At 70.8% G+C, this 51,903-nt stretch carries 26 protein-coding genes and 2 pseudogenes; 13 read left to right on the top strand and 15 right to left on the bottom strand.

Going from position 1 to position 51,903, the window contains the following annotated elements; genetic code table 11:
- Window positions 1–50: 50 nt before the first annotated feature.
- From ACGF12_RS28185 to ACGF12_RS28175, 3 genes are all read right to left on the bottom strand, one after another.
- Window positions 51–1,109, bottom strand: a complete 1,059-nt coding sequence (locus tag ACGF12_RS28185; RefSeq protein WP_393035775.1) for an MAB_1171c family putative transporter — start codon at window positions 1,107–1,109, stop codon at window positions 51–53.
- Window positions 1,099–1,614 carry a hypothetical protein gene (locus tag ACGF12_RS28180; protein WP_393035772.1) on the bottom strand — a complete coding sequence of 172 codons (516 nt, stop codon included), beginning with the start codon at window positions 1,612–1,614 and terminating at the stop codon, window positions 1,099–1,101. Before ACGF12_RS28180 ends, ACGF12_RS28185 begins: the two co-directional genes overlap by 11 nt.
- A gap of 216 nt (window positions 1,615–1,830) precedes the next feature.
- The gene (locus tag ACGF12_RS28175; RefSeq protein WP_393035769.1) at window positions 1,831–2,334 is read right to left on the bottom strand and encodes a hypothetical protein; all 504 of its coding nucleotides are present in this window, start codon (window positions 2,332–2,334) and stop codon (window positions 1,831–1,833) included.
- A 1,434-nt stretch (window positions 2,335–3,768) separates the two neighbouring features.
- Between ACGF12_RS28175 and ACGF12_RS28170 the strand changes: the two genes are divergently transcribed.
- From ACGF12_RS28170 to ACGF12_RS28135, 8 genes are all read left to right on the top strand, one after another.
- Window positions 3,769–8,754 (top strand): amino acid adenylation domain-containing protein, encoded by a 4,986-nt coding sequence (locus tag ACGF12_RS28170; protein ID WP_393035766.1) that lies wholly within the window; start codon window positions 3,769–3,771, stop codon window positions 8,752–8,754.
- A complete protein-coding gene (locus ACGF12_RS28165; protein ID WP_393035763.1) occupies window positions 8,751–13,382 on the top strand; it encodes an amino acid adenylation domain-containing protein in 4,632 nt (1,543 codons plus the stop codon). Before ACGF12_RS28170 ends, ACGF12_RS28165 begins: the two co-directional genes overlap by 4 nt.
- A gap of 5 nt (window positions 13,383–13,387) precedes the next feature.
- Window positions 13,388–13,585 carry an MbtH family protein gene (locus ACGF12_RS28160; protein WP_393035760.1) on the top strand — a complete coding sequence of 66 codons (198 nt, stop codon included), beginning with the start codon at window positions 13,388–13,390 and terminating at the stop codon, window positions 13,583–13,585.
- A 39-nt stretch (window positions 13,586–13,624) separates the two neighbouring features.
- The gene (locus ACGF12_RS28155) at window positions 13,625–14,917 is read left to right on the top strand and encodes an MFS transporter (protein WP_393035757.1); all 1,293 of its coding nucleotides are present in this window, start codon (window positions 13,625–13,627) and stop codon (window positions 14,915–14,917) included.
- Window positions 14,918–15,046: 129 nt separating this feature from the next.
- Window positions 15,047–15,955 carry a TauD/TfdA family dioxygenase gene (locus tag ACGF12_RS28150; protein ID WP_393035755.1) on the top strand — a complete coding sequence of 303 codons (909 nt, stop codon included), beginning with the start codon at window positions 15,047–15,049 and terminating at the stop codon, window positions 15,953–15,955.
- Window positions 15,955–16,704: a thioesterase II family protein gene (locus ACGF12_RS28145; protein ID WP_393035752.1), complete on the top strand. Its 750-nt coding sequence runs from the start codon at window positions 15,955–15,957 to the stop codon at window positions 16,702–16,704. Before ACGF12_RS28150 ends, ACGF12_RS28145 begins: the two co-directional genes overlap by 1 nt.
- Window positions 16,705–16,860: 156 nt before the next feature.
- Window positions 16,861–17,931, top strand: a complete 1,071-nt coding sequence (locus ACGF12_RS28140) for an agmatine deiminase family protein (protein ID WP_393035749.1) — start codon at window positions 16,861–16,863, stop codon at window positions 17,929–17,931.
- Between the two features lie 100 nt (window positions 17,932–18,031).
- Complete coding sequence (locus tag ACGF12_RS28135) at window positions 18,032–19,012, top strand: DUF6083 domain-containing protein (RefSeq protein WP_393035746.1); 981 nt, start codon at window positions 18,032–18,034, stop codon at window positions 19,010–19,012.
- A 150-nt stretch (window positions 19,013–19,162) separates the two neighbouring features.
- Here ACGF12_RS28135 and ACGF12_RS28130 read toward each other — a convergent pair whose 3' ends face one another.
- Entirely contained in the window at window positions 19,163–19,468 is a 306-nt protein-coding gene (locus tag ACGF12_RS28130) for a hypothetical protein (protein WP_393035743.1), read from the bottom strand.
- Window positions 19,469–19,671: 203 nt separating this feature from the next.
- Between ACGF12_RS28130 and ACGF12_RS28125 the strand changes: the two genes are divergently transcribed.
- The 4 genes and pseudogenes from ACGF12_RS28125 (at window position 19,672) to ACGF12_RS28110 (ending at window position 23,857) form a co-directional block, all read left to right on the top strand.
- Window positions 19,672–19,956, top strand: coding sequence for a hypothetical protein (locus tag ACGF12_RS28125; RefSeq protein ID WP_393035740.1), 285 nt, complete (start codon window positions 19,672–19,674; stop codon window positions 19,954–19,956).
- Window positions 19,957–20,490: 534 nt separating this feature from the next.
- Window positions 20,491–21,289 (top strand): annotated as a pseudogene (locus ACGF12_RS28120) (transposase); the annotation flags it as partial.
- A 994-nt stretch (window positions 21,290–22,283) separates the two neighbouring features.
- The gene (locus ACGF12_RS28115) at window positions 22,284–23,006 is read left to right on the top strand and encodes a FadR/GntR family transcriptional regulator (protein WP_393035737.1); all 723 of its coding nucleotides are present in this window, start codon (window positions 22,284–22,286) and stop codon (window positions 23,004–23,006) included.
- Complete coding sequence (locus ACGF12_RS28110; protein ID WP_393035734.1) at window positions 23,003–23,857, top strand: sterol desaturase family protein; 855 nt, start codon at window positions 23,003–23,005, stop codon at window positions 23,855–23,857. The genes ACGF12_RS28115 and ACGF12_RS28110 overlap by 4 nt, the downstream gene beginning before the upstream one ends.
- 33 nt (window positions 23,858–23,890) lie before the next feature.
- On the opposite strand, the pseudogene ACGF12_RS28105 reads toward ACGF12_RS28110, so the two are convergent.
- The 6 genes and pseudogenes from ACGF12_RS28105 to ACGF12_RS28080 all read right to left on the bottom strand — a co-directional run.
- A pseudogene (locus ACGF12_RS28105) lies at window positions 23,891–24,334 on the bottom strand (condensation domain-containing protein); the annotation flags it as partial.
- 4 nt (window positions 24,335–24,338) lie between these two features.
- Window positions 24,339–32,726, bottom strand: coding sequence for an amino acid adenylation domain-containing protein (locus ACGF12_RS28100; RefSeq protein ID WP_393035784.1), 8,388 nt, complete (start codon window positions 32,724–32,726; stop codon window positions 24,339–24,341).
- Window positions 32,612–35,290: an AMP-binding protein gene (locus ACGF12_RS28095; protein ID WP_393035731.1), complete on the bottom strand. Its 2,679-nt coding sequence runs from the start codon at window positions 35,288–35,290 to the stop codon at window positions 32,612–32,614. Before ACGF12_RS28095 ends, ACGF12_RS28100 begins: the two co-directional genes overlap by 115 nt.
- A gap of 313 nt (window positions 35,291–35,603) precedes the next feature.
- Window positions 35,604–36,938 (bottom strand): cysteate synthase, encoded by a 1,335-nt coding sequence (locus ACGF12_RS28090; protein ID WP_393035781.1) that lies wholly within the window; start codon window positions 36,936–36,938, stop codon window positions 35,604–35,606.
- 41 nt (window positions 36,939–36,979) lie between these two features.
- Window positions 36,980–37,558, bottom strand: a complete 579-nt coding sequence (locus ACGF12_RS28085; protein WP_393035728.1) for a cysteine dioxygenase — start codon at window positions 37,556–37,558, stop codon at window positions 36,980–36,982.
- Window positions 37,559–37,575: 17 nt separating this feature from the next.
- A complete protein-coding gene (locus ACGF12_RS28080) occupies window positions 37,576–37,794 on the bottom strand; it encodes an MbtH family protein (protein ID WP_393035725.1) in 219 nt (72 codons plus the stop codon).
- Between the two features lie 325 nt (window positions 37,795–38,119).
- Between ACGF12_RS28080 and ACGF12_RS28075 the strand changes: the two genes are divergently transcribed.
- A complete protein-coding gene (locus tag ACGF12_RS28075; protein WP_393035722.1) occupies window positions 38,120–45,229 on the top strand; it encodes an amino acid adenylation domain-containing protein in 7,110 nt (2,369 codons plus the stop codon).
- Between the two features lie 157 nt (window positions 45,230–45,386).
- Here the strand turns inward: ACGF12_RS28075 and ACGF12_RS28070 are convergent, their stop codons facing one another.
- From ACGF12_RS28070 to ACGF12_RS28050, 5 genes are all read right to left on the bottom strand, one after another.
- Complete coding sequence (locus tag ACGF12_RS28070; protein ID WP_393035720.1) at window positions 45,387–47,210, bottom strand: glycoside hydrolase family 15 protein; 1,824 nt, start codon at window positions 47,208–47,210, stop codon at window positions 45,387–45,389.
- Window positions 47,211–47,372: 162 nt separating this feature from the next.
- Entirely contained in the window at window positions 47,373–48,710 is a 1,338-nt protein-coding gene (locus ACGF12_RS28065; RefSeq protein ID WP_393035717.1) for a Dyp-type peroxidase, read from the bottom strand.
- On the bottom strand, window positions 48,697–49,740 hold the full coding sequence (locus ACGF12_RS28060) for a tetratricopeptide repeat protein (RefSeq protein WP_393035778.1): 1,044 nt from the start codon (window positions 49,738–49,740) through the stop codon (window positions 48,697–48,699). Before ACGF12_RS28060 ends, ACGF12_RS28065 begins: the two co-directional genes overlap by 14 nt.
- 80 nt (window positions 49,741–49,820) lie before the next feature.
- Window positions 49,821–50,975, bottom strand: a complete 1,155-nt coding sequence (locus ACGF12_RS28055) for a DUF4331 family protein (protein WP_393035715.1) — start codon at window positions 50,973–50,975, stop codon at window positions 49,821–49,823.
- Window positions 50,976–51,151: 176 nt separating this feature from the next.
- Window positions 51,152–51,661, bottom strand: a complete 510-nt coding sequence (locus ACGF12_RS28050; RefSeq protein WP_393035712.1) for a hypothetical protein — start codon at window positions 51,659–51,661, stop codon at window positions 51,152–51,154.
- Between the last annotated feature and the right edge of the window lie 242 nt (window positions 51,662–51,903).

The raw sequence follows: 51,903 nt of genomic DNA, 5'->3' as shown, positions 1-51,903 counted from the left end.
ACCACCGGCGCGGCGAGCACGGACCGGGCGACCGCGACCGATCGCGGCGATCAAACCCACCCGGCCAGTTGCTCGTTACCGACCCACGCTCCTAGTTGGCCGGGCCTGCTCACCCGCAGCACGCAGGCCATGACGGCAGCATCAACCTGGGACGGCGGCGCTCCGGTGCTCGCGACGTGCTCCTCGGCCGCCTGCAGCAGTTCCGGGGGAGTGCCACCGCTCAGCACCAGGATGGCGTCGCGTATCTCGATGACCTTGCGGTAGGCGAGAAGCTTCCAGGAGCCGCGGGGCCGGACGACCTCGCGGATCCGTGCCCGCGGATCGCTCAACGCCACGTGCGGGACGGCGGCGATCAGCACGCGCCACAGGGGCCACAGCTGCCACACGTTGGCGACGTCGCGTGCTTTGCGGCGCAGCCCGAGGAAGGCGGGCGTGGCCAGCGCGGCGGAACGCAGCACGCCGTGCAGCCCCATCAAGAGAGGCAGTGGCGCGACGATCCAGGCGGCCCGGGTGGGCAGATAGACCAGGTAGCCCAGCCAGAACAGTCCCGCGCAGGCGGTTCCCCCGCTGAACAGCTGCAGGCAGATCCGCAGCGGCCGGTTGTCGCTGCGCTGGCCATAGCGCCAACACACCACGACACAGGCGACGTTGGCCGCCAGCTGCACGCTGATCAGCAGCAGCCAATACGCAGTGGAGGGAAACGGGCCTCCCATCGGCGGAATGGTGTGACCGGTGTGGGTCGGGGCAGTGGCGTCCAGTCCGAGCAGGACGATGACGACGAGCACCGTCGTGCCGTGGAGTTGGACTCTCAGACGCGGGTAGCCGGTGGTGAACGTGACGAAGTCCAGTACTGCGGCTGCCGAGATGACGCCGATCAGGTTCCTTGACACGTCGGCGGGTTCGGTCGAGCCGGTGAGCTGGTGCAGGAAGTTGAGCACCGGGGGGAGGTTCAGGGTCATCGCGGCGGCGGCCGTGGCGATCGCGAGCCAAAGGTTGCGTTGCCATCGCGACCGCACCGCGGACGGTGCCCGTAACAGGACGGTGAACCACAGGGCAGCGACGCTCGCGTTCTGCAACCAGGCTCCGTAGCACTTCAGTTCAGCGAGCATGCTGAATACCGACTCCCATCGCGGCTTCCAGCTTGTCCATCACGCCGAGAGGCCGCCCGGGGGAGGACTCGTCTGCCGTGGTGCGGATCAGGCTGGCGAGCATCTCGGCTTCCTGCTCGTGGCGCGTGGTGTAGTTGGTGCGGGCCAGGAAGCGCCGGAGCATGTTGGGGTCCAGATCGCTGAAGATCTCCTTCAGTCCGGTGGGTTCGGTCAGCTGGACGGAATTGTGGTCGAGGAGCATATGGCCGATCTCGTGCAGCACGATGTGCTCTTGATGCGGCTGGGAGGTGTTGCGTTCCACGAAGATGAAGTCGCTGGTACTGGTCGCGAGCCACAGCCCGCACGCTCCGATCGCCCCCGCCTCGGGTGGCAGCGGCATGAGATGTAGCGGCCGGTTGCGCTGTTCGGCCAGCTGGCGACAGAGCGCCTCCGCGGAGAACGGTCTGGGAAGGCTGAGCTGGTTCACGACCGACTGGCAGTGGCGCCGCAGGTTTCGGTACAGCATCCCCACTATCTGCAATCCCCCAGGACAGGTTGTGGCGGCGCAGCGCCGAAAGGCCTGCGTCCGGCATGGCGACATGCGAGAACTCCATTCACGGTGGGTCTCTCGGCAGGTTGACAGCCCGCCCGTGTGCCAGGCGAGTATCAGGCGTGCACATGACAGGTCTGACCGTGTGGGCGTCCGGCGAGCAGTCGGGCCCCGCAGGTAGCTCCAGCTGGATCAGCCGGCCGTATGTGACCCCCGGTGGCCGGGCTGTCTGTTGGTCGCGGCATCGTCGTCAACATCCTCGACCGGCGAGAGACGTTCGAGCTTGCGGGCCTCGTTGACCATCACCAGAAGGGCGTCCAGGGTCTGTGCGGAGAGCCCGTCGGCCCTCAGCGCGATGCTGCGCACCCGTGCGTTGCGCAGGGCGATGGCCACCTTGAGCTGGGCGTCAACCCGCTCGGCAACCTCCGTGCTCAGGAAGTACTCCGGCGGCACCCCGAAGAACTCGGCGAGGACGTCGAGCTGTTCCAGCGTCACGTTGCGCTTCTTGCCGGTGGCCAGCTCCCAGAGGTAGGTACCGGAGATGGCGCCGCCGGTCATCTCGCGGATCTCCTTGGCGAGCCTGCTGTAGCCGGGCCGCTTCCGCTCATCCGGGTACATGGTCTCGATCAGCCCCTGCAGGCGCCGGTCGAAGCCCTGGGCGAGTGGCCGGCCGACAGGAGAATCCGCACTGGCCATGTGTTGCCTCTCCGCTCTAGGAGTTCACCCGGGACGGTCCGCGCCGGAGCTTCCGCAACCATACCCCGCCTGGCGGGGACATGTCCGCCATAGTTGATGGAATTTGTCAACTATGGCGGATACGTTCGCTCGTTTCTGGTTTAAGTCGCTGTAGTGGACGGACACCTGAGGATGGGTCGCGCTGGGCGAGTTGTTCCCGGTGGCGGAGCCGTAAGGAGCCGTGCGCGGCACGGTCGCGTCCGCGGTACCACGTCCTAGCCTGGCCCGCCCCGAGCGCCCTGTCGATCGCTCACCATGGTATGCGTCCAAGCCCGTTGAACTCCGCCGGTCCGGCTGGGGCGTCGAGCGGTTGTTGTCGCACACTCGGAATAGACGAGGGAATCGACGCAGGTTCTTTTGGTGGGATTCCGGCACGACCCGTTCCGGAGCTCGCCCGCAACCCCCGGGCGATGTCGGGCTCGCTGCCAGTGGGGTGGCCGCTCTGGACTTGCATGCCGAGTCGCGGGGCGGTGTCCTGGCGCTCGCTCGGCTCGGACCGGCGCCGACCGCCGCGTCGAAACGGCTGCGCCGCCTGCTCGGGTATGCGACGGATCTCGTGAACCGGCCAAGCGGCCACCCAGCTGACCGAGGCGTGGCGCTCGCCGGCGGCCCCGGCAGGCCGCCGCGTCGTCCGTCCGCACGGCGCGAGCTGCACCAGGCAACGGTCGGCCCGGCATCGCCGACTGCCTGGTCCGCGCCACCCGCCGGTTGGTTGAGTCCGTCCTGGAAGGATCGATCACTCCGGGCCCGCAAGTTGATGATGTGCCAGAAATGGTTCCCTGAAGAGGGCGGGTGTCGTTCGCAGGCCCAGCGCGTCCGGGCAGCGAACGGCACCCGTCGGGCTTGTTGCGCGCTCACCGCGGAGGACCCGGCCTGAAGCATGCTCCTGCCCGCGCGTCCGAGCGTGCCGGGGTGCGCGGGCGGGCGTCCGCGAAAGTTGACAGGAGCGGTGGAGTGCCGCCTGGCTTCTTGTTCGCTTCAGCGGATGCGTTGACAGGTTCCTGTCCGCTGAGTAGCGTCCCGGTTGGCCTCTGCGTGAGGTTCCCCGAGGCGGGCGGTGGCTGGACGTCGGTTGGGGGCCGGTGGCTCGCGTGGGCCGTTCTCACCGCCCGTGGCCCACCTGCCTCGGTGGTTGTACTGCTGAAATCGCGGCTCTTTGGCCATGCATGGTGGGGTTCGTCGTGGATTCGGTTTCCGGATGGCCAGAAATCAATCTCTACAGGCATCGCGGGGATTCGGATGCAGTTGACGCAGGAGCAGTTAGAGAGCCCTGGCCGGGATGAATTTCCCACCGTCCTAGTGTCGCGTGATCCACTTGCCTACGTGCCCGGGTGCCCGATACGGGCATTGACAGATTTGTGCGACACATAGCAGCTATCGATCAAGGGGGCATGCATGGAAGTGAATTCTCGTCTCGAAATGGAAGAATTCCAGTCGATCTTAGATGGGTTCATTCGATCAGTTCGCCGCATGCCTGGAAAAGTTGCGGTCCGTTGCGGTGACCGCACGCTGACCTATGCCGAACTGGACGAGTCGTCCGACCGTCTTGCAACGGGTATCGCTGCAACAACCTCAGCCACCCCCATCGTGGCGGTCATGCTCCCGCGTGGAGTCGACTTCGTGACCGCCCTGCTCGCCGTGGCGAAGGCCGGCGCGGTATTCCTGCCGCTGGACCCCGCGCATCCCCGTGATCGCCTGGAGCGCATGCTCGGCATCGCCGACCTCTGTGTGACCACCGACGCCGGGGCCGAGATCGCCGCCGTCGTCGGAGTCCCCGCGATCCGGCCGACGGCGGCGGCCGGTCGCAGCACGACTCGTGCGCCCCACCCGGAACAGGTGGCCTACGTGCTCTTCACCTCGGGCACCACCGGTACGCCGAAGGCCGTACGGGTCTCGCACGCGAGCCTGGCCAACCATGCCGCAGCACTGTCCTCCGCCTTCGGTCTGGAGGAGTCCGACCGCGTTCTGCAGTTCGCAACGTATTCCTTCGACGTCGCGCTGGAGGAGATCTTCACGGCGCTGTGGGTCGGTGCGGAAATCGTGGTACTGCCGACCGCCGCGCCGTCCGCTGAGGAATTCTCCGCCTTCCTGTCGGAAGAAGGCGTGACCGTCGCGAACATCCCCACGCCGTACTGGGAGCAGTGGGTCAGGGCGCTGGAAACCGGCGAGTGCCGGATCAGCTCCTCCCTGCGCCTGTTGATCGTGGGCAGCGACATGACGCGCAGCTCCACCCTGGCCGCCTGGCGTCGGATGAGCACGATCGACGTGGTGAACGCCTACGGGCTGACCGAAACCACGATCACGTCCACGATCCGGCGCTTCTCTGGTCCCGTGGAAGGCACCGGGGACGACGATCCCCAGGTGCTGCCGATCGGCTCGGCCGTCTCCGGGATCGAGGCCTGGATCCTCGACGACACCGGGGCGATCGCCCCGGCAGGCGAAACCGGTGAGATCCACATCGGTGGCGCCGGCGTCGCGCAGGGATACCACGCGGATCCCGCGCTCACCGCGGACCGATTCGTCCCCGACGCGGTCTCCGGCCGAAGCGGCGCCCGCCTCTACCGAACAGGCGACCGCGGGTACGTCGACGCGAAGGGCGATCTGCACGTCCTCGGCCGCGCGGACGATCTCGTCAAGATCCGGGGCCAGCGCGTCCATCCGCAGGAGGTCGTCCGGCACCTGGTCGCCCACCCGCATGTCGCATCGGCGCACGTGCTGGCCACTCCGGGCGACACCCGGGCCCCGCGCCAGCTGATCGCCTACATCGTGCCCACGGACCCGCACTCCGTCCCCACCGCCGGACTGCTGCGTGCCCACTTGGGCGAGTCGCTGCCGGCAGCCCACATCCCGGACCGCTACGTCGTCGTGGACGCGCTCCCCCTGCGTAGCAACGGCAAGATCGACGTCGATTCGCTTCCTCGCCCTGTGCTGTGGGGCCGCTCCGACGACGTGCCCTTGAGGGCCCCGGGCACCGCGGTCGAGACGCGCCTCGTGGAGGTCTGGCGCGAGGTCCTGCGGGTGGACGAACTCGGCGTGGACGACTCCGTGTTCGACCTCGGTGGCCACTCACTCGCGCTGATGCAGATCGCCAATCAGGTCCGGCGGGTCTGGCAGGTCGAACTGACCGTCCAGGACATCATGAACGCGCCCACCGTCGCCCTGCTGGCCTCCGTGATAGAGCGCCGCGAGCGAGACGGAGTAGGACTTCCGCCCATCGTACGCGGCGGATCCGATGCTTCGGCTCCCCTGACCGCCCAGCAGCAGCAAGTGTGGTTCCTCGACCGGCTCGCACCGGGCAACGTCGCCTACCACGCGCAGACGACCATGCGTGTCAGCGGCTCGCTCGACATCGACGCCCTCCGACGCGCGATCGAGACGATCACCAAACGGCAGGCCGTCTTCCGCACCACCTTCCACGAGCACGACGGCGTCCCCTACCAGCAGGTACACAGCCGCGTGAACCACGCAGACGTCGAGGTCATCGACATCTCGCACCTGCCGGCGGGTGAGCGCCGCGCCCGTACCGAGGCCCTCATCCGAGAGCGCATCACCGCCCCGTTCGACCTGGGCACGCTGCCGCTGGCCCGCTGGTCGGTGGTCCGCCAGGACGAGCGGGAGCACGAGATCATCCTGGTCGAGCACCACCTCATTCACGACGGCTGGTCGTTCGGGCTCCTGATGAAGGAGCTGCGTGCGGCCTACACCGCCGCGGTCGACGGCGCGCCGCTCGGCCTGCCCGAGGTGGAGTTCGACTACGCCGATTACGCCCGCTGGCAGGCGGCGGCGATGGACTCGCCGGCGATGCGTCGCAAGCGTGACTACTGGCTGGAGCGCCTGGCCGACCGGCCCGCGCCGACGGCACTGCCGACGAGCCGTCCCCGCAAGGCGCCGCAGAGCTTCAAGGGCGGCATGATGCGCCTGGAGGTGCCGGCTCGCACGGCGTCACTGGCGCGACGTCTCGCCCGCGACACCCGGTCCACCGTGTACTCGGTGATGCTGGCCGCGTTCCAGGCCACCCTGGCGCGCTTCACCGGCGAGACGGACATCGTGCTCGGATCCGCCTTCGCCAACCGGCAGATGGCCGAGATCGAGGATGTCATCGGCATGTTCGTCAACCCGGTCGTGCTGCGCACCCAGGTGCCGAGGGATGCCGCGTTCCGAGCTCTGCTCGACGCGACACGCGAGACGGTGGCGCAGGCGGCGGCACACCAGGAGTTCCCGTTCCTGGAGCTGGTCCGCAACCTCAACCCCGACCGGGATCCGACCGCCAACCCCGGTTTCCAGATCATGTTCAGCGCCAACGACTCCCGGATGCCGGACCTCGAGTTGCCCGGGGCGTCGGCCACCGTCTACGAGTTGGACAACGGCTCCGCGAAGGTCGACCTCAACATCGTGGTCATCCCGCGTGCCGAGGCGGAGCCCGGTGCCGACGGCCGCGTCGACAGCCGGATCGCGATGCTGTGGGCCTACAACTCGGACCTGTTCGACCGGGACTTCATGTCCGCCGTCGGGGACTCGTATCTGCGGATGCTGGACGCGGTTGTGACGGACCCCGATGCCGACGTCTTCTCCGTGGACATCCTCGGCCAGACCCGCGCTCGGGACCTGCTCGCACTGTCTCCCGCTCTTCCCGCCGAGGCCCCGACCGCATTGGCGATGTTCGAGGCGGCACTGGCCGAGAACCCCGAGGGCACCGCGGTGTGGAGCACACGCGGCTCGCTCAGCTACACGCAGCTGGCAGCCAGGGCCCGGTCGGTGATCCGGGCCCTCGACTCGGCGATCGCGGTCTCGGAACGCCCCTGCGCGCTGCTGCTCGGCCGTACACCCGACACGATCGCCGCCATGACGGGCATCCTCCTGTCCGGTCGCGGCTACCTGCCACTCGATCCCAACCACCCGGCGGAACGCGTCGCGCACATGCTGCGCGATTCGGGTGCCGACGTTGTCCTGGTCGACTCCTCGACCAAGGGAAGCGTCCCGCCCGGCGACTGGCGCGTTGTCGACCTGTCCGATCTGCCCGAGGAGGAGCCGAGCGCTGACGAGGTCCCCTTCCGGGTCGCTCACCCCGAGGCCACGGCCTGGGTCATCTACACCTCCGGCAGCACCGGAAAGCCCAAGGGCTGCAGGGCAACGCACCGCAACTTCGCCCACTTCGTCCAGCTCACGCTGGACGGCGTCGAACGGGACCTGTTCCAGTCCTCCCTCGCGGCGACCTCGTTCTCCTTCGACATGTCGGTGAACGAGATCTTCCCGACGCTGCTCACCGGCGGCACGGTCGTCCTGGTCGACAGCCTCTTCGACCTCCCGAAGCTGCCGGCCGACCGGGTGCCCCGCCAGGTCAACGCCGTCCCGAGCCTGATGTCGGAGCTTCTGATCGACCACCGTGTCCCGAACGGGGTGCAACTGGTCGACCTCGGGGGCGAGTCGGGCAGCCACGCCTTGGTGGAACGACTCCGCGCCGACGGAGTGAAGTGGGTCCGAATCAACTACGGCCCCACCGAGACCACCGTCTACGCCGTGGCCTGCGAGGCGACCCTGGGCAACGAGACCGGCTGGCCGATCGGCACACCCGGGCCCGGCTCCGTCGCGCACATCCTCGACGACGACCTCCGACCGGTGCCCTACGGCTGCGAGGGCGAGCTCGTCATCGGCGGACCCGTCGTGACCTCCGGCTACCTGGGCCGGGCCAGGCTCACCGCCGACCGGTTCGTCCCGGACCCGTTCACGACGGTCGCCGGTGCCCGGATGTACCGCACCGGCGACCGCGTCCGCTGGCGCGACGGCCGCCTGGAGTACCTCGGCCGGCGGGACCACCAGGTCAAGATCCGAGGCCTGCGCATCGAACTCGGCGAGATCGAGCACGTCCTGCGCGCTCACCCCGATGTGGCGGCGGCCTTCGTCCAACCGCATCCGCACGCGCCCACCGAATCGCTGCTCGCCTATGTGCGCCCCGCTCCGGGCGGCGCCGTGGACACCGAGGCCCTCGCCGCCCACGCCGGCAGCAAGCTCCCGGCGTCGTATCTGCCGTCCGGCTACGTCGTCCTCGACGACATTCCGCTGACCACGTCCGGCAAGGTCGACCGATCGAGGCTTCCCGTTCCGCCGGTGTCCGTTCCCCAGGCCGTTCCCGCCTCGCGGGCGGCCGGCAAGGACTGGACCGAGCTGGAGCGGCAACTCGCCACCATCTGGTCGGACGTACTGCGCCTCGACGCCATCGACCGGGGCGACAACCTGTTCCTGCTCGGCGGCCACTCGCTGACCATCCTGCGGCTGCAGCACCGGATCCACGACGAGATCGGCATAGAAGTTCCGCTGCCGACCTTCTTCTCGCACCCGACCGTGGCCGACCTCGCGAAGTACCTGGCCGAGGAGGCGCGATGACGGACATCGACCGTCCGGACACCGGCCTGCGCCCAGCCGCCCGCAGGGCGCTGACGGCATCGCAACGCGGGCTGTGGTTCGCCGAGCAGATGGACCGTTCAGTGAACGACGGCGCCGTGTTCACCGCCGGCGGCGCGACCGGGTCGGCGGCCTTCCACATCAACGCCTCACTGCGACTGCGCGGCCCGATCGACCCAACAGCGCTGCACGCCGCCCTCAACGGCCTCCTGGACCGGCATCCGACGCTGCGGGCCAAGGTCGTCGACGACGGGGAGCTGTACCTGGAGGACCGTGGGCCGACATCGATGGCACTGCCGCTGGTCGATTTCTCGGCCACACCGGATACCGCCGAGCAGACGGCCCTGGCTCGGGTGGACCAGGAGGTCCGCCGACCGTTCGCCACCACGCAGGGCCCCCTGCTGCGCGGTGTCCTGCTGCGGCTGGCCCCCGACGACCACGTGCTGTGCCTCGTCGTCCACCACCTCGCGGCCGACGGGCTCGCCCTGGCGACCGTGTACCGGGACCTGGGCACGCTCTACCGGCGCCACCTGCAGCGCGACGACACCCCGCTGCCGGAATCGGTCTCCTGGTTCGACCTGGGAGAGCCTGGGGCACGGGACACCACGCACCTTGAGCGGCTCGTCGCTCCCCTGCGCGACGCGCCGGTCACCAGCGAATTGCCTTCCGACCGAGCCCGCACCGACCAGCCCAGCACCGCGGGCGCCGCGTTGCAGCTGGCGGTCCCGGACGAGTTGTGGCAGGCGCTGCTGTCGGCGTGCGCTCGGTGGCGGGCCACGCCCTACATGATCCTTCTCTCGGCGTACGGGGCCCTGCTCTCCCGGACTACGGGCAGCCGCGACATGGTCATCGGCACCCCCTCCTCCGGGCGCACGACGGCCCGGGAGCACGACGCCGTCGGAATGTTCGTCACGACCTGGCCGCTGCGTGTGCGGATCGAGGGCGATCCCCGCGCATCGGAGTTTGTCGCCCAGGTCCGCGACACCGCTCTGGGGGCGATGGCGGCGGGCGGGTTCTCCGTCGAGGACGTCATCGAGCACCTGCGGCTGCCCCGTTCGCTCGACAGCGCTCCACTCGTCCAAACAGTTTGCAGTTTCGAACAACTCGGCATCGAGCCACCCGTGTTCGGCGAGCTAGCTGCCGAACGCGTGGTCCTGCCCTGCACAGCCAGCAAGTTCGAGCTGAGCCTCGGCATCCGCGCATCAGCCGAAGGGGTGCTCACGGACTGGGAGTACCGCACGGACCTCTTCGACGAGGCCACCGTGCGCGCACTGGCCGAGGCCTATCTGGCAGGCCTGCGGGACATGGTCGCCGACGCGGATCCGCGCATCTCGCAGATATCGTTCTCATCGGTCCCGTCCGTCCTGGCGGGCAAGCGCACGCCGTCCGATGAGCCGGCGCCCGCAGCGCTGCCGGTGCCGCAGCGCATCGCCGCCCAGGCGGCCCGGACACCCGATGCCGTCGCGCTGCGCTCGGCGGAGCAGTCCATGACCTACCGCGAACTGGACGCGGCCGCCCGCGCGATGGCCGGGCGGTGGCTGGCCGCGGGAGCACGTCCGGAGCAACCCGTCGTGGTGGCGGTCTCCCGCGGCGTGCACTGGGCCGTCGCGGTCCTCGGCGCCTGGTATGCGGGGACGGCGATCGTGCCCGTCGACACGACGTTGCCGCGCAAGCGGGTCCGGGCGATGCTCGACCAGCTCGACGTCCGGCTCGCAGTAGCCGACACGCCGGCAGAAGCCGGAGAGTTGAGGGAGCGGTGGGGGATCGACCTCGACTGGATCTCCGCCGACGGAGCCAATGAGCCGAACGGGGACTGCGCGACGATACCGGGCTCGCTCGCCTACATCGTGTTCACCTCCGGCTCCACGGGCATGCCGAAGCCGGTCGCGGTGGGGCACGACGCACTCGCCCACCACGCCAGTCTGTTCGCCGAAGGGCTCGACCTGACCGCGTCGGACGTCTTCCTCCAGTTCGCCGCACTGTCCTTCGACGTCTCGTTCGAGGAGTCGCTTCCGCTGTGGTGCGTCGGCGGTGAGGTCGTGTTCATCAGCGACAACGCCGTGACCCCGGCCGACCTCGAGGTCGTGCTGGCCGAGCACGGGGTGACTCTCCTCGACCTGCCCAGCTCGTACTGGGCGGAGTGGGCCCGAGACCTGCGCGGCCGACCCCGGCCACTGCCGGCATCGCTTCGGCTCGTGGTCATCGGCAGCGAGGCCGGCCATCACGTCGATCTCGAGGCCTGGCAGCGGCTCACGGGCGTCGAGATCCTCAACGCCTACGGCCAGACCGAGACGACGATCACCTCGGTGACCTGGTCCTCCCGGGACGCATCCGGAGGCGATGCCGGCGGCGACGTGCTGCCCATCGGGAAGCCGATGCTGGACACACGGGTCTACGTGCTGGACACCGAGCTCAAGCCGGTCCAGGCGGGCCTGGCGGGCGAGCTCTACCTCGCCGGCCCCTGTGTGTCCCGCGGGTACCACGGCCGCCCCCGTGAGACGGCCGACCGCTACCTGCCGGACCCCTTCTCTCCGATTCCGGGACAGCGGATGTACCGCACCGGAGACCGCGGCCGCATCGCCCCTGACGGTCAACTGAGGTTCCTCGGGCGGGTGGACGACGTGGTGAAGGTCCGCGGGCACCGGGTGGGCCTGCGCGAGGTCGAGGCGCTGATCCGCAGTCACTTCGGCGTCGCCGATGCGGTGGCCCGGGCGAGGCGGACCGAGGGAAGCACCGAGATCGCAGCCTACGTCGAACCGACAGCCGCACAACCGTCCCTCACCTCCGCCGAGGTGCGGGCGCATCTCGCGGAGTCGGTGCCGAGCTACGTCGTGCCCGCGCACATCGTGATCGTGCCGAAGCTGCCGCGCACACCGGGCGGCAAGCTCGACCCGTCCAGGCTTCCCCCGCTGCCGCGGGACACTGCAAACAGCCACCGGGCTCCGGACGAGGGCACCGACCACGGGGTGCAGGGCTCCCTCCGCAGGATCTGGGCAGAGGCGCTGGGCGTGCCCGACGTCGGCCTCGATGACAACTTCTTCGCGCTCGGCGGCGATTCCATCCTGGCCATCCGGGTGGTGTCCGCGGCCAAGGCCCAGGGGCTGGACCTCGCGGTGGTCGACCTGTTCCGCCACCAGACCCTCGCTGCCCTCGTCCAGCACACCCAGCCCTCCGCGGCCGATCGCAGTGACCTACCGGCCACCTCGACTCGGTCCAGCTCCGGGGCCCTGGTGTCGGCGCTGGACCTCTCGGAAGCCGAGGCCGTCCAGCTGCTGGCCCGGTTCGTCGACGCCGAAGACGTACAGCCGGCCACTGCCCTTCAGGAGTGGGGCCTGAACCGCCTGCGAGTTGCTCCGAAGCCCGGCCTGTTCCGCGTGCACGAGGCGTTCGACCTGACGGGTACCGACGCCGACGCCGATGCCCTGGTGCTCGCCTGGCAGGCGGTGGCCGAACACCATCCGGCCCTGCGCACGTCGTTGCACTGGGACGGAGACACCGCTCTGCAGGTCGTCCACCGAAATGTGCGAGTCCCAGTCGAGCGGCATGACCTGCAGGATCTCGACACCGCCGCAGCCCAGGCCTACCTCGGCGACTACCTGGTCCGGCTAAAGCAGGAGCCGGTCCACCCCGAGGACCCCTGTCCGCTACGGATCGTCGTCTTCGACCTCGGCCCGGGCTCGGCCTACCTGCTGTGGACCTTCTCGTACCTCGCCATCGACGGATGGTCGTTCCCGCACATCCTGGCCGACCTCTTCACCGTGCACGACGCTATCCGCGAGGGCAGGTCGTGGCAGCTCGCGGCGCGACCTGTGGCCGAAGCCATCGGCGTCGGCGCATCCACCCGTTCACCGCAGGGGCCGGCGGAAGCGTTCTGGAAGAACAGGGCACGGGCCGGGAGCCGAGGACTTGCCGCGGCGCCATCCGACACGCGGGATCCCGGCGGGTACGCACACCAACGCGCGTGGCTCGGGCTCGAACACACCTCATCGCTCATCGGGGCGGGGCGGCACCACGGGCTGACGCTACACACACTCGTCCTCGGGGCCTACGCCCTGTCGTTGAGCCAGACGCTGGGAAACGAGACCGTCGTCTTCGGCACCGTCGTCTCGGGACGCTCCGACCCCGCCCTCGACGAGATTGTGGGAAGCCTCGGCAGCAGGCTCCCAATGTGGGCCGACGTGCCCGGCGACGCGGTCTGCGTCGAATGGCTCCACGAGCTGCAGACCGAGCACGCGGAGGTTTCCGCCTACGAGCACGTCTCACTGATCGACCTGCATCGCTGGGTCGGCACGGATCCGGGAGAGCTGTACGACACCGAAGTGATCGTCCAGAACTTCCCGTTCGGCGAAGGGCTCCAGGGCCGAGTTGCCGGCTGGAACCCGGTGAGCAACGGATCCCGAGGCGACTCCGCCCTGCGCCTGACTGTCTGGCCGGACCCCTCCTTGCTGCTCAAGCTGAGTTACGACACATCAGGTATCTCCGACAGCCGCGCTCTTGCGCTTCTGGCGTGCATGCGCACGGTGCTCGAGCGGATGGCAGCGGACCTGTCCCGGCCACTCAGTGAATACACGAACGGCATCACGCCCACACCCATGACCAAGAAAGGCTGAATGGCATGAGCACGGACTACACGGTGGTGTACAACACCGAAGAGCAGTACTCCATTTGGCGCGCGGACACCGAGCCGCCGGCGGGCTGGTCCACCACCGGGTTCACCGGAACCCGCGAAGAATGCCTGGACCGGATCAACGCCGAGTGGACCGACATGCGGCCCCGATCGCTGCGGGAGCACCTCGCAGCGGCCCAGCAGTAGGTCCGCCGCGACCACCGACCAGAAGCGAAGGAACACGGAATGGCGAACGTCGACTCCGATCTCGAGCCGGCAGCCACTGCCGCCCGGCCGATCAGCGTATGGCGGCAGCGCAACTTTCAGGCCATGTGGTCTGCGCACACCGTCAGTCAGTTCGGGACTCAGATCACCTTCTTCGTCATCCCTGTGCTCGCGCTGACGACCCTCTCCGCGTCGACCGGCCAACTCGGCCTCATCTCGGCGATGGAGACCCTGCCCTTCCTCCTGGTTGGCCTGCAGGCGGGCGCACTGCTCGACCGGTGGGACCGCAAGCGCGTGATGGTCACGGCGGACATCGGCCGGGCCGTGGCCATCGCCCTGCTGCCCATCGGCTACCTCGTCGGGCTGTTGAACGTGCCCCTGCTCTGCGCGGTCGGGTTCGCCATCGGGCTGTTCACGGTGTTCTTCGACATCGCGAACCAGGCGTTCCTGCCGACGGTCGTGGCCCGGGAGCAGACCCCGGACGGCAACAGCAGGCTGGAGTTCTCCCGCTCGACGGCGGAACTGGCGGGCCCGAGCCTCGGTGGCCTCCTGCTGCAGGTGGTCACCGCACCCCTGATCCTCGTGGTCAACTCCGTGAGCTACCTGGTGTCCGCGCTGCTGCTCAACTTCATCCGGATACCCCAGGCGCAGGCACCGGAGCCCCAGGCGAAGACCAGGATGCGCACCCAGATCGCCGAGGGACTGCGGTTCGTCTTCGGTCATCGGACCTTGCGGTCCCTGGCCCTGGCGACTGGTATCAGCAACCTCGTAGGGCTGGGCGGCGCGTTGGGGGCCGTGCTGACCGCGTACGCCCTGCGAGACCTGAAGCTGTCGCCGGGAGAACTCGGGCTGGCCCTGACCGTCGGAAACTGCGGCGCGCTGCTGGGCGCCACGTTCAGCAGCCGTCTCATCAAGCTCGTCGGGCTCGGCAGGGTCCTGATAGCGGCCAAGTCCATGTCGGGAATCGCCGTGATCATCCTGGCGACTGCGGCCCCGGCGCGCGCCGTACCCACACTGATCGCCACCACCGGCATCATGGCGTGCGGCATCACCGTCTACAACATCGGGCAGGTGAGCCTCCGCCAGGCCATCACGCCCACCGGAATGCAGGCTCGGATGAACGCCTCCGTCCGGTTCGCCATCTGGGGAACCCTCCCGGTCGGCGCCATGGCCGGCGGCTACCTCGGGTCCGCTCTCGGCACACGTCCCACCCTGTGGATGATCGCCGGAATCGGCCTCTTCTCGTGCCTGCCACTGATCTTGACCACGGACATCCGGACGCTGCGCGCCTTTCCGTCGCAGCCATCCGACTGATCGAAATCAGCACACGTCCCGTCTCGGGTACGTGATTCGGCTCTGTACCTGCAAAGTGATGAAGCATTTGGGGGAGAAATGCGTAGGTTCACCCTTTCTGAAGACGAACGCCGAGACCTCATCGGTCTTGTGAACACCCTCGTGGACTCCAAGTCGTCCTGGGACCCGCTGAACGCGGTCGACCGGACGGCGATGGCCGCCGAACTGCTGCCGCTGCGGCTGAGGCAGTTCCTGGCCTCCGCACGTACCGAGGAGTCCGACGTGATCACGGTCTCCGGCCTGCCTCTCAGCACCGACATGTCACCCACCCCGGCGGGTTGGCGTGTCGCGGCCGACACCAGGGCTGGCTATTGGGAAGAGGCCCTGCTGATGCTGGTGGCCTGCGGGCTGGCCGACCCGTTCGCGTGGGCCGACCAGCAGAACGGCCGGATTCTGCACGATGTGTGCCCGACCCTGGGTGAGGAGAACTCGCTCACCAGCGCCAGCAGCGCGGCGAATCTGTCACTGCACACCGAAGACGTCTTCCACCCCTGCCGAGCCGACTACGTCGCCCTGCTGTGCCTGCGGAACCCGGACGCCGCCGGCACCACGATCGTGCGCGCCTCCGAGCTGGACCTGCCGCACCGCGACCGGCTCTTCGGCGACCACTTCAGGTTCTTCCCCGACGACTCGCACACCGAGGGCGGCGACGCCGAAGCAGCTGCACGCAAGGCTCAGGTCGGCTCCGTGCTCTTCGGATCCAACGACCTGCCGTACTTCCGGTTCGACCTCGACTTCATCGCCCCGGCCGATACCGCCGACACACAGACGCGGGCCGCGATCACTGACGTCCAGACACATCTCGAGAAAGCCGTCGAACGAGTGGTCCTCGAGCCTGGAGACCTCGTATTTCTGGACAACTACCAGGTCGTGCACGGCCGGGAGCCGTTCCGGGCCCGGTTCGACGGCACCGACCGCTGGCTGAAGCGGGTGAACTTGATCCGGGACGTGCGGCGGATCTTCGCCCACACCGGACAACGCAGCCGGGTAATCGCCTGATGACACGCGCCGGCGCACTCATCTTCGGCAGCTTCCGTACGTACGTCCCGCGCCCTGAGGCCGACACGGCGCTGTTCTGCTTCCCTCATGCGGGCGGTGCCGCAAGCTTCTTCAGCTCCTGGGCTTCGCTCGCCCCAGCCCAGGTCGCGATCCACGCAGCCCAGTACCCAGGGCGCGAGGACCGCTTTGGTGAACCGCTCGCCACCGGCATCTCGAAGTTGGCCGACGCAATGGCCGTCGAAGTCCTCGCCGTCAGGGAGCGCCGGGTGATCCTCTTCGGGCACAGTTTGGGCGCGCTCCTGGCGTACGAGGTGGCTTGCCGCTTGGAGGAGAGTGGTACGCCCGCAAGCCGCCTCGTGGTCTCGGGCATGGGGGCGCCGCATCACGTTTCCGGCGCGTTCTCGCGTCTTGAGGATCTGCCTTCGGCGATGGCCGAACTGCGCAGGCTGGGCGGGACTGATAGCGAAGTGCTGGACGCGCCAGGCCTCCTGGAGTTCCTGGCAGCCGTATTCAAGGCCGATTCCGACCTCGCCGCGGAGTACCGCCATACGCAAGGGAAGAAGCTCACTGCGACTCCCGTGGATGTATTCCTCGGCGACCGCGACCCCGACCTCGGGCCAGCCCAGGCCGAGCATTGGGCCGAGCTTGCGGCCCGCGCACAGGTGACAGTGTTCCCTGGCGACCACTTCTATCTCACACCGCAGCGGACCGAGGTTCTCGCTTCCGTCCTTCGTCCACAAGTCGCCTGAAGTTTGGCCAGATCGACCGCTACGTAGCACGATCTGCGATCCCAAGACCGCGTAACCCAGTCAAGATCACCGGTAAACCGTGTGCGGGAAACCGCACGCACGGATCGAAAGGGGACGGAGGAACCGGGCCGACAGAGCCCGCGCCTCCAACTACCGATGACCCCGACCCAGCGCGGCCTGGCGGCCGCCTCCACAGTCCTGTCCGTCCTGCTGATCACCGGCACGCTGACGCCTCAGGCGATGGCCGCAAGCCCGCTGCCCACTGATGTGGCCGTCGTGCCAGGCGAGTTCGAACCGGTGGGGACAACCCTGATCGCCTGGGCGATCCTCGACCAGGACTCCGCTGATCTGAAGGCGTACTTCGTCAACCTGATACGGGCCGCCTCCGAGAACTCCCGTGTCGTGGTGGTCGGCGATCACCCGGGCGCGGTCGACAACGCCCGCACCGCACTGGCTGCTGCGGACGTGGACACCTCGGAGATCGACTTCGTGGACAGCAGTCTCAACTCCTGGTGGATTCGCGACTACGGCCCGATCGCGGCCCGCACCACCGACGGTGGCATGCGTTTCATCTCCACCAGGTACCACCCCGACCGTCCGCAGGACGATGCGTTCGCCCCCAGTCTGGGCGCCCTGTGGAACGTACCGGTGACACGCGCCGACCTCGGAACCGAAGGGGGCAACTTCCTGTCCGACGGGGCCGGCGGCTGCCTCGTCACCAACGCGATCCTCAGCAACCCGTACAACGTCACGAACCACGTGACGGCAGAGGACGTGCAGACCATGTTCCGCTCGCTGTACGGCTGCAAGGTGACGACGTTCCTCGACCCCATCAAGGGCGAACGCACCGGCCACGTCGACATGTTCGCGGCCTTCACTGGCAACAAGGACATCCTCGTCGGCGCGTACAGCCCGAGCGACGACCCGGACAACGCCGCGGTCCTCGACGCCGACGCCGCCCGGCTCACCGCGGCCGGCTACCAGGTGCACCGGGTTCCGATGCCCGCGCACAAGGACGGTGTGTTCCGCTCCTACACCAACTCCCTTGCGGTGAACGGCGCGGTCCTCGTGCCGATATACACCGACGACACCACGTACGAGGAGACGGCACTCGACGCTTACCGTGCTGCCTTCCCCGACCGTCAGATCGTGACGATCGACGCCACGGCGATCATCAAGACCCGCGGTGCAGTCCACTGCACCACCATGACCATCGCCGACCAATGACCTGGGCAGCGCCGGGGGGGGGGGGGGGGGGGGGGCGGGCCCGGCCCCCCCCCCCCCCCCCGGCGCCCGCCTTTCGGCTACGGCCAGCCAGCGTAACGCGATGACCTCCCTCGCCGCCCCCATCGGCGGTCAGAGGGAGGGTGGGCCGTCGTGCATCCGTCGAAAGTACAGCGCCGCCTGGTGCCGGGGCCCACGCGATGGGGGTCGTCGGCGCCAGGAGTCAGTCCGTCCAGCACGTGCGGAAAAGCTGCCTGATTGGCGACATTGGAGTTTATGCTGTTATAGCACTTGGCTTTTGATATCTCGTCAGAGACAAGGGATGTCGGGAATGGTCGGTGGTGACGACGGCGATGCCCGCAGGCAGACTCTTGAGACCTGGGCCAGCGCGATCGGCAAGCCGGTTGGGGAGAACTACTCTCCGTACTCGCGATGCAAGGAGTGCTTGACCACGGTCGAGTGGAGGATGTCCACCGGGGGCAAGTGGATCCCCCTGCAGCCTAAGGACCTGCCCAGTTCCCGGGTGCCGGCCAGAGTCGCATGGCACGAGGACGACGAAGGCCTGGTCAGGCCGGGCCGGAAGACCGGTCGGTGCAGAGTGATCCACTACGCGGTCTGCCCCGCACGGGTGGGCACGCTGGAGCCCGAACTCGACGAAGTGCGACGGATGCTCGGCGTACGGGGCCGCAGCTATCGGATCGCCACCGGTGAGGACACGCCGCTGCAGCTCACGCCGAACGAGTACGGCATTTCCCCGGAGGCAGAGCAGGAAGGTGCGCTCTTCACCGAGAACGAGGTCGACGATCACAGCAGCGCGCTCGTGGAGGTATCACGGTGGGATGACTGGCTCCAGGTCCAGGTCGGCGACCCCGACGACCTGACCAACCCGGCCTACGTTGCGCTCAACCGCATGGGCGAGCGAGCCGACGGCACATGGCTGATGCCGCGCACACCGAAGAACGAAGGCCAACTTCGACGTCTCGCCACACAGAACAAGTGGCGATGGATAGACCTCCCCGGTGCCGGCCCGGACACGCCCAAGATCACACCTTTCGTGCCTCGCCCGAGCACCGGCACTGGCTGATCAGACGATTTCGCTGAGCCCCGCGCGACGGGGCGCCTCCGTTGTTGTCAGGGCGGCGGCCGGCGTGCCGGGCGGTCGACCAGCAGGCGACCGGATGCCTCCGTACGTATCGAAACCGGGCTCAGCACAGGGCAGGGGTGGGGCGGGTAGTCAAAGGGAGTAGTCGCGAGGCCGCATGGTGGTCGCCAGTCCCAGCGCCGCGCGGACGGCTTGGTCCGCGTCCATGCTGGCGTGTTCGGCGTCGCGGGTGACGGCCATCTGGCGGTGGATCTCGGTGCGGGTGGTCTCGGCTGCTGCTGCCTGCCAGGCGGACACGGCCTTTCGGTGCTGGTCGAGTACGACGGCGAACTGCTGCTCAACCCCGGCCGGCGCTCCGACCTTCTGCAGTTCGTCCACCGCGTGCCGGCCGGCCGCCGCCATCTCGTTCGCCCAGGCAGTCAGGTGGTCGTTGGTCAATTCTCCCGCATCCAGGCCGTCTGCAGAGACGCTGTCCCCTCGGGACGGACGACACCAGGGACAATCGACCGGCCTCGACCACGCCCTCGAATATCGCCGGGCGCCGCACCGCCTGCCTGACCGGCGACACCACCGAGGCCGGTGGTCGAACCGACACGAATGCGATCTGGGCGGCCCTCCAAGAGGCATCCCAACAGCGTCAGTTGAATGTCCAGCAGCTCTTCGCTCCGGCCGCCACCGCCGACCGGGCACTGCCCTACCTCGCCGGGCTCGCCGCCCAGCATTGCGACTTGGTCGTCACTGTCGGCCCCACCTTCGGGCAGGCACTGAACGCCGCCGCCAAGGCCAACCCGCACACTGCATTCGTCGCGGTGACCACCGAGGGACTGCCCGCGCCCGCCGGGGTCGACACGGTCTCGGGCAACAACACCGACAAAGCCGCCGAAATCCGCCGCCGGGCGCTCGCGCTGCCCGCTCCGGGCCGCTGAGTCGAACTGCGCGCTCCAACGACTCGGGTGATCTCTTTCCGACCGCATCAAACTTGGTCGGAATACAACCGCCTCTGTTCCCGCCATCGGGCCCTGGGAGTGCCCGGTCGACCGACGTAGAGCAGAGCGCTACGGGCCGAAAGACACGACGGCGCCCGCGGCCAGGCCCACCGCGATGAACTCCTGCAGCATGCGGGTGACCCCGCGGTGCGGCGCAGGAGCAGCGACGCCGCGGTGCCGGCCGCGCTGATCCGCACAGTCCGCTCCGCCCGGCAGCGAGGCACCGAGGTGACACCTCGCGAGCTCCTGCGCCAAGCCCAGCTGCGCAGGAGCTCGGCGCCGTCGTGCGCGCGAACCCTGTCGACCGAGCTCTGGAAGTAGCCAGGCCCGCCACGGTCGGTGTCCTGGCGGAAGCGGCCGCGACGGCGGCAGCCGACGGGGCAGTCCTGCTGGTCACGGGCCCTCCGGGACAGGGCAAGTCCTGGGCGTGCCAGCAGCTGGTCGACCAACTCACCGGCGACGGATGGCTGGTCGCGGGACCTGCCCGTCCAGATCGTGGTGCGGATGCGCTCCGACAGGGTCTTCTTCAACCCCGTGCCCGACGACTACCGGGTGGGCCCCAAGGGCGGCCAACCCCGCAGTCACGGAGCCCGGTTCGCGCTGGCCGATCCTACGACCTGGCGCGATCCCGACAGCGACACCGAGCACACCACCCGCCGCTACGGCACCGCCCGCATCCGGGCCTGGCACCGCCCGCATCCGGGCCTGGCACCGCCTGCATCCACGCATCTGGCGACGCTCCGCCTGGAGCGACCACCAAGGCCAACTCCCCATCGTCGAAGGCACCCTGATCCGCCTCGACGTCGACCACCTGCCCTCCGGCGGCACCCCGAAACCGGTCTGGCTGTGGTACTCCCACCCCACACCCTCCGGCGACGACACCGACATCGCTTGGCACGCGTTCCTACGGCGCTCCGACCTGGAACACACCTTCCGCTTCCTGAAGCAGGACCTCGGCTGGACCCGCCCGAAGCTGCGCGAGCCCTCAGCGGCCGACCGCTGGACCGCCCTGGTCCTGGCCGTCCACACCCAACTCCGTCTCGCCAGGCCACTGTCCGCCGACCTCCGCCGGCCCTGGGAGAGACCGCAGCCCGTCGAACGCCTCAGCCCCGCTCGGGTCCGACGCGGGTTCCGCAACATCCGCACGACCCTGCCCTGCCCAGCTGCCGTTGCGAGACCTTCCCGCCCCGGTGCCGGGCGCCCACCCGGCCGGCCCAACCGCCGCCGAGCCCCCATCTATGACGTCGGACTCGCCCTGGTCACCAACCAATAGCGAACAGACAGGCGAGAACCCGAACGCCGGAGAAGATGATCAATGGAGGTAAAACGACAAGCTGACAGATCTCCACGGGAGAAACCCCCAGCTCAGGTTTCAGTGGTTGGCGGGGGCGCTCCCGTCCGAGCAAAAGTGCCCAGCTGCCCCCTCACCGCTAGCAACGGGTACCGCCCGCTGCATGTAGGCAGCGACAGGAAGCTCAGCCCGTTGCCCCGGCGTGGGATTGTTCTCCCACGCCGGGGCGGATCCGTCGACGCCAACGACACCATCGACCTGGCCGGCGGGGCGAAGGCCACGCTCGACGGCTCGATCGAACTCGACCCGACCGTCACCTTCTCCTACCAGGGCAGCAGCCGCCTCAGGACAGCAGCGCCGGCAAGCCCGTCGTCCAGGGCAGGGCCCACCTCTCCGGCGGGATCGGGATCGACGGCGCCGTCCTGGGCCGCATCGCCATCTTCGGCACCCCGCTGTTCGAGAAGGACCTGCCGTTCAAGGTCTGCCGGCACGAATGGCCGATCGTGTCGGGCTCGTACACCAACGCCGGCCCCAGCGCCACGCCGAAGAACTGACGCCAAGTCGGCCGCACCACCGGGATCCGGCCTCACGCCGGGTCCCGGTGAGCCGGGCACCGAGTTCAGCGCGCCCCGCAAGGGCCGCCCCGCCAACCGTGACGAATCGCGGGCGGGCGGCCGCCGCCTGTACGACGGCGCCATCACCACCGGCGTAGCCGAGGACGAGACGCACCGGCCGGAGCGCGGGCCGCCCCTTTCCCTCGCTGTTCTGCCTACCCGGGCGGCCGAAGCCCCCCGGCAAGGCCAGGAACAGCCCACGGCCGCACCGTACCGCTGAGCCCGGACTCGACGGCCTCGGCGATCTTCTCCTTCTCGGTTCCGCCGGGCATCCCCCGGTTCTGCCGAGGAGAGAACGTGCACCGAGATCACCTGGTCCAACCAGTTGACCAGTCGTGGGTTCCGGGGCCATCCTCATCGGCATGACGGAAGCACCCATCAAGCGGGAGTCGGTCTCCGACCAGCTCTTCACGGTTCTCCGGGACCGGGTCCTGAGCGGCCACCTGCCCGCCGACAGCGCGCTGACCGCCGAGCGCGATCTGGCCGCGGAGTTCGGCGTCAACCGGCACGCGGTCCGTGAAGCGGTCAAGCGCCTGCAGCAGGCGCGGCTGGTGGAGGTGAGCCAGGGCGGACGCACCCGCGTCCTCGACTGGCGCACCAACGCCGGGCTTGACCTCGTGTTCGACGTCGCGCGCGGCAATGCGGTCTTCACCGAGTTCCAGCGCGACGCGATGGAGATGCGGGCCTGCATCGGCGCGGACGCGGCACGCCTGTGCGCCGATCGCCGCTCCCCGCAGACCGCCGAGGCCATCGTCGGGGCCGCCGAGGCCTACGACGGCATCGGGGCCGACCTGGCCGCGCTGGACGAGGCGGACGTCGCCCTGTGGCGGCTGATCGTGGCGGGCTCCGGGAACCTCGCCTACCTGCTGTCCTTCAACACCCTGGTCGGCGGAGCCGTCGCCAGCGGCGAGGTGCCGCTGGTCCACCGCACCGCCGAACTGCTCGACGTCGCGATCCGCCGGCGCCTCGCCGAACTCATCGCCGCCCGGGACGCGCAGGCCGCCGAGCAGGTGGCCCGCGAGATGCTCACCCGCACCGTCACCGCCATGACCCGCGCCAGTACCGAGCAGGAGGCCAGATCGTGATACCCGCCGTCATCTACGCCGTACCGGCCTTCCTCCTGCTCCTGGTCCTCGAACTCCTCTCCTACCGCTTCCTGCCCGACGACGACGAACGCGGCTACGAAACCCGCGACACCGCCACCAGCCTGTCGATGGGCATCGGAAGCCTGGTCATCGGAGGGCCCTGGCGCGTGGTCGCCGTCCTCGCCTACGCCGCCCTGTACACCGTCGCCCCCTGGCACCTGCCGACCGACTCACCCTGGACCTGGCTCGTCCTCTTCCTCGCCGACGACCTCGCGTACTACGTGTTCCACCGCGCCCACCACCGCGTGCGCGTGCTGTGGGCCAGCCACGTCCCGCACCACTCCAGTCTGCACTACAACCTCTCCACCGCCCTGCGGCAGAGCTGGACCCCGATGACCAGCCTCCCGTTCTGGCTGCCCCTCGCCCTGCTCGGCCTGCCGCCGTGGATGATCCTCCTCGAACAGTCCGTCAGCCTCGCCTACCAGTTCTTCCTCCACACCGAACGCGTCGACAAGCTCTGGCGCCCCGTCGAGTGGCTCTTCAACACCCCCTCCCACCACCGCGTCCACCACGCCTCCAACAAGGCCTACCTGGACCGCAACTACGGCGGCATCCTGATCGTCTGGGACCGCCTGCTGCGCACCTTCCAGGCCGAGGACGACGAGAAGGTGGTCTACGGCCTGACCAAGAACATCCACACCTTCAACCCGCTGCACGTCGCCTTCCACGAGTTCGCCGCCGCGTGGCGCGACGCCCGCACCGCCGACCGCTGGCGCGACAGGGCCGGCTACTTCCTCGGCCCGCCCGGCTGGACCCCGGCACCCCCGCCGTCGGCAGGCACGACCGTCTGAGGGCGTCCACGTCCGCCCGTTGGACCAGCCGTCCCACAGGATGTGGTGGTGGTTGAGGATCAGCACGTGCCGGTCCGCGCCGAGCCGGATGAGCAGGAAGCGCAGCAGCGGCGGCTTCGCGAGATCGAAGCGGCGCTCGCGGTCCTCGGCGCGCAGCCGCTCGACCTCGGCGGACTGCTCGGTGGCGGAGAGACCTCGGAGGTCCACCTCCGTCCAGGGCAGCTTCACCTGGCGCGGGATCACCTGCACCACCTTGCCCGAATCCATCTGGTGGAAGGCCACCTTGAGGTTGGGGTGGCGTTCGAGCAGCGCGAGGCCGGCGGCCTGGAGAGCGGCCGGGTCGACCGGGCCGTCCAGGTGGAGGGTCAGCTGGGACGCGTAGACGTCGACGCCCTCGCTGTCGTACTGGGCGTGGAAGAACAGGCCTTCCTGGAGCCGCGAGAGCGGCAGGATGTCCTGGATACGTGCGTTGGCCATGGTCTTACAGGTCCCAATCCGCGAACTTGTCTTCAATCAGGTCGATCTCGTCCTGGCTCAGCTCGGCCAGGGATACGTCCCAGGTGCTCAGGCCGCCGGCCTCGCCGCCCTCGGCATGCCGCACCAGGGCGACCAGCGCCTCGAACCACAACTCGCCCAGCCGCCGGACCTCGTGCTCGGCCAGCACCCCGGTCGCCCACGACCAGGCGGCGGTGAAGTGGGCGCCGTCGGCGCGGTCCTCGGTGCGGGCGTTGACGGTGACGGTGTGCGCCAGCGGTGCCAGGTCGTCGGCGCCACCGAACATCGCGCCCATCTCGGGGGCCGGCCCCCACGCGGCGGGCTCGCCGCCCCGCCGCTCGGTGGCGAAGCGACCGAGGTAGTTGAACGCCAGCTGAGGGGACGGGAGTTCGGCGAGGGCAGGGGCCGTCTCGGGGTTGAGGTGACGCAGCAGGCCGAAGCCGAGGCCGTGGTCCGGGATGGTCCGGAGCCGGTCCTTGACCGCCTTCAGCGCGCGGCCGAGGGCCGGGCCGGCGTCGGTGACGTCCGCCCAGTCGACGGCTCCGGGGTCCAGCCGGACGGGGTGGGCGAGGGTGAACCAGCCGACCGTACGGGAGAGGTCGACGCTCTCGGCGAACTCCTCGCGGCCGTGCGCCTCCAGTTCCAGCAGCAGACCGTTCCGGTCGCCGCGCCAGCGGTTGACGGCGAGGGCGAGGCCGGTGAGCAGCACGTCGTTGACCTCGGCGTGGAACAGCGCCGGGACGCTGGTCAGCAGCGGCTCGGCCAGCTCCGGCGGCAGCGCGAGTTCCAGGTGGCCGACGGTCTGCCGGGTGTCCCGTGCGGGATCGAGCGCCCGGGCTCCCAGCAGCGGGTCCGCGCCCGCCACCATGCCGTGCCACAGCGGGAGTTCGTCGGTTCGGCGTTCGGCCTCGGCGGTGAGGAGGTGGGCCCAGGTGCGGAAGGAGGTGCCGGTGGGCTGGAGGGCTTCGCCGTGCCAGGCGGCGGCGAGGTCGGGGAGCAGGATGCGCCAGGAGACGCCGTCGACGACCAGGTGGTGGATCATCACCAGCAGCCGGCCGGGGGCCGTCGGGCCGGCGTCGAACCAGACCAGCTGCACCATCTCGCCCTCGGCGGGGGCCAGTCGGGCCTGGGCGGCGCGGGCCTGCTCCTCGAAGCGGGCGCGCAGCTCGTCCTCGGCGAGGCCAGTGGCGTCGACCCGGGCGATCCGGGGTTCGACGGTGCCGCGCGGCGGGACGTGGAGGGTCCAGGTGCCGTCGTCGGCGGTGACCAGGCGGGCGCGCAGGGCGTCGTGGTGGTCGAGCACGGTCTGGAGGGCGGCGGTGAGGCGGTCCAGGCCGAGGTCGGCGGGCGCGTGGAGCAGCATCGCCCGGTGGAAGCCGTCGACCGGGCCGCCGCGCTCGCGCAGCCAGTGCATGATCGGGGTGGGCGCCAGGTCTCCGGTGCCGTCGTCCTCGGCGGCCGTCGTGCTCTCGGGCTCCTGGGCGACCAGGGCGAGTTCGGCGACGGTCTGCCGGGTGAAGACGTCCCGGGCGGTGAAGACGAGTCCGGCGGCGCGGGCCCGGGCGACCAGCTGGATGGAACTGATGGAGTCGCCGCCGAGCTCGAAGAAGCCGTCGTCGACGCCGACGCGGTCGAGCCCGAGCAGGTCGGCGAACAGGCGCGCGAGCACCTCCTCGCGCTCGCTGCCGGGGGCCCGTCCGGAGACGGCCGCAGCGAAGTCCGGTGCGGGCAGCGCCCGGCGGTCCAGCTTGCCGCTTGCCGTCAGGGGCAGCGCGTCCATAGGAACCAGCGCGGCCGGGACCATGTAGTCCGGCAGCAGGGTGCCGAGGTGCTTGCGGACACCGATGAGGTCGACCTCGTAGCCGGCCGGGACGAGGTAGCCGACGAGGCGCTTGTCGCCGGGGCGGTCCTCGCGGACGATGACCGCCGCGTGGGCGACGTCGGGGTGGGCCTTCAACGCGGCTTCGATCTCGCCGAGTTCGATCCGGAAGCCGCGGATCTTGACCTGGTCGTCGGCGCGGCCCACGAACACCAGCGCGCCGTCAGCGGTCCAGCGGACCACGTCGCCGGTGCGGTACATCCGGGCACCGGCCGGACCGTACGGGTCCGCCGTGAAGCGCTCGGCGGTCAGGCCGGAGCGGCCCAGGTAACCACGGGCCAGCTGGACACCGGCCAGGTACAGCTCCCCGGGCACGCCGGGTGCGACGGGCTGGAGGGCGCCGTCCAGGACGTACACCCGGGTGTTGGCCACCGGCCGCCCGATCGGCACCGCGACCCCGTCCGCTCCCGGCTCGCAGCGCCAGGCCGTGACCTCGACGGAGGCCTCCGTCGGCCCGTACAGGTTGTGCAGCGGCACACCCGGCAGCACACCGAAGAAGCGGTCGCGCAGGTCGGCGGGCAACGCCTCGCCGGAGCAGAACACCCCGCGCAGACCGGTGCACTCGGCGGCACTCGGCTCCTGGACGAAAGCCTGGAGCATCGACGGCACGAAGTGGGTGATCGTGACCCGCTCACGCCGGATCAGCTCCGCCAGATACGCCGGGTCCTTGTGCCCACCCGGCTTGGCCACCACCAGCGTGCCGCCGTTCAGCAGCGGCCAGAAGAACTCCCACACCGAGACGTCGAAACCGAACGGCGTCTTCTGCAGCACCCGGTCCTCCGGGCGCATCACATGGTCGGTCTGCATCCAGGCCAGCCGGTTGACCACACCCCGGTGCGGCACCGCGACACCCTTCGGACGCCCGGTCGAACCGGAAGTGTAGATCACGTACGCCGGGTTGTCCGGGCACGCCCGGGCGGCTGGGTCGGTCGCGGGGAACCGGTCGAGCGGTGCCTCGTCCAGCACCACGACCAGCACCTCGACGGAGGCGGGGACGGCAGCTCGGGTGGCGGCGGTGGCGAGGACCAGGGCCGGGGCGCCGTCCTCCAGGACGTAGGCGATGCGGTCGGCCGGGTACTCCGGGTCGACCGGGAGGTATGCGGCACCGGACTTGAGCACGGCCAGCAGCGCGACGACCAGCTCCACCGAGCGCTCCAGCACCAGCGCCACCGTCCGCTCCGGACCGGCCCCGTGCTCGACCAGCAGACGAGCGAGCCGGTTCGCGCGGGCGTTCAGCTCGGCGTAGGTCAGCTCGACACCCTCGAAGACCAGCGCCGTCGCCCCGGGCGTACGCGCGGCCTGCGCCTCGAACAGCGCCGGCATAGTGGTGTCCGGGACCTCGGCAGCCGTGTCGTTCCAGGTGGTGAGGATGCGCTCCCGCTCGTCCTCGGCGAGGACATCCACCACGCCGATCCGCTGCCCCGGGTCGGCGACGACCGCGGCGAGCACCCGGGTGAGGCGCCCGGCCAACGATTCGGCGGTCGACCGGTCGAACAGGTCGGTGGCGTACTCCAGTTCACCACGCAGCCCGGCCAGGCCGCCGTCCTCGGCGTACTGCTCCGCGAGGTTGAAGAACAGGTCGAACTTGGCCGTGTCGAGGTCGACGCGCTCGGTCCGGCTCGCCAGGCCGGGCAGGTCGAGCACCGCCTCGGCGTTGTTCTGCAGGGCGAACATGGTCTGGAAGAGCGGGTGGCGGGCGAGCGAGCGGGTGGGGTTCAGCTCGTCCACCAGGTGCTCGAACGGCACGTCCTGGTGGGCGAAGGCGACCAGGTTCGCCTCCCGCACCCGGCCGAGGAGCTCGGCGAAGGTCGGGTCGCCGGAGAGGTCGGTGCGCAGCACCAGGGTGTTGACGAAGCAGCCGACCAGGTCGTCGAGCGCCTCGTCGGTGCGCCCGGCGACGGGGGTGCCGAGGGGGATGTCCTCGCCCGCGCCGAGGCGGGTCAGCAGGGCGGCGAGCCCCGCCTGCAGGGCTATGAAGAGCGTCACGCCGTGCTCGCGGGCCAGCTCCGCGAGGCCGCGGTGGAGGTCCGCGGGGACGTCCAGTCGGACGGTCCCGGCGCGGTGGCTCGCCACCTGCGGGCGCGGCCGGTCGGTCGGCAGCTCCAGTTCCTCGGGCAGCCCGGCGAGGACCTGGCGCCAGTGGCCGACCTGCCGTGCCAGCAGGCCGTCCGGGTCGGTGTCCGCCCCGAGCAGCTCGTGCTGCCAGAGTGCGAAGTCCGCGTACTGTACGGGAAGTTCGTCCCACTGCGGCGCCGCGCTGGCCAGTCGGGCGGTGTACGCGACGGAGAGGTCGCGGGCCAGCGGCGCCAGCGACCAGCCGTCACCGGCGATGTGATGCAGCGCCAGCATCAGCACGTGCTCGTCCGCATCGATGGTGAACAGGTGGGCCCGCAGGGGAGGTTCGACGGCCAGGTCGAAGGGGCGCGCAGCCTCGGCGGCCAGCACACCGGACAGTTCGGCCTCCGACGTCCCGGTCCGGGTGAGCGCCGGAGCCGCACCGTCCAGAATCCGCTGGTACGGCAGGCCGTCCGGCCCCTCCGTGAACACCGTGCGCAGCACCTCGTGCCGCTCGACCACGTCGGCGAGCGCCGCGGCCAGCGCGGACTCGTCCACCCGGCCGGACAGGCGGACGGCCAGCGGCATGTGGTAAGCGGTCCCGGCCGCGTCGATGCGGTTGAGGAGCCAGAGCCGGCGCTGGGCCGAGGACACCGGCACCGAGGCGGGCCGCTGCGCGCGGACCAGCGCCGGACGGGCCGGCTGGGCGAGGTCCAGTCGTTCGGCCAGCCCGGCGACGGTCGGCGCCTCGAAGAGGTCGCGGATGGACAGCTCCACACCCATCGCCGCGCGGATCCGGCTCACCAGCCGGGTGGCCAGCAGCGAGTGGCCGCCGAACTCGAAGAAGCCGTCGTCGATGCCGACGGCCGCGAGGCCCAGCAACTCCGCGAACATGGCCGCGAGTTGCTCCTCGCGCGGATTCCGGGGCGTCCGACCGGGCAGACCGGCGGAGTACTCCGGGGCGGGCAGGGCACGCCGGTCGAGCTTGCCGTTCGCCGTCACGGGCAGGACGTCAAGGGCGACGAGTGCCGAGGGGAGCATGTAGTCGGGCAGCACGGCGCCCAGGTGCTTCCGGACGAGCGCGAGATCCGCCTGCTCGGCCGCCGGCACCAGGTAGCCAACGATCCTCCTGTCGCCGGGCCGGTCCTCGCGGACCAGCACTGCGGCGTGAGCGACCTCGGGGTGGGCCGTCAACGCGGCCTCGATCTCGCCGAGTTCGATGCGGAAGCCGCGGATCTTGACCTGGTCGTCGGCACGGCCGGTGAAGACGAGATCTCCGTCGGCCGTCCAGCGCACGACGTCGCCGGTGCGGTACATCCGGCCGCCCGCCGGGCCGTACGGGTCCGCGACGAAGCGCTCGGCGGTCTGGCCGCGCCGGTCGAGGTAGCCGCGGGCCAGGCCGGCCCCGGCGATGTACAGCTCGCCGGGCACACCCGCCGGGACCGGACGCAGGCGGGCGTCCAGGACGTACACGCGGGTGTTGGCGATCGGTCGGCCGATCGTCGGGGCGGTGTCGCGGGTGACCGGGGCGGCGGTGGACCAGATGGTGGTCTCGGTCGGGCCGTACAGGTTGGTGACCTCGCCGATTCGGCACAGCTCGGCCGCGAGCGGCGCGGGCAGGGCCTCACCGCCGACCAGTACCCGCAGCCCGGGCAGGCCGGCGCCGGCGGCCCGCTCGGCCAGTGCGCGCCAGAGCGAGGGGGTGGCCTGCACGACGGTGGCACCCGAGCGGGTCAGCAGCTCGGTCAGCGCGGCGGGGTCGCGCACGGTGTCCCGCGGGGCGAGTTCCACCCGGGCACCGCTGACCAGCGGAAGGTAGAGCTCCAGGGCCGCGATGTCGAAGGAGACCGTGGTCACGGCCACCCAGCAGTCCCGCTCGGACAGCGGGAAACGGCGGCCCATGTCGGCCAGGAAGTTGGACAGGCTCGCGTGCGGCACCACGACGCCCTTGGGGCGCCCGGTGGAGCCCGAGGTGTAGATGACGTACGCCGGGTTGGCCGGGAGCAGCGGGCTGATCCGGTCCGCGTCGGACGGGTCGGTGTCCGGCAGGGCGGCCAGGTCACGGGCCACGGCGGGCGAGCCGAGGGCGATGGTCGGCGTCGTCACGGGTGCGGCGTCCGCGGTCGTGAGCACCAGCGCCGGGGCGCCGCCCTCCAGCAGGTACGCGATGCGGTCGGCCGGAAGGCCGGGGTCGACCGGCAGGTAGGCCGCGCCGGACTTGAGGACGGCCAGCAGCGAAACGACCAGTTCGGCCGAGCGCTCCACCATCAGCGCCACGGTCCGCTCGGGGCCGGCGCCGTGGGCGATCAGCAGGTGGGCGAGGCGGTTGGCGCGGGAGTTGAGCTCGGCGTAGGTGAGTTCGACGCCCTCGAAGGCGAGGGCGATCGCGTCCGGGGTCCGGGCGGCCTGGGCCTCGAACTGCGCGGGCACGGTGACCGACGACACCTCGACGGCGCCGGAGCTCCACTCGGTGAGGATGCGGCGGCGCTCGTCCTCGCGAAGCACCTCCGCCCGGCCGATCGGCAGCGCGGGCTCGGCGGCGACCGCGGCGAGCAGGTGGACCCAGCGCTCCACCATGACCTCGACCGTCGAGCGGTCGAACAGGTCCACGGCGTACTCGACGGTTCCCTGAATCCCGGCCGCGTCGCCCGTCTCGTCGACGAGTTCGCTGACACTGACGGCCAGGTCGACCTTGGCCGATCCGGCCTGTGCCGGCTCCACCCGGACGTCCACGCCGGGCAGGTCGAGGACCGCCCCGGCGGTGTTGTGAAGAGTGAGCATGACCTGGAAGAGCGGGTGGCGGGCGAGCGAGCGGGTGGGGTTGAGCTCGTCCACCAGCTGCTCGAACGGCAGGTCCTGATGGGCGAACGCCGCCAGGTCGAACTCCCGGACCCGGCTCAGGAGTTCGGTGAACGTGGGGTCGCCGGACAGGTCGGTGCGCAGCACCAGGGTGTTGACGAAGAACCCGACCAGCTCGCCGAGCGCGTCGTCGGTGCGGCCGGCGACGGGGGTGCCGATGGGGATGTCCTCGCCCGCGCCCAGCCTGCTCAGCAGTGCCGCGAGCGAGGCCTGGAGAGTCATGAAGACCGTCGCGCCATGGGCGCGGGCGAGTTCGGCCAGGCGGCGGTGGGTGTCGGCGGGGATCGTGACGGGGACGGTGCCGCCGAGGTGGCCGGCGGCGAGCGGGCGCGGCCGGTCGACGGGCAGCTCCAGCTCCTCCGGGATGCCGGCCAGTGCCCGCCGCCAGTACGCGAGTTGGCGTGCCGCGAGGCTGTCGGGGTCGGTGTCGTCGCCGAGAAGCTCGCGCTGCCACAGGGTGTAGTCGGCGTACTGCACGGGAAGCTGCGCCCACTGCGGAGCGGCGCCGGCCAGTCGCGCAGCATAGGCCGCGGACACGTCGCGGGCGAGCGGGGCCATCGACCAGCCGTCCGCAGCGATGTGGTGCACCGTCAGCAGCAGCACCTGCTCGTCCGCATCGAGCACGAAAAGAGCCGCACGCAGCGGGAGTTCACGGGCGAGGTCGAAGCCACGCGCCGACTCCGTCGCCAGCGCCCGCGCCAGGTCGGCCTCCGCGACCTCGTGCACGGCCAGGGGCACCGGCACCGCGTCGAGAACCCGCTGCAGCGGTTGACCGTCGGCGTCCTCGGCGAAGACGGTCCGCAGGGCCTCGTGCCGGGCGACCACATCAGCCAGGGCGGCCTCCAGCGCGGCCACATCCAGGGCGCCGGTCAGCCGGACGGCCAGCGGGAGGTGGTAGGCGGCCCCTGCGGCCTCCAGCTTGTCGAGGAACCAGAGACGGCGCTGCGCGTGGGAGACGGGCAGGCTCTCGGGCCGCGGCTCGGCCGCGACCAGGGCGGGCCGGGCGGCGGTCGCACCGTCGACACGCTCGACGAGCGCGGCGACGGTGGGCGCCTCGAAGAGGTCGCGGATGGCCAGGTCGACGCCGAACACCGCGCGCAGGCGGCCGATCAACCGGGTCGCCAGCAGCGAGTGTCCACCGAGGTCGAAGAAGCCGTCGTCGATGCCGACCGAGGCGAGGCCCAGCACCTCGGCGAACACCGCACAGAGCAGTTCCTCCCGCTCGCCGCGCGGGCCGCGCCCGCCGGCTGAGCCGCCGAACTCCGGCGCGGGCAGGGCGAGTCGGTCGACCTTGCCGCTCGGGGTCAGCGGTATGGCGTCCAGCAGCACGATCGCGCTCGGCACCATGTAGTCGGGAAGGGTCAGGGCGAGGTGCCGCCGGAGGTTCTCCGGCTCCGCGGCCCCGGCCTCGGCGAGCACGGCGTAGCCGACCAGCAGCTGCCCACCGGCGACGTCCTCCCGCACCGTCACGACGGCCCGGTGCACGGCCGGGTGGTCGCACAGGGCGGCCTCCACCTCGCCGGGCTCGACCCGGTTGCCGCGGATCTTGACCTGGGCGTCCGCCCGGCCGAGGAGCTCGATCTCGCCGTCGGCGTTCCAGCGGGCCAGATCACCGGTCGGTACATCCGGGCACCCGCCGGGCCGTACGGGTCGGCCACGAACCGCTCGGCCGTCAGCCCGGCCCGCCGCAGGTAGCCGCGGGCGAGCGCGGCGCCGCCGACGTACAGTTCGCCGGTCGCGCTCACGGGCACCGGCCGCAGGGCGGCGTCCAGGACGTAGGCGCCGATGTTGTCGAAGGGCAGGCCGATCGGCTGCCGGTCCGGCCCGCAGTCGCCGCAGACGGCGTCACCGCTGAGCTCGGACGAGCCGTAGTAGTTGGCGAGCCGGGCGCCGGGCAGCAGCTCGGCGAACCGGGCGGCCAGGTGGGCCGGGATGATCTCGCCGGTGGTCATCCACAGCTCGCAGGAGGCGAGGTGGGCAGGGTCGGCGACGTCCAGCACGGCCGCGAGCAGGCTCGGCACCACGAAGATCCGGCCCACGCCGTGCTCGGCGATCAGCCGGGCCAGCGCGGCCGGATCCTTCGCCTGCTCGCCGTCCGCCAGCACCGTCCCCTCGCCGTACAGCAGCCCGCCCAGCAGCTCGGTGGAGCCGTCGACGAAGCTCATCGAGCTCTTGGCCAGTGCGGGCCGGTCGGCCCGGTACGGGTGGCGGCGGGCGATCGCGCTCAGGTGGTTGACCTCGGCCGCGTGGATGCCGACGACGCCCTTGGGGCGACCGGTGGAGCCGGAGGTGTAGATGACGTACGCGGGATGCTCGGGCAGAAGCGGCAGGCGGCGGTCCGCGTCCGCCGGGTCGGTGCCGGGGTGTTCGGCCGTTTCGGCCCGGAACTCCGGCCGGTCGAGCACCAGCACCGGAGCGGCGGGCGCCTCGGCGAGCACCGCCGCGGTCGCCTCGACGGCCAGCGCCACCACCGGGCGGGCGTCGCGGAGCATGTGGGCGATCCGCTCGGCCGGCCAGGTCGGGTCGATCGGGAGGTAGGCCGCGCCGGACTTGAGGACGGCGAGCAGGGCGACGGCCAGCTCGATCGAGCGGGGCAGCGCGAGGGCAACGAGGTCCTCCGGGCCGGCGCCGCGCTCGATCAGCAGCCGGGCCAGCCGGTTGGCGCGCTCGTTGAGCTCCGCGTACGAGACCTCGACGCCCCGGCAGACCAGGGCGGTGGCGTCCGGCGTGCGCGCGGCGCGGGCCTGGAACAGCTCGGTCAGGGTGGTCCTCGGCAGCGCCACCGCCGGGGCCGTCCCCGCGGCGATGAGCCGCTGCCGCTCGGCTTCGTCGACGAGCTCGACCAGGCCGACCGGGAGTTCGGGGTCACTGGCGGCGAGGGTACCCAGCAGCCGGGCGAAGCCCTCCGCGTGACCGGCCAGCTCCGCCTCGCCGTAGAGCGCCGGATTGGCGTCCACGACCAGCAGCATGCCCTGCCCCGCCTGGCGGTCGTAGACGACGAAGGAGAGGTCCTCGACCGGCCCGTTGGTGAGGTTGTGGAGGGTGGTCGGGTGGCCGGCGAAGGTGAGGTCGTAGCCGAACGACATGATGTTGACCGTGGCACCGACCAGGCGGCCTCCGCCGCCGAGCAGGTTGAGCTCGCGGCGCAACTCCTCGTAGCGGTACCGCTGGTGGCGCAGCGCCTCGCGGGTCGCGGCGCTGGTGCGGCGCGCGAGCTCCCGCACCGTCAGCTCGGGGCGCGCGGTGAGCCGCAGCGGCAGCAGGTTGGTCTGCATGCCGGGCACCGCCTTGGCAATCCGGCCGACCCGGCCGGTCACGGGCAGACCGAGGACGGGCTCGTCGCTGCCGGTCAGCCGGCCGAGGTAGAGCGCGGCCGCCGCCAGCAGCAGCGCCGACCAGCCGACCCCCAGCCGGCGGGCGGCCGTCCGCAGGGCGTCGGCCTGCTCGGGCGGGAGCGGGATCTCGTGGCGCAGGTGGGTGGACGAGACGGGGGCGGTGCGGCCGGCCAGGGTGGTCGGTTCGGGGCGGTCGGCGAGCCGCTCCAGCCAGTACGCGCGGTCGGCCCGGTACGCCTCGGAGGCACGGTAGGCGGCCTCCTCCTCGATCAGGTGGCGGAACGACGGCAGGGCGCCCTCGGCGGCGGGCTCGCGGCCGTCGGCCAGCGCGGTGTAGACCTCGGCCATCCGGGCGGCGATCAGCTGCCCCGACTGGCCGTCGACCAGGGCGTGGTGGCCGCGCTGGTACCAGAACCAGCGGTCCGGCGCGGCCCGGAACAGCGCCTGGCTGACGCTCCGGGGCCGGGTGGGGTCGGCCGGCCGGCTCAGGTCCTGCCGCATCAGGTCGAGCGCGGCGGCCCCCGGGTCGGCCTCCGCGCTGACGTCCTCGACCCGCAGCGGCCAGCGGTGGTCCGGTTCCAGGGTCTGCACGGTGTCGCCGTCGACGCTGCCGAAGCGCAGCCGGAACGCCTCGCACTCGCCGAGGACCACGTGCAGCGCCGACTCGAACAGGTCGGGGTCGACGGCGCCGTGGATCTCGACGCACTCGGAGATCTGGTACGCCGCACTCGTCGGGTCGAGCTGCTGGGCGAACCAGACGCCCGACTGACCCGCCATGAGTGGCCAGGTGACGGCGTGGGAGTCCGACATGGTGAGTGCTCCGGGTTCGTCGGCGGTGCTGGTGCGAGGCGGCGGGGCCGGCGAAGGGGCGGTCCCGTCCACGGGGGGCACGGGCGGTGGGCTCCGGGAGCGAAGGTCCTGCGGGCCTTTTGTCATGCCACGTGATGTCGATCAATCTAGTCGTCGACTTCCCGTGGATGACGGTGCGTTGACAACGTCGATATGAAGATCGGGGAAACCTTGGCGAAACCGGAGGCCCCGCTTCCTGTTCCTCGGAACAGGCCCCGACGTGCGCGGGAGCGGTCTTTCGCGCACGTGCGAAAGACCGCTCCCGCGTCCCGATTCAGCGTCCCGCTGCCTGCCCGCTGAGCGCGGTGAACGGGCCGGTCAGCTCCGCGATCTCGGCGAGCCGGGTGTGCACGGCGTCGCGCGGCACCACGAGATCCGGCTCGTTGGGCACCAGTCGGTGTTCCGCGGCCAGGCGCGCCCGGCCGCCACCCGTGATGTTGAGCAGGATCCGGGCCGCCGGGTCGACGCGGCCGTCACGCACGGCGGTCCGCAGCGCGGCGAGCGCGACACCCGCGGGGGGCTCGATGTCGATCCCCTCCAGTTCCAGGAAGGTGGCCATCGCCGCGCGCGCCTCGGAGCCGTCCGCGACGAAGACCTCCCCGGCGCTCTCGGTCAGAGTCTCCCGCAGACCGCCCGGGATGTCGTACGGCGGCTTGCGGTTGGTGAGTTCGGGGGCGAAGGCGCCACGGGCGGCCGCCCGGTCGTCGTCCGCGCCACCGGTCTCCCAAGGCCGCCGCCCGGTCCGCCAGGCCTCGTACACGGGCGCGAAGCCGGAGTTCTGCGCCAGCATCAGGCGCGGCAGCGGTCGGGAGTCCCCGGACCCGGACGCGCGCTGGAGCCGGACGGCGGCCTCGTGGGCGGCGATCGCACCCGCCCCGCTGCCGATGGCCTGGACGTAGTGCTCCGGGAGCCCGTCCATCGCCTCCGCGGCGGCGAGCATCACGGTGCCCAGTCCGTCCCGCCGGCCGACGTTCTTCGTCCCGCCTTCCGGGACGAAGCCCGGCAGTTGGGCCAGGGCGTCGCCGAGCGCGATGGCGTCCGCGTAGTCCGCCCGGTCGACGGCGACGATCCTGACCGCGTCGGAGCGCTGGGCGTACGGCACGCGTGAGCGCAGGTGCCCCAGCGCATCCGCCGGGACGATGACGACCGCCGGCACCCCGTGGACGGAGCAGAGCTCGGCGAAGGCCGCCGCCGTGTTGCCGGCCGAGGTCACGACCAGCGTGCCCGCGTGCTCGGGCAGCCGGCCGATGACGGTCGCCGCCTCGAGTTCCTTGAAGGAGCCGGTGATCAGCCCGGCCCCGCGCTCCGGCCAGTAGCCGTTGAACGCGATCCACAGGTTCTTCAGCCCCAGGAAGGCGCCCAGCCGGTCGCTCCGGTAGACGATCGACCGGCCGGTGTCGGCGACGGCGCGCCGGATCGGCAGCCAGCCGCGGTACCGGTGGATCCCCGCCGCGCCGAGGTCGGGGGCGAAGGGGCGGTCACCGTAGTCGCTCTTCAGCAGCGCGGGCCCGTGCGGCCCCGGGCACTCCAGGGACACACCGTCGTCCGGCATGCGGAGTCCGCAGGAGGAACAGACCAGGGAACAGCGGGAAGCGTCTTCGTCGCGCATCATCGAGCTGGGATTGCCTTACGCTCTTGGGAAAAATCTCGTCAAAAATCCGGGCGAATTCCCGCGGGCGCGGGGCGCGGATCGCGGTAGACGCGCTGGATGCTCGAACCGAGCCGGCCGATGTCCGCCCCGTATACGTGGATCGAGATCGCGGGCCGGTCACCGGAGTTGGACACCCGGTGGATATCTCCGGGCGGAGCGATTCCGCTGGCCCGGCCGCGGGGATTCGTGATTTCCTCGACCAGCACGAGGTGTTCGCCCTCGTCCGTCCGAACGACCCGATACCGGCTTTCGCGTTCCTCGCCTTCGTACACACCGGTCACGCACCATGCCACGTGGTCGTGGATCGCGGTCGCCTGTCCGGGGAACCACACCAGCGAAACCACCGAGAACGCCCCGTCCGGCTCCACGTGCAGGACGTGCTGACGGTAGTTCGCGGGGTCACCCCGCCGCTGGTCCGGTGTCAGGAGATCGGGGAGGTCGAGGAAGGGCCGCAAACGGGCCGCCACGGCGTCCGCCCGCTCGGCGGCCGATGCGGATTCCCGCACCCCCGCCCGCACCGACTCGACCAGCAGCGCGAGTCGGGTGTCGACGGCGACGGTCCGGTCCGGATGCGCCATGGCTGCGGCGTTCCCCCTCAGTTCCCGGCCTCGCCCATGGCGTCGACCAGGCTCTTCGGCCGCATGTCGGTCCAGTTGGCCTCGATGTGGTCCACGCACGACTGCCGGGTGCCGGGGCCGTGGACGGTGTTCCATCCGGCCGGCACCTCGACGAATTCGGGCCAGAGCGAGTACTGGCCCTCGTCATTGACCAGCACCAGGAACGTGCCGTCCGCGTCGTCGAAGGGGTTCGCCATTTCGGTCTTCCTCTCAGGGGATTTTCGTCATCCGCCCGGCATTACGTGGCGGACCGGCCCAAGGGTTCAGCAAAAATGACGGTTCGCCGGATGTTAACCCTTCGTTAACATCCGCCGCCGAACTCTGCTCGCCGATACCGGAGTTCTTCACACGGGTTGACATCGACGGGGCGGGGCCGGGTTAAAGTCCTCCAAGCGGAACCGAATCGCACGAGCGATACGACGGTCGCATGCCGCTCGAAGAACGCCGGTCCGGGGCAGTCCTGTCCGTCCGCGCGCAGGGTGTAGCGAAATTCGCTGCTGGAGAACCGGAGTTCGGAAGAAGATGCTGGAATTTCGCGATGGTTGCTGGCCGCTGCTGTCCGGTCAGTCGGGAGTCTGGTTCGCTCAGCATCTGGCACCGGAGAACCCCTCCTACCGGATCGCCGAATGCCTGGAGATCCACGGGCCGATCGATCCGGTGATCTTCGAAGCCGCCGTGCGGCAGGCCACGACCGAGGCGGAGACCCTGCGGCTGCGCCCCCGACCGGACGGCGAGGAGGTCCGGCAGGTCCTCCTGCCCGAGGCCGACTGGTCCCCGCACATCGTCGACGTCACGGCGGAGCCCGACCCGTGGGCCGCGGTCCAGGCGTGGATCCGGGACGACCTGGCGCAGCCCGCGGACGTGACGCGGGGCCCGCTGACCACCTTCGCGGTCTTCCCGGCGGGGCCGGAACGGCTCTTCTTCTACCAGCAGGGCCACCACCTGATCGTGGACGGCTACAGCGGCTTCCTCATCGCCGGCCGGGTCGCGGAGATCTACACCGCGACGGTCGAGGGACGTCCCACGGACGAGGGCGCGTTCCCCGCCTTCCAGGGACTGCTGGAGGAGGACGCCGCCTACCGGGCCTCCGAGCAGTACACCTCCGACCGCCGGTACTGGACGGAGCGCTTCGCGGACCAGCCCGAGGCGGTGAGCCTCGCCGGCCGGTTCACCCCGGCCTCCAACACCTTCCTCCGCCGCGCCACCGCCCTGGCCCCCGAGGCCGCCGACGCGCTGCGGGCGGCGGCCCGCCGCCACCGCACCGGCCTGTCCGCGCTCGTCATCGCCGCGACCGCCCTGTACACCCGGCGGATGACCGGCGCCGACACCGGCGAGGTGATCCTGGGCCTGCCCGTCGCCGGCCGCACCGGCCGGGTGCAGCGCACCGTTCCCGGGATGCTCTCCAACGAGGTGCCGCTGCGGCTGGCCGTCGAGGAGGACGGCACCTGGAGCGACATGGTGCGCGGCACCGGCACCGCCGTCCGCGAGGCGCTGCGTCACCAGCGTTACCGTGCCGAGGAGTTGGCGCGTGACCTGCGCCGGGTGGGCGCGGAGGGCGCGCTCTACGGGACGACGATCAACATCATGCAGTTCGGTGACGACCTGAGCTTCGCGGGCTCTCCGGCCACCCTGCACAACTTCTCGAACGGCGCGGTGGAGAACCTCTCCTTCGTGCTGTACGACCGGCAGGGCGCCGACGGCATGCGGCTGGTCGCCGACGCGAACCCCGCGCTCTACGGCGAGGAGCAGGTGGAGGGTCATCTGCGGCGCTTCGCCCGGCTGTTGGAGACTCTGGCCACCACCGACCCCGACGCACCGCTCGGCGAGGTCGACCTGCTGAGCGCGGCGGAGCGGCACGACGTGCTGGCGGGGTGGAACGCGACGGCGGCCGAGGTCGCGCAGGCGACTCTGCCGGAGCTGTTCCGGGCGCAGGCCGCGCGGACGCCGGATGCCATGGCGCTCGTGTTCAAGGACGAGCGGCTGACGTATGCGGAGCTGAACGGGCGGGCCAACCAGCTCGCGCGGCTGCTCGTCCAGCAGGGAGTCGGGCCGGAGTCGCGGGTCGCGGTGCTGATGGAGCGGTCCGTCGAGATGGTCGTGGCGCTGCACGCGGTCGTGAAGGCCGGCGGCGCGTACGTCCCCGTCGACCCCGAGTACCCGGCGGACCGGATCGCCTACGTCCTGGAGGATGCAGCGCCTCAACTCGCCCTCACCACAACGGGTGTGGCCGTCGAGGAGCTTCCGGTCCCGACGGTGGTCGTCGACGACGCTTCGACGGCGCAGACGATCGCCGCGCTTCCCGGCGACGACCTGGTCACCGACGAACTGCGCGGCGCGCTGCTGCCGCAGCACCCGGCGTACGTCATCTACACCTCCGGTTCGACCGGCCGTCCGAAGGGTGTGGCCGTCCCGCACGCGGGCATCGTCAACCGCCTGGCCTGGATGCAGGACGAATACCGGCTCACCGCCTCGGACCGGGTCCTGCAGAAGACCCCGTTCGGCTTCGACGTCTCGGTGTGGGAGTTCTTCTGGCCGCTGATCGAAGGTGCCGCGCTCGTCGTCGCCCGCCCCGGCGGCCACCGCGACCCTGCCTACCTCGCGGAACTCATCCGGCGCGAGGGCATCACCGTCACCCACTTCGTGCCGTCGATGCTCCAGGCGTTCCTCGCCGAGCCCACCGCCGGCGCCTGCACCGGCCTGCGCACCGTCCTGTGCAGCGGCGAAGCCCTGCCCGCCGACCTGCGCGACAGGTTCCGGCAGCTGCTGGACGTTCAGCTCCACAACCTCTACGGCCCCACCGAGGCCTCCGTCGACGTCACCGCCTGGCCCTGCCACGACGACCACGGCGCCACCGTCCCCATCGGGCGCCCGATCTGGAACACCCGCACCTACGTCCTGGACGGCCACCTGCGGCCCGTCCCGGCCGGAGTCCCCGGCGAGCTCTACCTCGCCGGCGTCCAGCTCGCCCGCGGCTACCTGAACCGGGCCGCCCTCACGGCGGAGCGCTTCGTCGCGTGCCCGTTCGGCGCGCCCGGGAGCCGCATGTACCGCACCGGCGACCTCGCCCGCTGGAACACCGACGGCACCCTCGACTACCTCGGCCGTACCGACCACCAGGTCAAACTCCGCGGCCAGCGCATCGAACTCGGCGAAATCGAGGCCGTCCTCACCGGCCACCCCGACATCTCCCACGCCACCGTCATCCTCCGCGAGGACACCCCCGGCAACCAGCAACTCGTCGCCTACCTCCTCACCACCGCGGAGTTGGACACCTCCGACATCCGCACCCACCTGGCGACCGTGCTCCCCGAGCACATGGTCCCCTCGGCGCTCGTCGTCCTCGACGCACTCCCGCTGACCGTCAACGGGAAGCTCGACCGCCGCGCCCTGCCCGCACCCGACTACACCGCCGATTCCGCTCACCGTGCCCCCGCCACCCTGCGGGAGGAGCTGCTGTGCGAGCTGTTCGCGGACGTCCTCGGGCGGCCGGGCGTCGGGGTCCACGACGACTTCTTCGACCTCGGCGGACACTCCCTGCTCGCCACCCGACTCGCCAGTCGCATCCGCTCCACCCTCGGCGTGGAGCTGCCCATCCGGGACCTGTTCGAAGCGCCCACCGTCGCCGCCCTGGCGGCCCGCCTCGACATCGGGCGACACGCGCGCCCGGTCCTGACCGCCGGCACGCGCCCGGAAACCCTCCCGCTGTCCTTCACCCAGCGCCGCCTCTGGTTCCTCGGTGAACTCGAAGGCCCCGGCGCCACCTACAACATCCCCGTCACGCTGCGCCTCACCGGGCCCCTCGATCGCCCGGCCCTGGAGGCCGCCCTGCGCGACGTCGTCGAGCGGCACGAGGTCCTGCGCACGGTCTTCCCGACCGTCGACGAGCAGCCCCGCCAGCACATTCTGCGCACCGACGAACTCCCCTCCCTCCTGACCGTCATCGACACCGACGAGACCCACCTCCCCGAGGACGTCGCGTGCGCGTCCGCCCACGCCTTCGACCTCGCCACCGAACTCCCCCTGCACGCCTGGCTGTTCATCCTCGGACCGGACGAGCACGTCCTCACACTGGTGGTCCACCACATCGCCGCCGACGGCTGGTCCCTCGACCCGCTCGCCCGCGACCTCTCCCTCGCCTACGCCGCCCGCACCGAAGACCGTGCGCCGCAGTGGCAGCAACTGCCCGTCCAGTACGCCGACTACACCCTCTGGCAGCAGGGCCTCCTCGGCGGCGACGACGACCCCGAGAGCGTTCTCACCGAACAACTCGCCTACTGGCGTCAGACCTTGGCCGACACCCCCGAGGAGCTCGCCCTCCCCTACGACCGCCCCCGCCCCGCCGTCGCGAGCCACGCCGGCGCGGCCACCGCGGTCACCGTTCCCGCCGAGGCGCACCAGGCCCTCGCCCGGCTCGCGCGCACCGGGGCCGTCACCACCTTCATGGTGCTCCAGGCGGCCCTCGCCGTCCTCCTGTCCCGCCTCGGCGCCGGCGAGGACATCCCCGTAGGCACCCCCATCGCCGGCCGCACCGACGACGCCCTGGACGAACTGGTCGGCTTCTTCGTCAACACCCTCGTCCTGCGCACCGACCTCACCGGCGACCCCACCTTCACCGAACTCCTCGGCCGTGTCCGCGAAACCGACCTGGCGGCCTACGCCCACCAGGACGTCCCCTTCGAGCGCCTCGTCGAGGACCTCTCCCCGACCCGTTCCAGGGCCCGCCACCCGCTGTTCCAGGTCATGCTCGTCCTGCAGAACACGGCCCAGGCCACCCTGGACCTGCCCGGTCTCCAGGCCGCTCCGCTGCCCACCGGGCAGAGCGCCGCCAAGTTCGACCTCACCCTGGCCCTGACCGAGACCTTCGCCCCCGACGGCACCCCGGCCGGGCTCACCGGCGAACTCATCTACGCCACCGACCTGTTCGACACGACCACCGCCGACGGCATCGCCCACCGCTTCACCCGCCTCCTCACCACCGCCGTCACCAACCCCCACCAGCAGGTCACCCGCTTCGAGATCCTCGACGAGCAGGAACGCCACCGGATCCTGACGGAGTGGAACGCGACCGAGGTCGCGGTGCCGGAGGGTACGCTGACCGGGCTGTTCGAGGCCCAGGTCGCCCACACCCCGGACGCCGTCGCCCTCGTCCACCAGGGCACCGAGCTGACCTACGCCGAGCTCAACGCCCACGCCAACCGCCTCGCCCGCCGGCTCACCGAGCACGGGGTCGGCCCCGAGTCGCTCGTCGCGGTCGCCATGGAACGCTCCCCCGACCTGATCGTGGCGCTCCTCGCGGTGCTCAAGGCCGGCGGCGCCTACCTCCCGGTCGACCCGGCCTACCCCGCCGACCGCATCGCCTACCTGCTCGGGGACGGCACACCGTCCGTCGTGGTGACCACGCGCGCTTGCGCCGAGGCCGTCCGACAAACCGGCATCGCCGTGACCACGCTGGTGATCGACGATGCCCCGGTGGCACGGGCGATCGCCATGCTTCGCCCGGACGACCTCTCCGCGCACGAGTTGCGCGCACCGCTCATGCCCCGGCATCCGGCGTACGTCGTCTACACCTCCGGCTCCACCGGACGCCCCAAGGGCGTCACCGTCTCGCACGCCTCCGTCGTGAACCTGGCCGTGGACCAGAAGGACCGGCTCGGCCTCGGCGAGGGCAGCCGCGTGCTCCAGTTCATCTCCCCGTCGTTCGACGCGGCGGTCTCAGAGTGGACGGCGGCCCTGCTGACCGGCGCGGCGCTGGTGCTCGGAAACCGCGAAACCGCCCTCCCCGGGCCCGAGTTGGCCCTGCTTGCCAGCAACGAGCGGGTCACCCACGCCTTCCTGCCCGCCGCCGCCCTGCGGGTCCTGCCCGAGGGCGGACTGCCCACCGGCGCGACCCTGGTCGTCGGCGGTGAGGCGTGCAGCCCGGACGTCGTGGAGCACTGGTCGGCTCACTGCCGGATGTTCAACGCGTACGGCCCGACGGAGTCGACGGTCTGCGCGACGATGAGCGCCCCGCTGTCGGGGGCCGTGGTGCCGCCGATCGGGCGTCCGATCTCCCACACCCGGGTGTACGTGCTCGACAGGCAGCTCCGCCCGGTGCCGGCCGGCGTGGCCGGCGAACTCTACGTCGCCGGCTCCGGGCTGGCCCGCGGCTACCACAACCGCCCGGCCCTCACGGCGGAGCGCTTCGTCGCCTGCCCGTTCGGCTCCCCCGGCAATGGGCCCCTCGCCCCCAGCCTGGCGGCCGGGAGGTACCCCCAGCCCGATGGCGGGCAAGGAGGGCGTATGTACCGCACCGGCGACCTCGCCCGCTGGACCGCGGACGGCGTCCTCGAATACCTCGGCCGCACCGACGACCAGGTCAAGCTCCGCGGTTTCCGCATCGAGCCCGGCGAGATCGAAGCCGCCCTCGGCAGCCACCCGGCCGTCGCCCACGCCGCCGTCCTCGTCCGCGAAGACACCCACGGCAACCCGCAACTCGTCGGCTACGTCGTCCCGGCGGCGGACATCGACACCGCCGAGGTGCGCACCCACGTCGCCGCCCTGCTGCCCGAGCACATGGTCCCCGCGGCGCTCGTCGTCCTCGACGCACTCCCCCTCACCGTCAACGGAAAGCTCGACCACAGGGCCCTGCCCGCACCCGCCCACACCGCGACCGCCACCGGCCGCACACCGCGCAACGCGCGCGAGAAGCTCCTGTGCGAGCTGTTCGCCGAGATCCTCGGCCTCGACACGGTCGGCGTCGACGACAACTTCTTCGAACTCGGCGGCCACTCCCTGCTGGCGCCCCAGCTGGCCGGCCGGATCCGCTCGACCCTGGGCGTGCACCTCGGCATCCGAGCGCTGTTCGACGCGCCCACGGTGGCCGGGCTGACCGAACGCCTGGGCCGGCCCGGGCAGGAGGCGCTCGGCACCCTGCTCCCGATCCGGGCCCGGGGAAGCCGTGCGCCGTTCTTCTGCGTGCACCCCGGGCGGGGGCTCAGCTGGTCCTACTGGCCGTTGGCCCGCTACATGCCGAAGGAGTACCCGCTCTACGGGATCCAGGCCCGCGGCTTCAACGGCGAGGACGACCTGCCGCGGTCCGTCGAGGACATGGCGGCGGCCTACGTCGAGCAGATCCGCACGGTTCAGGGCTCCGGCCCGTACCACCTCCTCGGCTGGTCCTTCGGAGGTGTCGTCGCCCAGGAGATGGCCGTCCAGCTGAAGAACAGCGGCGAGGAGGTGGCGGCCCTGGTCCTGCTGGACTCCTACCCGGCGGGCGACGAGACCGAGGACCAGGACCCCGGCCCAACCGGCCCTCGCGACGACGGCCTCGGCGACGAGGTGACCTTCGTCGGCGAGCTGTCCGCCGACGAGCTCTCGATGCTCGAACGCGTCACGCAGAACAACATCCGCCTCATGCTGGAGCACGCCCCGCGCACGTACGACGGAGACCTGCTGCTCCTCGCCGCGACGGTGGACAACCCGCCCGGTGACCGCCCCGCGGAGCGGTGGAGCCCCCATGTCCTGGGCGAGGTGACGGAGTCCCACCTGCCCTGCACGCACCACCAGATCTCGCGCCCGGACATGCTGGCCGAGGCCTGGAACGCCATCGCGTCGTGGCTGGACAGGCCGGGATCCACCCGACAGTCACGCTGATCACCCGCACGGCATCGACGGCCGCCCCGCGCACGGCGGATAGGAGTAATCGCCGCAGACCGCGCAGTGCTCGGGGTACAGGGCGGCGGCCGGCCCGCCGGTGTCTGCGTGAGTGTGTGGGTCGGTAGGGCGGCTGGCGTACATACGGGTGCTTCGCCTACTGGGCGTGCACCGTTTGTTGCTCGGCATCGCGGATGGCGCGCGCGGCGTTGATGAGTCCGATGTGGCTGAAGGCTTGGGGGAAGTTGCCGAGGGCCTCTGCTGTGGTGGAGTCGGTCTCCTCGGCGAGCAGGCCGAGGTCGTTGGCGTGTGCGAGGGCGGTTTGGAAGGCGTGTCGTGCACGGGTGACGTGGCCGGTGAGGGCGAGGGATTGGGCGAGCCAGAAGGTGCACAGCAAGAAGGTGCCTTCTTCTTCCCGCAGTTCGTCGGTGAGGTAGCGGCGGACCAGGCCGTTGTGGTCGGTCAGGTGGGTGGCGACGGCCAGCACGGTGGACTGGACGCGGGGGTCGTGCGGCGGCAGGAAGCCGACGATGGGCAGCATCAGCGTGGAGGCGTCGAGGTCGTCGCTGCCGAATGCCTGGGTGAAGGCGCCCAGGTCGGAGTTCCAGCCGCGTTGTTCGATGGCTTGGCGGAGCTGGTCGCGCTCGTGCTGCCAGTGGGGCAGGTGTTCGTCTGCCCGGAGGGCGGGGGCCATGGCGATGGCGCGGTCCAGGGCGACCCAGCACATCAGTTTCGAGTGGAGGAAGTGTCTGCTGGGTCCGCGTCTTTCCCAGATCCCCTGGTCCGGTTGGGTCCACCGCCGGGCGGCTGTTTCGGCCGCCTGGAGCAGGAAGGTGCGGGTGGCCGGGTCGAGGGGCTCACCGGGCGGAAGGGTCTGGTGAGCGGCGTCGAGGAGTTCGCCGTAGACGTCGAGTTGGCGTTGGCGCCAGGCGTCGTTGCCGATCCGAACGGGGCGGCTGTTGCGCCAGCCGGTCAGGTGGGGCAGGAGCCGCTCGCTCAGGTCACGTTCCCCGCCGATGCCGTACATGATCTGCAGGTCGACGCCGCGGTCGAGTTGGGTTGCCGCGGCCCGGGCGAGGAAGCCGAAGAAGCGGTTCTTCTCCTTCTCGCAGGCGGCCGTGGCGAGCGCCTGGAGGGTGAAGCTCGCGTCGCGGACCCAGGTGTAGCGGTAGTCCCAGTTGCGCGTCCCGCCCGTTGTCTCGGGCAGGGAGGTGGTGGGCGCGGCGACGATGGCCCCGGTGGGAGCGAAGGTCAGGGCTCGCAGCACGCGTCCGCTGTGGCCCACCTCGTTCTGCCAGGGGCCGACGTAGCCGCGGTGGAGCTTCGACCAGGAGCGCCAGCCTTCGATGGTGTCGGACATGCGGCGCCGGATCCGCCCCGCCCGCCAGCCAACCGGCTCGCTTTCCCACGCCGGCTCGACGTGCAGGGCGAATCCGAGGCGGTGCCCCGCCGAGAGCGGGATCCGGCCGTGCGCGGTGGAGCCGCTCACCCGCAGGTCGACGGGGCTCGACAGCAGCAGAACATGAGCGCCCCCGTAAGCCGCGAGCCCGCCTCGCACGGCTGACAGGAGTGGGTGGACGAGTCCGAACTCCGGGCGCGGCGCATAGGCGATCTCGATGTCCACCCGCCCTTCGGTGCAGGTGATCTGCCGCAGGAGCGTGCCGGGGGAAGCGGTGCCGAGCGCGTGCCCGCGTTCGCGCCGCCCCAGGGCAAGGGCATCGTGCAGGACCGCCGTACCCGTGGTCGTGCGGAAGGTCGTCTTGAGAACAAGGGTGTCCTCGACGTAGCGGCGGCTGATGTCGACCGGGCCGACAGGGCGGATGGACCAGTGGCCGGCGTCCTCGTCGAGGAGTCGCGCGAAGATCGCCGGGCTGTCGAACCGGGGCAGGCACAACCAGTCCACTGAGCCGTCGGAGGTGACCAGCGCGGCCGAGCGGCAGTCGGACAGCAGAGCGTGGTCACCGATCGGTCGGGCACTCATGCGTCGCAGTCCTTCCGACTCGGGCCGGACGCGGCCCGGCGGGGACGACGTGAGCGGTCGCCTGCGCCTGGGGTCGCTCCGGATGCCTGACGAGTGTCATGTCGGGTGCCTGTCTCCGATCTCGTCGTCATCGGCGAACTCCCCGGCCGGTAGTACGGTCGCTCAGGCGCCGAGGCCGGCCAGCCAGCGCAGTGCGCCGATACTCGGCAGGAAGAAGTACTCGCCGCCACGGGTGATGACAAAGCGCTCGACGCCGTGCAGGCGACGGCGGATGGGTCGCTGCGGGATCGTGAAGATGCCGGTGCCGTCGTTGGCGCCCGTGAGCAGATCCTTCTCCCGATCGAGGCCGGCGAAGTTGCCGTCGTTGAGCCACTGCGACTTCACGAACTCGAACTGACGGCCGAGATGTGCGCCGATGAAGACGAAGACGATGCCGCGGTCGGCGCCGTCGTCGTCCAGGATGCCGGTCGGCAGCCGCGGGCCGTAGTTGGTGCCTCGCCGGATCATGCGGTGCAGGTGGACGTCGCCGATGATCTCCGAGTCACGCGGATTGCATCGCCTGGCATGGGCGCCACGGGGACAGATATGGCCTTCCGGATCGGCCTCCTGATAGCGGAAGTCGTTGTTGCGTCGATCGTCCGCCCCCAGGGCCGGGTCGTCGTGCTCGGGCGCCAGGGTCAGTGGGGAGCCGCTCTGCCAGCGGCCCACGATCTTGGCGGCGAGCAGTGCCTCTTCGTCCGGGCCGGCGGCGTTGTCGTGGAGATATTTCCGGAAGGCGGCGACGCGCGTGTGCAGCTTCCGCCAGGCCACGAAGGTGCCGTTGCGGCCCAGCTCCGCCGGCTCCGGCATCGGCGGCAGGTTTCCGGTCTGGTCCGGGTAGCCCAGCACGAACTCGCCCGCCTTGAGCACGGTGCCGTCACCAGGGGGGCTCGCCGCGCCGCTGCCTTCGATCGTGGGGTTGCCGATGCCGTCCTTGTAGCCGAAGCTCGTGCGCCCCGTGGACAACTGGTAGAAGTCCTGCCGGTAGACGACCTGAACGCCGGGAAGCTGCGCGCGCGCCTGGCGTGCTCGTTCGAGGACGACCGCCAGCGATTCCTGGTCGGCGGCGAGGAGGGACAGCATGATGTGTACCTGGCCGGTGCCGAAGGGCGGCTCCCAGTGTGCCGGCGCGCTGTCGCCGGTATCGAACAGGGTCTCGGCACGTGCCGCCATGCCCTGTCGAAACTCCTCCGGGAAGCTGCTCAGGGAGGCCTGCGACACCTCAAGCGCTTCAAGGCCCTGATACGTCAACCCGACGTTGAGGAGCGCCGGCAGCGTGGGCTGCCACCAGTTGGCAGCGGTGTCGACCAGCTCGGCCAGGCGTCCCATCATCTGACGACCGGCCACGGGATCGTCCACCCGCAGCAGGAGGTATGTGCCGACATACGGTGACGGCCGGTCGCGCAGCACGATGCCCTGAATCTCGTCCAGCTGCAACGGCGAGCCCTCAGCTGTAGTCATGTCGTCCTCCGGGCCGGGCGTCGGCCGATGTGGTGCCCAACGCCGGTTCGGTCGGCGCCATCCGACATTGACACATCGAGCGCCTGACGAGCTCGTGGGCACGCGGGGTCGGGCGAAGCGCGAGGTTCTGCAGTGAAAGCCGAAGGGCTCGCTCAGGGTCGCCGCCGACAGCCAGCCAGAACTCCGCAGCGTGATCGGCGTACGCCTCGGGGTGACGCACCATCAACTCCTCGTAGCGCTCGGCCGCGCGGGCACGCCAGAACTGCGCCTCCCTCGACGCCGCGGACCCGCCCAGGACGCGGGCGAGCCGGCTCGCGTGGTCGGGATCGTCGCTGGCGAGCGCCAGCCGGCGCAGGCACCCGATCGCCACGGCGGCCCTGCCTTCGGCGGCATCGATGTCGGCGAGGTGACCCTGCGCCGGTACGTAGGCCGGAAGCCGGCGAGTCGCCGCCTCCAGCCAGACGCGAGCCCGTACCAGGTCGTCCTGGCCCAGCCACATGTGCCCGCACTGGAACTCGAGCACCGCGAGCGGAAACGGACTGACCCCGCGGTAGCCGCGTCTCGCAGCCACGAACCACAGCTCCGCCTCGGCCGACTCTCCGCGCTCGGCGTGCCAGCCGGCCAGGGCACCGAGGGCCCTGAAGTCACGCCGGCTCATCAGCGCACGCCGGTGCGTCTCAAGCGCCTCGTCGTAGCGCCCGAGCGCCTGCTGGACGGCGGCGCGCTCCTCGTCCAGGCTCCGTCGATCGAGCCCCAGCGCGGCCGCCGCGTCGAGATCGGCCAGCGCCGCCGGGAACCGGTGGAGGAGGGCCGCCATCCTGGCGCGGGCCAGCAGGGACCGGGGATCACGCGGCGCCCGCTCGACGAACGCCTCCGCCAGCGACGCAGCGCGCTCGGCCTCGTCGATGCGGCCCAGCACGTGCCCGCGCAGGGCTGTCAGCTCCACCCATTCGCCCCACCCGTCACCGGTCAGCCTTCCCCGGGTCGCCTGCCACGTCAGACCCCCGATGCGCGCATCGAGGTTTCCCATGGCGATCACGCCGGCCGTGGTGGTCGGCCCGTTGTCACGGCTGAGGCGTAGCTCGCCGCTCGCACGACCGGCTGAGCCGCTCATCGGCTCGCGGCGGCCGTCGGGACGGAGATGGGCGCGGGTGGGTCGGGGTTGGGCGGTGCAAGATACGGGAACTCGCGGGAGGCCGGCACGGTCGCGTGGTGGACGCCGTCGCTGACGCGGGGGCCGCGGTTGGCATTGACGATCAGTGTGTACAGCGTGTCGATGGCGTCATCGTTGAGCGACCGGCCGCCACAGGTCGTGTGCACCCGTCCCTCCAACAGCGCTCGCTCGATCTCGAAATAGCTGTCCTCGGCGTACGGTTCGGCGATGTCCACGACCAGGAAGTCGGCCAGCAGCAGTTCGGTCAGCGGGTGCGTCCCGTCCGGCTGCGTCGGCCAGTCGAGCTTGCCGTCGAGGCCGTCGAAGAAGACCAGGTTGGCGTTGAGCCGTGCGCGATAGGCGCCCAGGTAACTCGGGCCCAACCGGAAAGGGTCTTCCTCGTTGTAGAGATCGCGCAGATCCACGCTGTTGGTGGTATCGACCCCGTTGGACGACAGGAGAACGTTCTTCACCTCAGGACGGCCCAGCCGCTCCAGGCGCAGGGGATAGGGGCCGGCCGTTACGGTTTCCGCCGCCACGGCGAACACGGTGCCCGAGGCCGGCCCGAGGACCGTGGCAACGTCGAGCTCGACGACGATCGTCAGAACGTCGAGACCTTCCGCCGTGTTGTTGCCCTTCGGCAGGAAGGCGAGCCTCCGAGTCGCACGCGTCTCCACCTCCTTCTGCACATCCATGAAGAAGGGGTCCATCCGCAATCCGGCGTACATGCGCACGCCGGGGCCGTGACCGCCCCGCTCGTCGTTCACCTCCAAGGAAACCGTCTCCCCGTTCGGCAGCACGCACGTCCCCCGTTGCGTCGGCTCCCCATCGGCGGCCGGCCCGACCGGCGCCGAGAAAGTGCAGGTGAATGCGTATTCGCCGGTGCCGACATCGAAGAGCGAGCCGGGGTGTCCGGACGGGATGGCTACGGGACGGACCCGGAACCGATAGTCGGCGGCGTCGGAGAACAGAACCCCTGGCCTGGCGTTGGGAAAGACATCCATGACGAGCACGAGCCCGCCCGGGCCGGAGGGGCTGGGAAAGGCAAAGAGGTCGGCGAGATCGATGGCCGGATCGGCGTCGGCCCGGGGGCCGGAAAAGTGGTCGGACATGACGCTGCACCCTCCTGGACGGGTCCCGGCGCGGCGAGCCGCGCGCCATCGTGTCAGTCCGGTGCTGCCCGGGGGTCGGCCGCGGCCGTAGCGTCCGGGACGGGAGACAACCTGGGAACGCCCCTCCGACGGACGTTGCCACCACAGCCGCCGCAGCTGCTGGGCGCGCCGGGCCACTAACTGGACGCGGCATCCAGCAACGTGTCGAACGCCTGCGTGACCTGCTGTGCCTTGGTGGTGTCCTTGACCGTCATGGTCGGATTGGAGGCGTACCACATCTCGGCCTCCACGATCCGCGGCTTCAACCACTCGACGAAGCCCGGATCGTTCGCCCCGGGGTAGCCCTCGACGACGTCCACGAACATCTCGTCGAACCACGGCGCGGCGTTGGCGACGATGTCCGCCATGTACGGCTTGAAGTCACCGTCATAGGTGACCGCACCGACGACCTGAGTGTCGTTGTTGATGAACGTGACGCGAAAGTCGTGCACAGTGCCGACAAGCTTTTCGTAGCGAAAGGCGTCGTCCTGGATCGTGGCGGCGTTCCGGCGGAACCTGTCCGCCCCGCCCGGCTTGACATCGAAGAGCACGGTGATTTCCGCTACCTCTCCGGCCCGCTTGCCGACACCGTCGGGCTGCCTCGCCACGATTGGGGTCGCGTCCGTCCGGACACTCTGCGTCGTCATGGTTCTGCCTCCTGTTGATCTCCCGATCGGCTGGTCTGCGAGGCTGTTGTCCGGTCCGAGGTAGTCCCCCTGACCAGCTTAGTTCGCCGGGTACGGTCCGTCTTAACGATCACGTCCGGTGGGGTCGGGGGGGGGGGGGGGGGGCGGCGCGGGGGCCCGGCCCCCCCCCCCACCACCCACCACAACGGACCCGTCCCGCGAGGCGGCGCGCGGGCCAAGCCCCCCTCGGCCTGGGCGTCAGG

Origin of the sequence: Kitasatospora sp. NPDC048296 (assembly GCF_043201815.1) — a bacterium.
GTDB lineage: Bacteria > Actinomycetota > Actinomycetes > Streptomycetales > Streptomycetaceae > Kitasatospora.
The sequence above is the reverse complement of the archived record's forward strand: the minus strand, read 5'-3'. Positions and strand labels throughout refer to the sequence as shown.

Bases quoted from the DNA above. Each gene is read 5' to 3' on its own strand.
- ACGF12_RS28185 (WP_393035775.1), bottom strand. From the start codon at position 1,109: ATGCTCGCTGAACTGAAGTGCTACGGAGCCTGGTTGCAGAACGCGAGC.
- ACGF12_RS28180 (WP_393035772.1), bottom strand. From the start codon at position 1,614: ATGCTGTACCGAAACCTGCGGCGCCACTGCCAGTCGGTCGTGAACCAG.
- ACGF12_RS28175 (WP_393035769.1), bottom strand. From the start codon at position 2,334: ATGGCCAGTGCGGATTCTCCTGTCGGCCGGCCACTCGCCCAGGGCTTC.
- ACGF12_RS28170 (WP_393035766.1), top strand. From the start codon at position 3,769: ATGGAAGTGAATTCTCGTCTCGAAATGGAAGAATTCCAGTCGATCTTA.
- ACGF12_RS28165 (WP_393035763.1), top strand. From the start codon at position 8,751: ATGACGGACATCGACCGTCCGGACACCGGCCTGCGCCCAGCCGCCCGC.
- ACGF12_RS28160 (WP_393035760.1), top strand. From the start codon at position 13,388: ATGAGCACGGACTACACGGTGGTGTACAACACCGAAGAGCAGTACTCC.
- ACGF12_RS28155 (WP_393035757.1), top strand. From the start codon at position 13,625: ATGGCGAACGTCGACTCCGATCTCGAGCCGGCAGCCACTGCCGCCCGG.
- ACGF12_RS28145 (WP_393035752.1), top strand. From the start codon at position 15,955: ATGACACGCGCCGGCGCACTCATCTTCGGCAGCTTCCGTACGTACGTC.
- ACGF12_RS28140 (WP_393035749.1), top strand. From the start codon at position 16,861: ATGACCCCGACCCAGCGCGGCCTGGCGGCCGCCTCCACAGTCCTGTCC.
- ACGF12_RS28135 (WP_393035746.1), top strand. From the start codon at position 18,032: ATGACCTCCCTCGCCGCCCCCATCGGCGGTCAGAGGGAGGGTGGGCCG.
- ACGF12_RS28115 (WP_393035737.1), top strand. From the start codon at position 22,284: ATGACGGAAGCACCCATCAAGCGGGAGTCGGTCTCCGACCAGCTCTTC.
- ACGF12_RS28095 (WP_393035731.1), bottom strand. From the start codon at position 35,290: ATGTCGGACTCCCACGCCGTCACCTGGCCACTCATGGCGGGTCAGTCG.
- ACGF12_RS28090 (WP_393035781.1), bottom strand. From the start codon at position 36,938: ATGCGCGACGAAGACGCTTCCCGCTGTTCCCTGGTCTGTTCCTCCTGC.
- ACGF12_RS28085 (WP_393035728.1), bottom strand. From the start codon at position 37,558: ATGGCGCATCCGGACCGGACCGTCGCCGTCGACACCCGACTCGCGCTG.
- ACGF12_RS28080 (WP_393035725.1), bottom strand. From the start codon at position 37,794: ATGGCGAACCCCTTCGACGACGCGGACGGCACGTTCCTGGTGCTGGTC.
- ACGF12_RS28075 (WP_393035722.1), top strand. From the start codon at position 38,120: ATGCTGGAATTTCGCGATGGTTGCTGGCCGCTGCTGTCCGGTCAGTCG.
- ACGF12_RS28070 (WP_393035720.1), bottom strand. From the start codon at position 47,210: ATGAGTGCCCGACCGATCGGTGACCACGCTCTGCTGTCCGACTGCCGC.
- ACGF12_RS28065 (WP_393035717.1), bottom strand. From the start codon at position 48,710: ATGACTACAGCTGAGGGCTCGCCGTTGCAGCTGGACGAGATTCAGGGC.
- ACGF12_RS28060 (WP_393035778.1), bottom strand. From the start codon at position 49,740: ATGGGAAACCTCGATGCGCGCATCGGGGGTCTGACGTGGCAGGCGACC.
- ACGF12_RS28055 (WP_393035715.1), bottom strand. From the start codon at position 50,975: ATGTCCGACCACTTTTCCGGCCCCCGGGCCGACGCCGATCCGGCCATC.
- ACGF12_RS28050 (WP_393035712.1), bottom strand. From the start codon at position 51,661: ATGACGACGCAGAGTGTCCGGACGGACGCGACCCCAATCGTGGCGAGG.